Here is a 56,130-nt window from a genome sequence, read left to right as displayed (position 1 = left end):
TCGGTGTCGACATCATCCAGAATTGCGAGGTTACCGCCATCAACCGGGGGCCGGATGGCGCCGTGACGGGCGTCGAGACCACGCGCGGGCCGATCGGGGCGAAGAAGATCGGCGTCTCGGCGGCGGGGCATACCTCCATGGTCATGGCCATGGCCGGGGTGCGGATGCCGCTGGAAAGCTTTCCGCTGCAGGCGCTGGTCTCCGAGCCGGTGAAGCCGTGCTTCCCCTGCGTGCTCATGTCGAACGCGGTCCACGCCTACATCTCCCAGTCCGACAAGGGCGAACTCGTCATCGGCGCGGGCACGGACCAATACGTCTCCTACAGCCAGCAGGGCGGCCTCCACATCACCACCCATACGCTGGACGCCATCTGCGAGCTGTTTCCCGAATTCACGCGCATGAAGATGCTGCGCAACTGGGGCGGCATCGTCGATGTGACGCCGGACCGCTCGCCCATCATCGGCAAGACGCCGGTGAAGGGGCTTTATGTGAACTGCGGCTGGGGCACCGGCGGCTTCAAGGCGACGCCGGGCTCCGCCCATGTGTTCGCCCACACCATCGCCCGCGACGAGCCTCACCCCGTCAACGCCCCCTTCACCCTCGACCGCTTCCGCACCGGCCGCCTCATCGACGAGGCGGCGGCGGCGGCGGTGGCGCACTAGAGCGCATCCTGCGCCCTAGTGCCTTGCGTTTGCCGCGTTTTCTTCACGCAAAACCGGTGCCCACTTTTGCTGAAAACGCTTTGGAGGTTTTCAGATGCTGCTCGTTCCCTGTCCCTATTGCGGGCCGCGTCCCGAGGTGGAATTCCGCTGCGGCGGCGAGGCGCACATCGCCCGCCCGGCTGATCCCGACGCCCTCGATGACGCCGCCTGGGCCGAATATCTCTTCCTGCGCAAGAGCCCGAAGGGCGTCCACGCCGAGCGCTGGCTGCACGCCCACGGCTGCGGCCGCTGGTTCAACGCACTGCGCAATACGGTGAGCGATGCCTTCATCACCACCTACGAGATGGGCCAGCGGCGTCCCGACATCGGGGGGGGCCGCTGATGGCGCAGGAATTCCGCCTTCCCGGCCGCGGCCGCATCGACCGCACGAAGCCCGTCGCCTTCACCTTCAACGGCCGCGCCGTCGAGGGCTACGAGGGCGACACCCTCGCCTCGGCGCTCCTCGCCAGCGGCATCAAGCTGGTGGGCCGCTCGTTCAAATATCACCGTCCGCGCGGGGTGCTGACCCATGGGGCGGACGAGCCCAACGCCCTTCTCCGCGTGGACCGTGGCCCCGGCCGGGCTGATCCCAACAACCGGGCGACGGTGGTGGAGGCGGTGGCGGGCCTGAAGGTCTCCTCGCAGAACCATTGGCCATCGTTGGAGCACGACATCGGGCAGGTGAACGATCTCGTCGCCCCGGTGCTGACGGCCGGCTTCTACTACAAGACCTTCATGTGGCCGCGCTCCTTCTGGGACAAGCTCTATGAGCCGGCCATCCGCGCCTCCGCCGGCCTCGGCGTGGCGCCGGAGGCGCCGGATGCGGACCGCTACGTCCATCGCAACACCCATTGCGACGTGCTGGTGGTGGGTGCCGGCCCGGCGGGCATCGCGGCGGCGCTGGCGGCGTCCGAGGCGGGCAAGCGGGTGATCCTCGCCGACGAGCAGGCGGAGATGGGCGGCAGCCTTCTGGCGGATGTCACCTCCACCCTCGATGGCAAGAGCCCGTCGGCCTTCGTGGCGGATGCGTTGAAGACGCTGGCCGCGCGGGCAAATGTGACGCTGCTCCCGCGCACCACGGCGTTCGGCTATTACAACCACAACCACGTCGTCCTCACCGAGCGCGTCACCGACCACCTCGCCGCGCCGGACCCGAAGCTGCCGCGCGAACGGCTGTGGCAGGTGCGCGCCAAGGAGGTGGTGCTTGCCACCGGCGCCCACGAGCGCCCGCTCGCTTTCGCCGACAATGACCGGCCGGGCATCCTGCTGGCCGAGAGCGTACGCACCTATGTGAACCGCTACGCGGTGGCGCCGGGCCGTCGCATCGTCTTCGCCACCAACGGCGCCTCCGCCTATCGCGCGGCGGCGGATGCGAAGGCGGTGGGGCTGGCGGTGACCCTCGTGGACCTGCGCCCCGAGGCCGAGATCGGCCCCGAGCGGGCGCTGGCCTCCGGCATCGAGATTCTCGCCGGCCATACGGTGGTGGGCTCCACCGGCGGCAAGGGGGTGACGGGGCTCATCGTGGCGCCGCTGTCGGACGGGCGCGTCGGCGCGCGGCGGACGCTGCCGTGTGATTGCGTCGGCATGTCCGGCGGCTGGACCCCGGCCGTGCATCTCTTCTCCCAGTCTCGCGGCAAGCTCGTCTTCCGGAGCGAGATCGACGCCTTCGTGCCGGGCACATCCGTGCAGGCGGAGCGCTCGGCCGGCGCGTGCAAGGGCACCTATGACCTCGCCGCCATCCTCGCCGAGGGCTGGGCGGCCGGGGCGGACGCGGCCGGGATACCCGCTGCCCGCGTGTTCATGGCAGTTCCGGCCACCCCCACCGGCTTCAAGCCGGCGCGGGTGCTGCCCACCGATGCCGATCCGAAGAAGGTGCGCGCCTTCCTCGACTTCCAGAACGACGTGACCGCCAAGGACATCGGCCTTGCGGTCCGCGAGGGGTTCGAGAGCGTCGAGCATGTGAAGCGCTACACCACCAACGGCATGGCCACCGACCAGGGCAAGACCTCCAACATGGCCGCCCTCGGCCTCGTGTCGGAGATCCTGGCCAAGGACATCCCGCAGGTGGGCACCACCACCTTCCGGCCGCCCTATACGCCCGTCACCTTCGGCGCCATCGTCGGCACGGCGCGGGGCGAGACGTTCGATCCCATCCGCACGGCGCCGCTGCATGAGTGGGCGGTGAAGCACGGGGCGAAATTCGAGAACGTCGCCCTGTGGCGCCGAGCCTGGTACTTCCCGAAGGCAGGGGAGGACAAGCACGCGGCGGTGGCCCGCGAATGCCGGGCGGTGCGCGAGAGCGTCGGCCTGCTCGATGCCTCCACCCTCGGCAAGATCGAGGTGGTGGGGCCGGATGCGGCCGAGTTCATGAACCGCATCTATCCCAACGCCTGGACCAAGCTCGAACCCGGCAAATGCCGCTATGGCCTGATGCTGAAGGAAGACGGCTTCATCCTTGACGACGGCATCGTCGCCCGCATGGCAACCGACCGCTTCCATGTCACCACCTCCACCGGCGGCGCGCCGCGTGTGCTGGCGCACATGGAGGACTATCTCCAGACGGAATGGCCGGACCTCGACGTGTTCCTCACCTCCATCACCGAGGAATGGGGCGTCATCGCCGTGCAGGGGCCGCGGGCGCGCGACGTGCTTGCGCCCTTCGTGACCGGCATCGACCTGTCACCGGAGGCCTTCCCCCATATGGCGGTGCGCGAGGGGCAGATTCTCGGCGTGCCGACGCGGTTGATGCGCGTGTCCTTCACCGGCGAACTCGGCTTCGAGGTGAACGTGCCGGCGGATTTCACGCAAGCGGTGTGGGAGGCGCTGTTCGGCTACGGCCAGCACTTCGGCATCACGCCCTACGGCACCGAGGCCATGCACGTGCTGCGCGCGGAGCGCGGCTTCATCATCGTCGGGCAGGAGACGGACGGCACCGTGACGCCGGACGACCTCGGCCTCTCCGGCATGGTTTCCAAGGTGAAGAAAGATTTCGTCGGCAAGCGCTCCCTCGCGCGGCCGGACATGGCGCGGGCGGACCGCAAGCAACTGGTCGGCCTTCTCTCCGCGGACGGGCGCACGGTGCTGGAGGAGGGGGCGCAGATCGTCGCCGATACCGCCCAGCCCATGCCCATGAGAATGCTGGGGCATGTCACCTCCTTCTATCTCAGCCCCACGCTCGACCATCCTATTGCTTTGGCGCTGGTCTCCGGCGGGCGGGCGCGGATGGGCGAGACGCTGCATGTGACGACGCCGGCCGGCTTCACGGCGGTGACGGTGGTGGCTCCGGTGTTCCTCGATCCCGAGGGCAAACGGGTGGAAGGTCTTGTGGAAGGAGGCGTTCATGCCTGAGCGGGTTTCCATCCACCCACGGCGGGCGCCCATTTTCGTCCCGACCGCGTCCGGCCTGGTGCGGGTGCTGCCGGCCGCCGACCGCTTCGTGCTGCAGATGAAGGCGCCGCGCGGCGCGGAACTGCCAGCAGCGGCCGGGGGCTTCGATCTTTCCGGTCCGCTCAACAGCGTGCGCGGCACGCCGGAGCGCTTCGCCGCCCGGATCGGGCCGGGCGAATGGCTGCTCATCTGTCCCGAAGGGGAGGGGGCGGCCGCCGCGCCTGCAATCGCGGGCGATCTCGCCGGCCGCTTCTTCTCGCTGGTGGCGGTGGGGCACCGCAATGCGGCGTTCCTCGTGAGCGGCCCGCAGGCGGCGGACATCCTCAATGCCGGGATCGCGCTGGACCTGAGCGATGCCGCCTTTCCGCCCGGCGCAGCCACGCGCACGCTGCTCGGCAAGGCCGAGGTGGTGCTGGTGCGCACGGGCGCGGACTTCCGCGTGGAGTGCTGGCGCTCCTTCGCGCCCTATGTCCACGCCTTCCTTCAGGAGGCCGCGCGGGAGTTCGCCTGAGCTACTTCTTCAGCTCCCGGATCTCGGCCGGGCGCTGGTTGATGGTGGTGCCGGTGGCGTCCGGAATGAATTCCAGCGGCACCGCCAGCATCCTGCCGCAGGCGGCCACGGTCCATGTCTCGCGCCATGGCCCGTTCTCCGGCGCCGACTTTTCGCCGGGGGAGAGGCCGAAGCCCTCGAACGCGGTGTCTGCCACATTCATGTCCTTGCAGTCGGGCACCTTCGTGCCGGCGCCGATGAAGGCATAGGTGAGCCCGTCGCGCTGGAGCACCACATTGGCGCGGGTGCGGCCCGGCAGCGTCACGAGGAAGCGCACGCCCGAGGGCTCGGCCCGGAACAGGATGTTGATGATCCGCTCCGTGCCGCAGCCGGCCACGGTATAATGTCCCCACCACGCGCCGGACTTCGGCAGGCCCTTGGCGTCGAAGGCCACGTCCTGCTGCAGTGTCACAGACGTGTTGCTGTCGGTGAGGGTGGGGCAGGCGGGCAGGGAGACCGGCGGCACCTTCTGCCACGCCGCTGACAGGGCCGCCCTGTAGGCGTCCGAATAAAGATAGCTCTGGAATTTCTTCGGATCGGTCGCCCCCGGCGCCGTCGCCGCCGTGGCGGTGCCGGCCTGTAGGAGGAGAAAGCCAAGCGCGAGGCCGGCGCTGGTCCGGCCAGTGGCGTGGAAGATCGGCATTGTCCTGCCCCCAAGGTCGCGCGATCGGATCAGAACAGGCTTACCACCGACAGTTGCGCCCCGCCATGCGGCGCTCACCTACTGGTCCACCTCGCAGCGCAGTTCCTGCCGACCGTCTGGCAGGATACGGCGGTGGGTGCGGTCGGCGAGGCGGGTGATGAGGAGGAAGGTGACGCCGTTGAGCATGGCCTCCTCGTCCACGCTGGAATCGAAGGAGGGCTTCGGCCCCGGCTGGAGCGCGCCGCCGGTCCAGGCGAAGGACACATCCAGCACGAACTCGTCGAACCGCGTCGTCACCTCCACCGGCCCCTCCGCGAGGGAGGGTGCGGCGGTGGCGAATTCCTCGGCGATCTGCGCGATGCGCCCCACTTCCTCGGTGCGCGCGCCATCGGCGGCGGCGCTGTCCATGAGGAACTGGCGCAAGATCGCATGGCCCTGAGCCGGAGACCAGACGAGCCGGCGGCTCTTCACCGCGCCGATGCGGAACAGGGCGTTGAGCACGAGCGCGGTGAACAGGCCGAGCACCAGGGAGGAGGTGAGCAGCTCCTGCGCCGTTGCCGACAGCACACGCGCATAGAAATCCGGGATCTCGTCGAAGGAAATGCCGATGAGGAAGCCGAGGCCTACCACGATGGTGCGCCGCGCATCCAGCATCCTTTGGCCGAGGATGGAGATGCCCGACAGCACGATGAAGGCGGAGGCGAACAGCAATGCGGCCCCGAGCACCGGGCGCGGAATGGCCATCACCGCCACCGACGAGCCGGGGATGAAGGCGAGGGCAATCCAGCCGATGCCGACGCCCAGCCCCACCCGCCGGGCCTTCACCTCGGTTGCGACGGCGAGCCCGACGCTGGCCGAATAGGTGTTGAGGCCCAAGGTGCCGATCAACCCCGCGAACAGGGTGCCGAGGCCATCGGCCAGTACGCCGGCCTCGATGTTGGGATAGTCCGGGCGGCGCCACTCCGGATCGCTGGCGCGCTGGCTCGCCACCATGTCGCCGAAGCTGCGCAGGATGGCGGCAAGCGCCCCGGCGAGGAAGCCGGGGAGCAGCCCGATGCTGAAGCTTGGCGTCACCAGCGGCCAGCGGATCAGCTCCAGCAGGGGCTTCACGGAGACCTCCGGCCGCGGCGTGCCGAGGCCGAGGGCGAGATGCACCACGGTGCCTGCCGCAAGTCCCACGAGCACCGCCATGGCGCGCCACGGCGGGCTGCCCCAGGCAGCGAGGATGATCATCACCACAAGGCCGGCCACCGCGCCGCCGGTGCCGGTGAGGGTGACGTCGGCCATCGACTGGCTGTAGCCGACCATCAGCTTGATGGCGACGACGCCGAGGATGATGCCGAGCAGCGTCACCACCAGCCCGACGATCTCGATGGGCAGGAAGGGGCGCATGCGATGCATGACCCGGCTGAACAGCACCTGTGCGATGCCGGCCACGATGGTCATGCCCGCCACCGCCTCCAGCCCGCCGGTACGGGCGGCATAGAGGCCGGCGGGCAGATAGACGGCCGTGAAGACGGCCGGCAGGAGATAGCCGGAGCCGACGCGCCGCAGGAACAGGATGGGCCGTCCCCAGCACTGGAACAGGGTCGCGACGCCCATGGCCAGCATGGCGAGGTCGAGATAGCGCCGCTGCAACTCGGCATCAGCGCCGGCGGCCTGCGCCACCAGCAACGGGAACACCAAAGTCACCGCCATCAGGCCCATGTGCTGGGCCACCGCGCCGACCAGCACGGGGAGCGGCGGATGTGAATCGTGATCGTAACGCAGCCTGCCGCTTCCCACGCGCCCCTCCCGCCCCCGGCCGCTTGCGCGGCTCTATCTGAACTCTGTTCGCCGCCGAACCTCAGGGCGGTGAGCGGGCGCTGGCGGGGGAGGGCGCCTGGGCGTCACCGCACGCCCCCGAACGTCGCGAATCACCCGCGCCGGACGACAGGGCACGGGGCGACGGGGGACATGCGGGGATTGGCGGCAAGGCTGAGCGCAGCGGCATGGAGCGACCCGGCGGAAACAACCCGGCGAGCCTAAAGGGTTTTCCCAAAAAGGGAAATTGCCGGGGCGGCAAGAGACGACTTAACTCGCGCGCATGGCCGCGCGGGCCAGACTCTCCGCCCGGTCATCAGCTTGGCTTTGTTGGGTCCGGGCGAATCCGTCCGGCGCGCCTACAGCGCCACGTAGATGAACTTGTCGGCTTTCAGCGTGGGATAGTTGGCCCGCAGCGCGGTGGCGATCTTGCCGATCAGGTCCTTGTCGCCCGCGGCCGAGGGGCCGACGAAATCGGTGCCCGCCATCCAGGTCTCGAAGAAGCCGTGCAGGCCCTCGTCATAATCCGCGCCGGTGGGATTGGCGGTCTTGTCGGCGAGGGAGGCGATGCCGCCCTTGCTCACTTCCAGACGCCAGTCGCGATCATCCACGACGGAGCCGATCAGGGCCGCCAGCTCCGCGTTCGTCCATTCCGTGTTGAGGTCGAGGGCCATTGTCGCAAGTCCTACCCGAAGAGGTCTCGGGGAGGACGTCACGCAAGAAGCGGTCCAGCGCGGGCGGGGGATGGCCGGCGACGGGCGCCGGCCCTGCCCGGTCGCTCAGCGGCGGTTGGGGAGGTCGGCGGCCTTCACCGCCTCTTCGTGATACCAGCTGCTACCGATCACGGCCTGCGCGGCTCCCACGGCGGCGATCTCGGCGGCCCATTTCGCCTCTTTCGAGGGCATGCCGTTCTTCGCGCCATTCTTCACTGGGAAGACATAGATTTTCGCCGTCTCGCGCTCGTGGTTCGCAGTCATCACTCCGGTCTCCTGTCCGATGAGCCTCCTAGGCGCCATCACTTGAGAACTTCATAACATGATTTGCATCCAACATATACATCGATGTGAGCTTAATCTAGTTTAACGCCTAATTTTTAGGCACATATAAATTGAGGTCACTTATTTCTTTTATTTGCGCGTTTGCTGCATGGCCCGCGCGCGTCTTTCGCAGTGCAGCGGATTGCACCTCTCCAAGCGCGGGTGCCGCGGATTTGTTCCCCAAAGGCGGCAGAACTTTCGCCCCGTGAGGCCGGCAAGCGTGCCGTGCACACGGCGTGTGCGGTACGCCTAAGGCTTCGGCCTAATCATGATGCAGCAATGGGCAGTTGACGTTGCGGCCGCGGGCAAAAAGCCCTTGTCCGGCTACGGGGTCGCCGCTGGCACGCGGATTGCTAGATATGTGCCGGCCCCCGCGGCCGGTGGATCCTTCACGGCCGGACGCTTCAAAGAGTTCCTGAAACAAAGAGTTCGAGAAGCAAAGTCCCGAATTTCACGTCATCGGCTCAGAGAGACTGCAATGCCAAAGTTTAAGCTCGAGTATATCTGGCTCGACGGCTACACCCCGGTTCCCAATCTCCGGGGCAAGACCCAGATCAAGGAATATGACGTGTTCCCGAGCCTCGAGGAGCTGCCGCTCTGGGGCTTCGACGGTTCGTCCACCCAGCAGGCCGAGGGCCGCAGCTCGGACTGCGTGCTGAAGCCGGTCGCCGTCTATCCCGACCCGGCCCGCACCAACGGCGCCCTGGTGATGTGCGAAGTGATGATGCCCGATGGCGTCACCCCGCACCCGACCAACAAGCGCGCCACCATCCTCGATGACGCCGGCGCCTGGTTCGGCTTCGAGCAGGAATACTTCTTCTACAAGAACGGCCGTCCGCTCGGCTTCCCCGAGGCCGGCTATCCCGCGCCGCAGGGCCCCTACTACACGGGCGTCGGCTTCAAGAACGTGGGCGATGTCGCCCGTACCATCGTCGAGGAGCACCTCGACCTCTGCCTCGCCGCCGGGATCAACCACGAGGGCATCAACGCGGAAGTCGCGAAGGGCCAGTGGGAATTCCAGGTGTTCGGCAAGGGCTCCAAGAAGGCCGCCGACGAAGTGTGGATGGCCCGCTACCTGCTCCTGCGTCTCACCGAGAAGTATGGCGTGGACATCGAGTTCCACTGCAAGCCGCTCGGCGACACCGACTGGAACGGCTCGGGCATGCACGCCAACTTCTCCACCTCCTACATGCGTGAAGTGGGTGGCAAGGCGTATTTCGAGAAGCTGATGGCGGCTTTCGAGGCCAACCTCGAGGACCACATCGCCGTCTATGGCCCGGACAATCACATGCGCCTCACCGGCAAGCATGAGACCGCGCCGTGGAACAAGTTCTCCTACGGTGTCGCGGACCGTGGCGCGTCCATCCGCGTCCCGCACTCCTTCGTGAAGAACGACTACAAGGGCTATCTCGAGGATCGCCGCCCGAACTCCATGGGCGACCCCTACCAGATCGCCTCCCAGATCCTGAAGACCATCGCGTCGGTGCCCACCGACGTCTCGGCTGCGGCCTGACGACTTCGCCACGGCGCGGCTCCGCCCGCGCCGTGGCGTTTTTTTCGAGGTCGGGAGCGCCCGCCTCCTGTCGCCGACTGCTCCCGCCACCGATTGCCCCCGCCACTGATTGCTCCCGTCATCGCGGCATCGCGTCACCGAACGCACCGCGCAATCCGTCCGGCGTCCTCCGGCTTCCGCCGTCGAGCCCCCTGCAGTCCGCGCCCCTCTCTCCTGATGGTCCTCAGCCCGCCCGCGCCACTGCGCCGCGCGAAGGCTTCGCTGCGTCCGTCGCCTTCGCGGCGAAGCTGCTATAAGCAGGGATATCCCTTACGGCGCCGCGCCGTGGCGCCCGTCCCCTGCCTTGCGACCGGAGCCGCCGATGCCCGCCGACTGGAGCGCCAGCCAGTATCTGAAGTTCGAGGACCAGCGCACCCGTCCCGCGCGCGATCTCCTCGCGGCGGTGCCGCTTCAGGAGGCGGCGTTCGTGGTGGATCTCGGCTGCGGCCCGGGCAATTCCACCGAGCTTCTGGCGGAGCGGTTCCCCGGCGCGGAACTGCTCGGCCTCGACACCTCGCCGGCCATGCTGGAGGCGGCCCGCGCGCGCCTGCCGGGCGTGACATTCGACCTTGCGGACGCCTCCACCTTCACCCTGCCCAGGCCGGCGGACCTCATCTACGCCAACGCCGTGCTGCAATGGGTGCCGGACCACGAGACCCTGCTGCCGCGCCTCATGTCGCTGCTGGCGCCGGGCGGGGTGCTGGCGGTGCAGATGCCGGACAATCTGGAGGAGCCGTCCCACGTCGCCATGCGCGAGACCGCCATGGCCGGCCCGTGGGCGGACACGCTCCACGCCGCCACCCGCGCCCGCACCGTGCTGCCCGAGCCTGGCGCCTATTACGACATGCTGAAGCCCCATGCGGGGGCGGTGGACCTCTGGCACACCATCTACAACCACCCGCTCGACGGCATCCCGGCCATCGTCGAATGGGTGAAGGGCACGGGCCTGCGCCCCTTCATCGATCCGCTGGAGGGCGACGAGCGCACGCAGTTCCTGGAGGAATATGCCGACCGCCTCACCGAATCCTACCTGCCGCGGGTGGATGGCAAGGTGCTCCTCGCCTTCCCCCGCTTCTTCATCGTGGCGGTGAAGTAAAAGCCCGCTCGGCGCCTGAGCGGAGAGAGGCGAGACTTACGCGCGGATTTCCCATTCTGTCATCGCCCGCCTTGTGCGGGCGATCCACGGTGCCGTTGGACGGATCTAGGACTGGCGAGCGCGGACGCGCGGCGAAGTGGATCCCCCGGACAAGCCGGGGGATGACCGGCTGGTGGGGCCCGCACCCTCACCAGCTCGGCAGGACCGCGCCCTTGAAGGTTTCGAGGATGAAGGTGCGCGTCTCCGGCGAGTGATAGGTCTCGACGAAGGTCTTCACCCATGGCTTGTCCTTGTCCTGGGCGCGCACGGCGATGACGTTCACGTAGGGGCCCTTGGGCTCCTCACGCAAGATGGGGTCCTTCACCGGGTCGAGGCCGGCTTCCTTGGCATAATTGGTGTTGATGCCCGCTGCCGCGAGATCGGGGAGGGAGCGGGGCAGCTGGGCCGCGTCGATCTCCACGAACTTCAGCTTCTTCGGGTTCTCCACCACGTCCACCACCGAGGCCTTCACGCCCACGCCGTCCTTGAGCTTGATGATGCCCTTGTCGGCGAGCAGCAGCAGCACACGGCCGCCATTGGTGGGGTCGTTGGGAATGCCGATGGACGATCCGGCCGGGATGTCCTCGAACTTCTTGTACTTGGTGGAATAGACGCCGATGGGAAAGTTCACCGTGGTGCCCACGGAGACGATCTTGTAGCCGCGATCGGCGATCTGGTTATCGAGATAGGGCTGGTGCTGGAAGGAATTGGCCTCCAGGTCGCCGGACGACAGCGCGGCATTGGGCACCACATAGTCCGAGAACTCGATCACCTTGATGTCGAGCCCCTTCTTCGCCGCCTCTTCCTTCACCTTCTCCAGGATCTGGGCGTGCGGGCCTGGGGTGACGCCGACCTTGATGGTCTCGGCGGACGCGGCAAAGGCGACGAGGGAAATGCCGGCGGCGAGCGCCAGCGCAAGGGCCTTCATGGAAACCTCCATTTGGATCGGAAAGGGTCTGTGCGCGCCGGGGCTCAGCCGCGGCTGCGCTTGTCGAGGCGGCGGGCGAGGAGATCGCCGAGCGTTTGCACCGCCTGCACCAGGAGAATGAGCACGATCACCACCGCCGCCATCACTTCCGGCATGAAGCGCTGGTAGCCGAAGCGGATGCCGAGGTCGCCGAGGCCGCCGCCGCCCACGGCGCCCACCATGGCCGAGTAGCCGAGCAGCGACACCGCCGCGAGCGTGAGGGCCAGCGTGATGGCGGGCAGCGCCTCCGGCAGCAGCACCTTGGCGACGATCTGGATGGGGCTCGCACCCATGGCCCGCGCGGCTTCCACCAGCCCCTGGTCCACCTCGCGGATGGCCGCCTCGATGAGGCGCGCGATGAAGGGCGCCGCTGCCACTGTCAGCGGCACGATGGCCGCGCTGGTGCCGATGGAGGTGCCCGCCACGAAGCGGGTGAAGGGGATGATGGCGACCACGAGGATGATGAAGGGCGTGGAGCGCGCCGCATTCACCACGAGGCCGAGGCTCTGGTTGAGCCACGGCGCCGCGAACAGCTCGCCCGCGCGGCTGGTGGCGAGGAACACGCCGAGCGGCAGGCCGATGAGCGTGCCGAGCGCGCCCGAGACGGCCACCATGTAGAGCGTCTGCTGGGTGGCGTCGATGATGAGGTCGACGATGGTGGGCGGCAGCAGGCCGAAGGTGATGTCAAACATAGCCGAGGACCTCCGCCGTCAGGTTGAGCCGTTCCACGGCATTGATGACGGCGCTCACGGTGGGCGCGTCGCCCGGCACCGAGACCACGATGACGCCGAAGGGCGTGCCGGCGATCTCGTCCACCTGGGCCTGGATGATGTTCACGTCCACCGAGAGCAGGCGCGACACCCGCGACAGCACAGGGTCCTGCGCATGCTGGCCGGTGAAGACGATACGCAGCACCGCCTGGTCGCGCCCCTCGCGCGGCTCGGCGGAAAGCTGCTCGGCGACGCGGCGGGGCAGGCTCTTGGCGGTCAGCGCGGCGAGGAAGGAGCGGGTGGTGGCGTGGCGCGGGCGGGCGAACACCTCATAGGTGGCGCCGTCTTCTACGATGCGGCCGCCGTCGATCACCGCCACCTTGTCGGCCACCGCCTTGATGACCGCCATTTCGTGGGTGATGAGCAGCACGGTGAGGTTCAGCTCCGCATTCACCCGGCGCAGCAGTGCGAGGATCTGCTCGGTGGTCTCGGGATCGAGGGCCGAGGTGGCTTCATCCGAGAGCAGCACGCGCGGGCGGGTGGCGAGCGCGCGGGCGATGCCGACGCGCTGCTTCTGGCCGCCGGAGAGTTCGGCCGGGTAGCGGTCGCGCTTGTCGGAGAGGCCGACGAGATCGAGCAGCGGCTCCACCCGCGCCTTGATTTCGGCGCGCGGCACGCCGGCGATCTCCAGTGGCAGGGCGACATTGTCGAAGGCGGTGCGGCGGGCCAGCAGATTGAAGTGCTGGAAGATCATGCCGATGGAGCGGCGCTCCTTGCGCAGCGCGGCTTCGTCGAGGGCGCCGATGTCCACGTCGTCCACCAGCACGCGCCCGCCGGTGGGCTTCTCCAGCCCGTTGACGAGGCGGATGAGGGTGGACTTGCCCGCCCCCGACCGGCCGATGACGCCGAGGATGGCGCCTTCCGGTACGTCCAGCGTGATGTCGGAGAGGGCATGGACCGCCGCATGGCCGCGCCGGGCCGCGAAGGTCTTCGCCACCCGTTCGAAGCGGATGATGGAGCGCGCTGGAGTGGGAACGGGAGACGGATCGGGCAGGGTGGGCACGGCGGCCGCCAAAGTGAGGGGGGCGTTCATGAAAGGCTCCGGCATGACCGGCTGTTCGTCAATCCGGCCGTTTGTGACGCGCGGCGGCGCGGCGGTACGGTGCGGAGGGCAGGAGAACAGGCGGCTCGGGAAGGGATGGGTGTCGGCGCAACCGGGACAGGGCCACGCTCTGCGCGGCATTCGGCGGTTTCACGCCGCTCCAGCGGCTGTCAGCGACACATCATCATGGCAGGGCCCATCGGTTCCGGGGCGAACATGGCGGCAATATCGTTCGTTTTATCGAACGCGTCAAGTCTGAATAAAGTTGATTATATTTATTGAATTATAGCCCGTCCAGCAGCCGCCGGCCCAGCCGTTGCAGCGCCCGGCCGAACACGGCGGGATCATTGAGCGCGCGGGCCAGCACCAGCGCACCCTGGATGGCGATAACCGCCTCCTCCGCCCGGTCGTCGGCTTCAGCGGCGGGAAGGCCGGTGCGGGCGAGGGCGGCGGCGAGGGCATCGCGCCAGCGGGCGAAATAGGAGGCAACCTGTTCGCCGAACCGGTCCCGCACCTCGCCCAAAGCGAACACACCCACGAGGCAGACCCGCCGGCCCGAGCGGAAATAGGCATCGGTGCGGGCCAGCATGTCCCGCACCGCGGCGGCGGGGTCGCCGTCCGCCCGCAGGGGCGCGTAGACATTGGCCTCGAACCAGCCGTCGATCTCGGCCAGAACGGCTGCCGCCATCTCCTCCTTCCCGCCGGGGAAGAAGTGATAGAGGCTGCCCTTGCCGAGCCCGGTGCGGGCCGTGATGTGGGCGAGGCTTGCCCCCTCATATCCGTGCTCGCGGAACACCTCGCCCAGAAGGGGCAGGATGTCCGCGCGCTCGGCCACCGTTCGTGCCATCACATCCCCAGTTCGGCGAGGCCCGGATGGTCCGCCGGACGCGGGCCGAGGGGCCAGTGGAAGCGGCGGTCGCTCTCGGCAATCGCCACGTCGTTGATGGAGGCCTCGCGCCGGCGCATCAGGCCCTCGGCGTCGAACTCCCACTGCTCGTTGCCATAGGAGCGGTACCACGCGCCATCGGCATCGTGCCACTCATACTGGAAGCGCACCGCGATGCGGTTGTCGTTCAGCCCCCACAGCTCCTTGATGAGGCGATAGTCCAGCTCCCGCCGCCACTTGGCGGTGAGGAAGCTGACGATCTCGGGGCGGCCGGTGAGGAAGTCCGAGCGGTTCCGCCAGCGGCTGTCGGGCGTGTAGGCTAGGGAGACGCGCTCCGGGTCGCGGGTGTTCCAGGCATCCTCCGCCATGCGCACCTTTTGCGCGGCGGTCTCGACGGTGAAGGGCGGCAGCGGCGGGCGGGCCATGGGTCTCTCCTGTACTGATCAGTCAATGATGTACTGAATGGTACAAATGGCAGCGTGAGTCAAGCGGCCCTCCCGTCCGGGTGGAGGGGAGGGCCGCTGGATTTGCTGGGATGGAAGCGGGCTATTCGCCGGCCGGATGGTGCAGGCCCGGCGGGATTCCGTGGCCCTCCGGCTCATCCTTGCCGCCGATGAAGCGGCCGAAGATGCGACCGAGGAAGTGGCTCAAATCATCCATCACCGTGAACACCGCCGGCACGAACACCAGCGACAGCACGGTGGAGGTGATGAGGCCGCCGATGACCGCGATGGCCATGGGCGCGCGGAAGGCGCCGCCTTCGCCCAGCGCCATGGCCGAAGGCACCATGCCGGCCACCATGGCGATGGTGGTCATGACGATGGGCTGCGCGCGCTTGCGGCCGGCCTCGATGAGGGCGGTGAAGCGGTCGACGCCCTGGTGCATGGACTCGATGGCGAAATCCACCAGCAGGATGGCGTTCTTCGTCACGATGCCCATCAGCATCAGGAAGCCGATGACCACGGGCATGGACACCGAATTGCCGGTGATGAGCAGCGCGATGAAGGCGCCGCCCACGCTCAGCGGCAGCGAGACGAGGATGGTGATGGGCTGCAGGATGTCGTGGAACAGCAGCACCAGCACCGCCAGCACCAGCATCAGGCCCGCCGCCATGGCCATGGCGAAGCCGGAGAACACCTCGGCCATGATCTCGGCGTCGCCGGCCTCCTTCAGCGTCACGCCGGCCGGCAGGTTCTGCGCCGCGGGCAGGGCCTTCACCTTGGCGAGGGCGTCGCCCAGCGGCGTGTCGCCCACGAGGTCCGCCTCCACCGCCACGCGGCGGGCGCGGTCGTAGCGGTCGAGGGCGGTGGGGCCCTTGCCGAACTGGATGTCCGCCACGGCGGAGAGCGGCACCGCGCCGCCCGACGCCGTGGGCACCTTCAGCGCGTCGAAGGTGGAAAGCCGCGTGCGGGCGTTCTCGGCGAGCTGCACGCGGATGTCGATCTGCCGGTCCTTGGCGGAGAACTTGGCGAGGTTGGCGGAGATGTCGCCGATGGTGGCGATGCGCACCGTCTCGGCGATGGTGTCCACCGAGACGCCCAGCTCCGCCGCCTCGTCGAGCTTGGGCACGATGCGGATTTCCGGCCGGTCGAGGGCGGCGGAGGAGACCACGTTGGCGAGTTCGGGCACGTCGGCGCGCACCGCCTTCTCCACCGCCACCGCGGCCTCGGCCACCGCCGCGCCGTCGCTGCCGGAGAGGATCACCTGGAAGCCGCGCTGGGTGTTCTGGCCGTTCTGGCTCCACGAGACGCGCAGGTCCGGCATGGCCGCCAGCGTCTTCGAGAACTGGGTCTCGAAGGTCTTCTGGTCGATCTTGCGCTCGCTGCGGGGCTTCAAATTGATGACGATCTGCGCCTTGCGCACCTCGCCGGAGGTGAGCGCGAGGCCGCCCGAACCGCCGGTGCCGGCGGTGGCATAGACGCTCTTCACCTCGGGCAGGCTGAGGGCCGCGCGGGCGATCTCGTCGGACACCTTCTGCGTCTCCCCGATGGTGCTGCCGGGCGGCAGTTCCACCGAGAGGAGGGCGCGGGAGATGTCGTTGGTGGGCAGGAAGCCGGAGGGCAGCAGCGTGGACAGCCAGATGGAGCCGGCGAAGATGGCGATGCCCATGCCGATGGTGGCGAAGCGGTGCTTCACCGACCATGAGAGCAGGCGCACATAGCCCCGCATCACGGCGCCGTCGCGGCCCTCGCGGTGGCCGGTGTCCTTCATGAAATAGGCTGCGACCAATGGCGTGATGAGCCGCGCCACGGCCAGCGAGAACAGCACCGCGATGGCGACCGTCAGGCCGAATTGCTTGAAGTATTGCCCCGCGATGCCGCCCATGAAGGACACGGGCGCGAAGACCGCGGCGATGGTGAGGGTGGTCGCCACCACCGCGAGGCCGATTTCGTCCGCCGCCTCGATGGCCGCGCGATAGGGGGATTTACCCATGCGCATGTGGCGGACGATGTTCTCGATCTCCACGATGGCGTCGTCCACCAGGATGCCGGTGACGAGGGTGATGGCCAGCAGGCTCACCGCGTTCAGCGAGAAGCCCAGCATGTCCATGACCCAGAAGGTGGGCAGGATGGAGAGCGGGATGGCGAGCGCGGTGATGAGGGTGGCGCGGATGTCGCGCAGGAACAGGAACACCACGATGACCGCGAGGATGGCACCCTCGATCAGCGTGTGCATGGCACTCTGGTAGTCCGACTTGGTGAAGCGGACCGTGGTGTCGATCTCGGTGATGGAAACGTCGGGATGGGCGGCGCGCAGCTTGGCGAGTTCCTCGGTCACGCGGTCATAGACCGTCACGTCCGAGAAGCCCTTGGCGCGGTAGACGCCGAAGGCCACCACGCTCTTGCCGTCGAGCCGCGCGAACACGCGCTGCTCGGCCGCGCCGTCCACCACGGTGCCAAGCTCGCCGAGCCGCACCGAGCGCCCGTTGGAGAGCACGATGCGGGTATCCGCCAGCGCCTCCACAGAGGAGGCACCGGCGAGGGTGCGGATGGGCTGCTCCTGCGTGCCCACCTCGCCCCGGCCGCCGGAGACGTCGAGATTGGTGGCGCGCAACTGCCGGCTCACCTCGGCGGCGGTGATGCCCAGCGACATCAGCCGGTCGGGATCGAGCGCGATACGGATCTCGCGGTCCACGCCGCCCTGCCGCTTCACCTGCGCCACGCCGCGCACGCCCTGAAGGGCGCGGGCGAGGGTGTCGTCGATGAACCAACTCACCTGCTCCGTCGTCATGTTCGGCGCGGAGACCGCGTAGGTGACGATGGGCAGGCCTTCGATGTCGATGCGCTGGATCTGCGGCTCGTCGATGGAGCGGGGCAGGTCCATGCGGATCTTGGTGATGGCGTCGCGCGTGTCGTTCACGGCGCGGTCCACGAGCGTTTCCAGGTGGAATTCCACCAGCGTCACGCTCGCCCCCTCGCTGATGGAGGAGGTGATGTGCTTGACGCCGGAGATGCCGGCGATGGCGTTCTCCACCTTCTTCGTCACCTGCGTCTCCAGCTCGCTCGGGGCGGCGCCGGACTGGGTGACGGTGACCATGACGATGGGCAGGTCGATGTTCGGCATCTGCGTCACCGGGAGTTCCCGGAAATGCACGATGCCGAGCGCCGTCAGGATGAAGAAGAAGACGAGGGCCGGGACGGGCTTGCGGATCGCCCAGGCGGAGACGTTGAGAGCCATCAGCGCGCCTCGCCGAGGGAGAGTTGCGACCGCACCGGTGTCACCCGGTCGCCGTCGCGCAGGAAGCTGCCGGCCCGCGCCACCACGTCGGCGTCAGCGGAAAGCCCCTCGGTGACGAGGATGCGGCCCTCCTTCTTCAGGCCGGGCGTGATGCGCTGGATGCCGACGATGCCGTCGGTGACGGTGAGCACATAGGCGCCCTCCGCATCGAACATGACGGCGGACTGGGGCAGGCTGAGGCCCTTCACCTCGCCGAGGGCGATCACCGCGCGGCCGTAGGCGCCGGACTTCAGGCGCGGGTCGTCGGGCAGAGCGATCTTCACCTTGCCGAGGCGCGAGGCGCGGTCCACCTCGGCGGAGACGAGGCGGACCTTGCCGCCGAGGGGTTCCTCGAAGCCGGCGGGCACGACCTGGGCGGAAAGCCCGTCCTTCATGCGCGGCATGGAGCCTTCCGGCACGTCGGCGTCGAGGTCCATGGCGCCGTCCTCGGCGATGCGGAACAGGGGCGCGGCGCGGGTGGAGAGGGCGATGGCGCCGAGCTTCGCCTCGCGCGACAGCACGAGGCCGGCGGCGGGGGCGCGCACGTCGGTGCGCTTGAGCTTCACCTCGATCTCGTCGCGCTGGGCCTTCACGAACACCGCCTCCGCCTGGGCGGCGATGAGCGTCTCGCGGGCGGCGGCGACCTGGGCGGTGGCGACCTTCGCCGCGCGCTCGCGTTGCTCCAACTGCTCCTGGGAGGAGGTGCCGGTCTTGCTGAGCTGGCGGGTGCGCTCTACCGCGGCGGTGGCCTCGGTCTCCTGCGCGATGGCCTGGTCGAGGGCCGCCTGCTGCTGGGCGATGGCGGCGCGGGCCTTGGCGGCGGAGGCGGTGTTCTGGGCGAGCTGGGTCTCCAGCACATCGCGCGAGAGGCGGGCCAGCACCTGGCCCTTCTCCACCCGGTCGCCGGCCTCCACCAGGATCTCGACGAGGCGATAGCCCTCGATTTCCGGCCCCACCTCGATCTCCTCGCGCGGCTTGATGGAGCCGGTGACGAGCAGCGTGTCGGCCATGGTGTCCGGCCGCGGCTTCACCACCGTCACCGACAGGGCCGACGCGCGGGCGGCCTCGGCTGCCGCCGCGGGCTCGGCCGCGATCGCGGGCGGCGCGAGGAGGGCGCCGGCGGCAAGGACGAGCGAGGCCGAGATGGCGAGGCGGGAGGCCGCAGAGGGGGCGGGACGGAGCGCCGGGCGGACGGACGCGGACATGGTGGAAAGAACCTCGTTCCGAAGGAGCGCGGGACCGTGCGGTTCAACCGCGGCATTCCCGTGACGTAAGGCGATGGAGATGCAGTTCTTGATTGTGCGTGTCATTCCGGCACCGCTTTCGGTTGGGCCGGGGCCAGCATGCGGCGGACCATGGCCTCGATGGCCGGCATCCGCGCCTCCAGCTTCCATTCGGGATGAAGCTGGTGATGCAGGATTACGCCGTCGCCGATGAGCTGGATCACGATGCAGATGGTCTCGAGGTCGAGGGCCGGATCGATCTCGCCCTGCTTGACCGCCGTGGTGAGCGCCTCGGCCAGCAGAACGCTCGTCTCCGCCTCGCAGGCGGCCATGGTGTTGCGCAGGTCTTCGTTGCGGATCGCCTCGGCCATGATCTCCGGCCCGAGCCGCGCCGTCGCCATGTTGCGCCCGCTCAGCAACTCGCCGAGGCAGGCCGCCAGCGCACCGAGCACGGACGGCGCCTGCGTAATCATGTCGAACATGGCGAGCCGTTCGGACCGCTCGCCTTCCACGATGGCGGCGATGATGGATTCCTTGGAAGGGAAATAGCGGTAGAGCGCCCCCGGGCTCATGCCCGCCTCGGCGCAGATCTTCTGCATGGACGCGCCGTGGAAGCCGTCGCGGCCGAAGCAGACCATGGCGGCATCGAGGATGCGCTTGCGCTGCTCCTGCTTGTGGTCCGGACGCGGGGCGGCGGCCTCGCGGAGCGCAGTCTCTGGCAAAGGGCGTGACATCTGGGCGGATCGGCACCTTGGAGCGAACGAGAGCGAATGTTCGTTCGCAATAATGCAGCCGCGTCCCCGATGCAAGAGTGAACGTTCGTTCGCGCCTTGGCCGCCCCGCGAGTTTCAGCACCGGACAGCCGCGCTTGCGGTCGGGCGCCGGGCCGCCAATCCTCGGGTCCTCGCGGAGCCTCGATTCCCATGCCGCTTCCGACTTTGTGTCCCACCTCGCTTGCCATGCCCCTTGCCACCGGACGCCGCCAAGCGTGGCGATGCGCCGCGCTCCTGCTGGGCTGCCTCCTCCTGCCCCTTGCTGGCGCCCGCGCCGAGGAGGCCGCGCCCGCGACGCTCCAGCCCGGCATGAGCGTGGTGATGATCGAGACCAAGCTCCTCTTCGGCCTCGCCAGTGCCGACGGCAGCGGGGTGAGCGAGCAGGAATGGGAAGGCTTCCTCGCCAAGGAGGTGACACCGCGCTTCCCGGACGGCCTCACCGTCATCGCCGCCTACGGGCAGGTGAAGGGCGAGGCCCATGGCACGGCGCAGGTGGTGCGCGAGGGCATGCGCCTCGTGCTCATCTATCACCCCGACACGCCGGAGGCGGCGGCCAAGCTGGCCGAAATCCGCAAGCTCTATTCCGAGCGCTTCCACCAGTGGGGCGTTCTGCAGGTGACGAACGCGGTGCGCGTCACGCTGTGATGCTGTTGCATCGCTCAGGCGCCGCGCGGGCTTGATCTTGCCTGCCGTACTTGAGCCGGAGGGCCGCACACCCTACCTCTCGCCTGCGCCTGAAGGTCCGCGCTCACCGGGAACGATCATGCTCGCCGCCGCCATCCTCGCCTTGCGACAGACCTTCTCGCCGCTGCGCGGCGTGCTCCTGAAATCCATGGGGTTGGCGCTGGCGCTGCTCGTGGCCCTCGCAGTGGGGCTGGAGGCGGCGCTGACGCACTTCGTCGAGATCACGTCCTATCCCTGGATCGAGACCACGCTGGCGGTGATCGCGGGGCTGGGGCTGGTGTTCGGCGTGGTCTATCTGATGCCGGCGGTCTCCTCGCTGGTGGCTGGCCTCTTCCTCGACGACGTGGCCGATCGGGTGGAGACCGCGACCTACCCGAACGATCCGCCCGGCCAGCCGCAGCCGTTCCTGCGCGCGCTGCTCTATTCCCTGCGCTTCTTCGGGCTGGTGCTGCTGGTGAACCTCGCGGCCCTGCTGTTGCTGCTGGTGCCGGGGGTGAACGTCATCATCTTCTATGTGGCCAACGCCTATCTCATCAGCCGGGAATATTTCGAGCTGGCCGCCATGCGCTATCGCTCGCCGGAAGAGGCGCGGGCGCTGAGGCGGGCGAACGGGGTGACGGTGTTCGTGGCGGGCCTGCTGATTGCGCCCATCCTGTTCGTGCCGGTGCTCAACCTCATCCTGCCGGTGTTCGGCACCGCCTTCATGGTCCACCTCCACCGCCGCCTCGCCCCCCTGCCGGCCGCGCGCGGCGCGGACGGTGCGCTGGTGATCGAGGGGCGGAGCATTTGAGCGTCATGCCCCGGCTTGTCCGGGGCATCCACCTCGACGCTGGCGGGGTGCGCCAGAAGGAAGACGGCTCTCGCGTCCCGGTGGATCCCCCGGACACGCCGGGGGATGACGGTAGAAGTGAAGGCAGCGCGCCTTATTGCAGCCCCGCCACCTTCAGCCCCTCCGCCTGCCGCGCAGCGACGCCCTCGGCGGAGAAGTCGGCGATGGCATCCTCGAACAGGCGGTGGAAGTTCAGTTCCGCCTTCAGGTGCAGGAAGACGCCGCCGAGGCCGATGGCGGCGCGGTCCATGAACACGAACTCGCGCGGCACCGTCACCGGCCCGAGCTGCTTGAGCGCGGTGTGGACGGTGAACGCCTCCTTGCGGCCATAGGCGGCGGGCGACACCCCGTCGGCGATGGTGCGCACCCGGTCGTCCATCAGCGGGCCGTAGATGAAGCGCGCCCAGATGTTCAGCACGTCGATCAGCTCGCGCTTCAGGCCCTTGAAGCCCCACGTCTCGTAGGCATGCACCACCCGCGCGTCATCGCCCGCCATCAGGCCGCGATAGAGGTCCACCACGCCGGCCACGAAGCGCGGCGGGAAGATGCGGATGCAGCCATAGTCCAAGAGGTTGATGCCCGCCGGACGCCCCTCCACCGAGAAGACCGTGTAGTTGCCGAGGTGGGGATCGCCATGGATCACGCCGAAGCGCGAGAAGGGCTGCCACCAGGCGGCGAACATGGCCTCGGCGAGCGCATTGCGCTCGGCCAGCGGATGGTCGGTGAAGCCGAGGATCTTCTCGCCGTCCAGCCAGTCCATGGTGAGCAGCCGGCCTGTGGAGAGATCGGCACGGACGCCGGGCACGCGGACCTTGGGCTCGTCCTTCAGGATGTGGGCATAGAGCGCGGCGTGCTTCGCCTCGCGGCGATAGTCCAGCTCTTCGCGCACCCGTTCGCCGATCTCGCGGGCGATCTCGCGGGTGTCGATGGCGCCGTCCATGCGGCGGTGGATGGAGAAGAGCACGTCGAGCTGGGCGAGGTCCGCCTCCACGGCGGCCTGCATGTCCGGATACTGGAGCTTGCAGGCGACGCGGGCGCCTTCCAGCGTCACCGCCTTGTGGACCTGCCCGAGGGAGGCGGCGGCGGAGGGGGCGTGCTCGAAGCTCGCGAACCGCTGCTCCCAGTCGCGGCCCAGCTCGGCCATCATGCGGCGGCGGACGAAGGCCCAGCCCATGGGCGGGGCGTCGCTCTGCAGCTTCTGCAGCTCGGCGGCATATTCGGGGGGCAGGACGTCCGGGATGGTGGCCATCAGCTGCGCCACCTTCATCAGCGGGCCCTTCAGCCCGCCGAGGGCGGAGGCCAGCGCAGCTGCATTGTTGCCGTCGCGGTCGAGCCCCATGAGGCGGGCGCCGGCGATGCGTGCGGCCACGCCGCCCACATTGGCGCCCACCCGGGCATAGCGCGCGGCGCGCGCGGAGAAGCGGTTTCTTTCCTCGTCCACCATGCCCGTCCAGGCGCTCCAGCTTGTCCCGTCCTACGGGCGCGCGGCCCGGTCGGATCGGTAGGTCAGGGCGAGGAGGATGACCAGCAAAAGCGGCGTGAGGAGGTCCGTATAGAGAATGGGGCCGGCATTGCCTGCGGCCAAATTGCCGGTCTTGCCGATCTGGATGATGTGGTTGATGCCCGCCCCGCCGAGAAAGCCGGCCATCATCACCGCCACGGCGGCGCGGAAGCCCCAGTCGCGCCAGAAGGCGGCGATGAGGCCCGCGAGCCCCATGCCGAGATTGGCGAGGCCCACCTCGGTCTGGAACGGGCTCGTCGCCCAGCCGATGGACGCGGCGGACTGCGCCGGGAACACCAGATGCCCGAGCGCACCCCACAGCCCCATGAGCCCCACGGGGAATAGGTTGATGTACCGCAGCAGCGCCCGCGCGAGATCGACCAGCCGGCGCGGCGCCGGCCTCCGCGCGAAGGAGAGCGCCGACAGCAGGATGACCGCCGCATAGGCGATGAGCGGAACCCAGAAGACCATGGCGCTCTCCCCTCGTTGCGCTTACTTGCGCGCAAACGTGCCGAGCCCGTTGTCGTTGAAGATCTCCACCGTCATCCGCCCATCGGCGAAGGTCACCTGCGAGACCGTGCCCGGCGCGTAGGCTTCCTCGCCCTCGGGTGCGAAGGTGAAGGTGTCGCCGCTCCAGGGCGCGAGGCCGTAGCGGCGGGGCAGGGGGCCGACGATGAGCACCAGCCGGCCGGTTTCCTCCACCACCGTCGCGTCGCCGAAATAGGCATTGCCATAGGTGCCGGTATAGCTGGCGAGGGGCTGCGGCGGCACCGCCCGCTCCGGCCGCACCTTGCCGGCCAGCGCGCCGGCCGGCTTGTACATGGGCGAAATGAGCGGCTGATAGGCGGCATACCAGTCCCGCGTCAGCCCGCCGAACTGCACGATATCCATGAAGCTCATGGCCAGCGCCTCGGGCGCGCCGGTGGGCTGGGCATTGGTGAGCACCACGATGCCGAGCTTCTCCGAGGGCAGCAGCACGAAATTCGTCGCCGCGCCGAGGATGAAAGCGCCGGAATGGTCCAGCGTCACCCGCCCGGCCGGGGAGACGCCGGCGCTGAAGCCATAGCCATAGGTGCCGGGGCGGGCATCCACTGCATAGGCGGGAGACGAGATGGTCTCGCCCCGCATGGCCGGTAGCAGGGCGGCAGCGGGGACGATCTCGCGGCCCTCAAACGTGCCGTTGCCGAGCACGAAGGTGAGCCATTTGCCCATGTCCCGCGGCGAGGACGACACGCCGCCCGCCGGGGACTGGGCGTCCGGCTCGCGCTGGTATTTCGGAACGAAGCTGCCGTCGATCTTCACATGCGGAATGGCGCGGTTGGGGCGGGCCATGAAATCGGCGAAGCGCGAGGAGGTCGCGGCCATGCCGAGGGGCTTGTAGAGCGCCTCGGCCGAGAGGTCCGCCCAGTCCTTGCCCGCCGCCGTGGCCACGCCCTCGGCGGCGGCGGTGAGGCCGAAATTGGTATAGGCATAGCTGGCGCGGAACGGCGCCAGCGGCAGCAGCTTCAGCCGCTCCAGCACCTGCCGGCGGTCGAAGCCCATGCTCTCCAGTTCGTCGCCCGCATGGTCCGGCAGGCCGGAGCGGTGGCTGTAGAGATCGCCGAGCGTGACGTGATCGGTGACCCACGGGTCGTTGAGGGCGAACCACGGCAGCAGGGTGCGCACCGGCGTGTCCCACTTCACCCGGCCTTTGCCCACCTCATGCGCCACCACCCCCGCACCCACCGCCTTGGACAAAGAGGCGAGCTGGAACACGGTGTCCGCATCGATGGCGGCCGCCTCGCCCGCCTTGCGCACGCCATAGCCCTTGAGCGCCAGCACCTTGCCGTCCTGAACCACCACCACGGCGATGCCGGGCACGCCGGAACGCGCCATCATCTCCTGCGCCAGCCCATCGATCTCCTTCACCGCCCGCCCGATCTGGCCCGGCGGGATGGAGACGCCGGACGTCTGCGGCGGCGGCCTGGAGCCGTCGATGGGATCGTGGGCGAGTGCGGGGAGGGGGGCGGTCGCGAGGAGGGTGGCGAGGGCGAGTATCTTAGCGGCTGGGACGCCAGCGACAGGCTGAGAGGGTATGTGTTGAAGTGGGCATTCCAACATTTTCTTCATTTGTCGCTCTGTGCTGCTAATGGGTCGTTTCCGTTATTTTATAGTCCTGCATTGACGTTAGAATGGTGCGAATATACCATACAAAATATCATAATTCTAATTTATTATGATGGATATTTTTTTACCGGATATTGAGAAAATTGCATTTCCCATTTATTTAAATCATACTTAGGTTGATTTATGTAAAGATCTTGGATGAGGCGTTTCGCCTCCGATGTCTTTTGATCGATAATTTCAATCGAGAGTGGATATAATGCCGAGCTTTTCCCATCTTGTTTGTCTATTTTAAGAAATAATGGTTCGGGCGGCTGTCCGGCCTCAAGGGCAAAGCCGCCGGACAGCGTGTTGTGAAGAAACCGGCTGCGGTCGCTGTTTAGGTCATTGAGGGATGGGATCAGAGATCCCAGCTTCTCCCGCTCCTGATCGGTGATCGGGATTTCGGGTAAGAGCACAAGCGCTTGAAGTATCTGAATGTTTCGGCGCATCTGGTTGCCCGCCAGCAACACCCGGCCCATTTCTGTTGTCAGCGGTAAAAGCCGCGTGATCGTGAAAACAAGCCTCTCTTCTAAATAATTACACGCCTGAGAAAAGCGACCGATTGCGATTGCAATATTTGGGTTCGCGTCGGCTGGGGTAATGACGGACATCTGGAGCTCGCGCGACAGCTGACATTTTTACCAGCCGAAGTCTGCGCATAAAAACCTACGAATGGCTATAGGTTGGCTCTTCAGGCTATCGTGTTGGTCAGCAGCCTGCGCAGCCCCCCCGCCCTCACATCACCGCGGCCAGCCGCGGCGTCTCGTTCGAATTCGCCGCGCGGCCGTCCAGGGGGAGGCGGACGAAGACGGTGGTGCCGGAGCCTTCGATCGAGCGGATGCGCATGGCGCCGCCGTGCAGCTCCACCAGCGACTTGGCGATGGCGAGTCCCAGCCCGGAGCCCTTGTGGGTCTTGGTGAACTGGCTCTCCACCTGCTCGAACGGCCGGCCGATGCGGGCGAGCGCGCCCTTGGCGATGCCGATGCCGGTGTCCTCGATGGCGATCACCGCCGCCGCCCCGTTCACCCGCGCCTTCACCGCGATGCGGCCGCCTTCGGGCGTGAACTTCACGGCGTTGGAGAGGAGGTTCAGCAGGATCTGCTTCAGCGCGCGGCGGTCGCCCTTGATGACGAGGTTGTCGGCGGCCTCCATGGTCATGGCCACGCCCTTCTCGTCGCCGTTCACCGCGGTGACGCGCATGGCGTCGGCGATGAGTTCGCCGAGGGCCACGTTCTCCACCTCGAGCTGCATGCGGCCCGCCTCGATCTTCGACATGTCGAGGATGTCGTTGATGACGTCGAGGAGGTAGGTGCCCGAGCCCTTGATGTCCGAGCAGTATTCCGCGTACTTCGCCGAGCCGAGCGGGCCGAACATGCCGCTTTCCATGATCTCAGAGAAGCCGATGATGGCGTTGAGCGGCGTGCGCAGCTCGTGGGACATGTTGGCGAGGAATTCGCTCTTGGCGCGGTTGGCGTCCTCGGCCTTGTTGCGCTCTTCCGAATATTTCTCCGCAAGTTCGGCGAGCTGCTGGGCCTGGTGCTCCAGCGTCTGCTGGGATTTCCGCAGGTCGGCGACCAGCGCCATCAGGCGCTTCTCGTTGTCCATGAGGCGCTCTTCGTGGCGCTTCATGGTGGTGATGTCGGTACCCACCGAGACGTAGCCGCCATCCTTTGTGCGGCGCTCGGCGATCTTCAGCCAGCGGCCGTTGGAGAGCTGCGCCTCGAACGCGCGGGAGCCTTCCTCCGGCTTGTCCTCGGGCTTCAGGGGCGTGCGCGTCACCGGGTGGCGGCCGACGGAGGCGATGGTGTCGAAGGGCGTGCCGGCGACGATGGTCTCGTCGGGCAGCTCATGCAGCGACTGGAACTTGGAATTGCAGAGCACGAGGCGGTTCTGGCTGTCCCACAGCACGAAGGCCTCGGAAATGCTCTCGATGGCGTCGCGCAGGCGCATGTCGGCGGTGACGGTGCGTTCCGCCATGCGCTGCGCCTCGGTGACATCCATGGCGATGCCGATGAGGTGAGGGCCATCCTCGCCAGCCTGCTGCACCACTTCGGCGCGCATGCGCAGCCACACGAAGTCGCCCTTGGCCGTGCGCATGCGGAACACCCGGTCCACCGGGGTGCCGGGCCGCTCGGCGAGTTCCTGCGCCAGTTCGTAGAGGTCGCCGTCGTCGGGATGCACGAGGCGGGAGATCTCGCCGAAGGAGACCAGTTCGTCCCGGTGCTCCAGCCCGAGGATTTCGAACATGGTGTCGGACCAGTACATGCGCCCGCGGGCCATGTCCCAGTCCCACATGCCGCAGCGGCCGCGGTTGAGGGCGGTGTCGATGCGCCGGCGCACCGTCTCGTAGATCACGTCCGCTTCGCGCGCCCGGCTCGCCTGCCAGTGGAAGGAGAAGCCGAGGATGAGCAGCACCGCGCCGGTGGTGGTGAACAGCGTCACCGTGAGCGTGGTGGTGTCCGACCAGGAGGCCAGCGCCTGCTCGGTGGGCTGGAGATAGACGATCTGGCCCAGCGGCGCCTGCAGGTTGCGCACCGTGGCGAGGGCCGTGCCCTTGCCGTAGGGCACTTCGAGCACGCCCGCCCGCTCGGCGAAGATGACGAGGGGCTGGGAAGGATCGAGGATGTCGGAGAGATTGGCCGGCGCTTCCCCTTGCGGAGCGGAGGCGACGACGTGGCCCTGCCCGTCGGTGACGAACACCCGCCGCCCGCCCTCGGTCGCGCGGGGGGGCAGGCTCTCGGCCAGCGCCCCGGGCACCTTGGCGAGCGCATTGCCCGCGCGCAGCGTCAGCGCATCGGCGGTGGCGAGGGCGAGGAGGGCGATGTCGTCCTTGGCGTTGTTCAGCTCGGCGACGCGATGGGCGTGCACCTGCACGACCGCGCCGACGCCGATCACGCCGAGGAAGGTGACGATGAGGGCCGGGACGATCCGGCGCAGGACCGGCTCCGCATCCAGCAGGCGCTGGTAGGCAGGGCGCGCGATCGACCTTGCCAGGCCCCGCATGGCTTGGTCGCGCGCGCCGACGCTCGCAGCGTTGGCGCGTGCCATCGCCGGTCTCCTCCGGGTCTCCGGGGGCACCGGACGGCCTAAGTCCCACGCCCCCACGTCCTCGATCTGGAGGGACGTGCCGCATCTCTCCGAATCATGGCCATTGGAATCGAATCGGGGGGCTGTTGTCTAGAGTCCGCGTGAGTCAAGAGGCATAAAACTGCGGCCACGCCTCGGTTTGTGATGGGTGGAAAGCCTTGCGGCGGTAGGGCGGAAGGGGGCTGGGGGTTTCTGCCCACACCACTCTCGCGCCCTAGGCGCTTGTGAGGCAGTGCCATGGGCCATCGCCGTCGTCCTCAGGCTTGGTCGGAGGGCGCGTTCTCCCTCGCTGTCGTCCTCCGACTTGATCGGAGGACGCGTTCTCCCTTGCCGTCGTCCTCCGACTTGATCGGAGGACCCATGGCGCCGCTCGCCCGCTGGCCGCCGTTGGGCACGGGCGGATGGATGGGCCCTCCGATCAAGTCGGAGGGCGACGGGTGGGAAGGCGCCGCTCATGCCCGGACGCCCCCGCTCGGGGACAGCCCTCATTGCCGGCTCGCCTTGCGGATGCTAGAGCCGCAGGGCTCGGCCAGCGGCGCACATCCCGTGGCCCGCCATCACCCCGAGAGCCGCGAACGAGGACCCGCCGGTGCAATCGCAGAAGTTCCCCGAGCCCCGCACCGGCGAGACCGAGACGGCGGCGCCGCTCTCCTCCGCCGAGGTGCTGAAAAGGCTCGGCCGGCGCTCCATCGTGCTCGTGGGCATGCCGGGGGCCGGCAAGTCCTCCGTGGGGCGGCGGCTGGCGAAGCGGCTGGGGCTCACCTTCGTCGATGCCGACGAGGAGATCGAGCGCGCCGCTTGCATGAGCATTCCGGAAATCTTCGCCCGCCACGGCGAGGCCGAGTTCCGCGAGGGCGAGAAGCGCGTGGTCGCCCGCCTGCTGCACTCCGGCCCGTGCGTGCTCGCCACCGGCGGCGGCGCCTTCATGAATGCGGAGACCCGCGCGGCGGTGGGCCGTCAGGGCGTCTCCGTCTGGCTGCGGGCCGATCTCAACACCCTTTTGCGGCGCGTGAAGAAGCGCACCGACCGCCCCCTCCTCGCCCAGGGCGACCCGGCGCAGAAGCTCGCCGCGCTGCACGCCCAGCGGGCCGACACCTATGCCCTCGCCGACGTGACCGTGGACAGCCGCGACGTGGTCCACGAACTGGTGGTGGAAGAGGTGATCGGCGCCGTCCACGCCCATCTCCTCGCCCATCCCGAAGGCAACGCCATGGCGCCCCTCTCTTCCGCCACCGCCATCTCCGCCGAGGCCGAAGGCCTGCCCATGGGCGAGATTACCCGCAGCACCGTGCGGGTGGACGTGGCCGGCAAGCCCTATGACATCTATATCGGCCCCGGACTCTTGGCCGAGGCCGGCACCCATGTGACGGCCCTGCGCAAGGGCGCGCGCGTCGCCATCGTCACTGACGAGAACGTGGTGGCCGCCGGCCATCTCGCCACCGTCGCCGCCTCGCTGGATGCCGCCGGCATCCCCCACACCGCCATCGTCGTGCCGCCCGGGGAGAAGACCAAGGGCTGGCCGGGGCTTGAGCAGGTGGTGGAGGGGCTGATCGCCGCCCGCATCGAGCGGCGGGACCTCGTGCTGGCGCTGGGCGGCGGCGTGGTGGGCGACCTCGCGGGCTTTGCCGCCGCCGTGCTGCGCCGGGGCGTGGACGTGGTGCAGGCGCCGACGACGCTTCTCAGCCAGGTCGATTCCTCCGTGGGCGGCAAGACCGGCATCAACTCGCCCCAGGGCAAGAACCTCATCGGCGCCTTCCACCAGCCGGTTCTGGTGCTGGCCGACACCGCGGCGCTCAACACCCTGCCCACACGCGAGGTGAAGGCCGGCTATGCGGAAGTGGTGAAATACGGCCTGCTCGGCGACTACGCGCTGTTCGAGACCCTGGAGCGGGACTGGCCGGGCGTGATCGGCGGCGGGCAGGAGCGCATCACCGCGGTTGCCGCGAGCTGCATGGCCAAGGCCGCCATCGTCGCCCGCGACGAGAAGGAGACCGGCGACCGGGCGCTGCTCAATCTCGGCCACACCTTCGGCCACGCTTTGGAAGCCGGCGCCGGCTATTCCCAGCGCCTGCTCCACGGCGAGGGCGTTTCCATCGGCATGGCGCTCGCCTTTGCGTTTTCCGCGAAGCTCGGCCTGTGCTCGGGGCAGGACGTGACGCGGGTGGTGCGGCATCTGGAGGCCGTGGGCCTGCCGACCCGGATTTCCGACGTGCCCGGCGAACTGCCCGATACCGATGGGCTGATGGACCTCATCGCCCAGGACAAGAAGGTGAGCCGCGGCGCGCTAACCTTCATCCTCGTGCGCGGCATCGGCGAAGCCTTCATCGCCAAGGACGTGAACCCGCAAGAGGTCCGCGCCTTCCTCGCCGAGATGCGGTGAGGGCGCGAGCGCCTCGTCCGAATAGCCGTTCCTCCGCTCACGGCCGTCATGCCCGGGCTTGTCCCGGGCAATCCGCCGTTGCACCAACGTCGCCCTCCGGCTCGACCGGAGGGCCCATCCATCCGCTGGCTCCAGCCTCCGCCCATCCAGGCGGGTGGCCACATGGGTCCTCCGATCAAGTCGGAGGACGACGACGGTTTAAGGGAGGGAAGGCCTTGCCACCTTCTCCTTCACTTCGCCGCCGGACGCGCCTGCAGCACCGGGGCCGCGGCGGCGAACAGGGCATCTTTCGTCGCCGGCACGGGCGGGTAGATGCGGCTGCAATTGATGGTCTGCTTCACCGTCTTGGCGTCCGCGCCGGAGGCGACCAACGTCGCACGGTCCCAGCCGGAGGTGTAGACCGCCCCCTCCGGGCCCAGGTCCATCACCGTCACATAGTCCGGCGCGGAGAAGGCGACGCGGTCCGCCAACCGGCCGGCGAGGTCGCACACCGCATTGTGGCCGGCGAGGCGGCCCATGGGGCGGGCGTGCTGGCAGGACACGACGGTGACGTGGCCGAGATCATCCGCCGCCGCCACCGCGCAATCGCCCGCCGCATAGACATCGGCGACGCCCTCCACCTTGAGGAAAGCATCCACGGCCACCCGGCCCAGCCGGTCCAGCGGCACGCCGAGCTGGCTGGTGAGGGGGCTCGCATGGGCGCCGGTGGTGAACAGCACGGTGCGGGCGGGGATGGACGTGCCATCCGCGAGCCGCACGCCATCCGCCTCCACGGCCGCGATGCCGGAATGGTCGCGCACCTCCACGCCGGCCGCCGCGAGGGCGGCGCGCACGGTGGCCGCGCCCGCGCCCATGGCGGCGCCGATCTCGTGGCGGTCCACCAGAACCACGCGCACCGCCGCGCCGTCTCCCAGAAGCGCGCGCAGCCGGCCCGGCAATTCGCAGGCGATCTCGACCCCCGCCAGACCGCCGCCGATGACGACGGCCGTCCCAACCGCCGCGTCGCGCGGGCCGGAGGCGAGCGCAGCAAGATGCCCGGCGAGGCGCTCGGCCCCGGCGTAGCTGTCCACGTCGAAGGTGGGCTGCGCGCGGGGAATGTCCGGCATCGTCAGAGCGCTGCCGGCGGCGAGGATCAGGCGGTCATAGGAAAGGCGCCCGGCCCCGGTGGCGAGGCTGCGGGCTGCGGGATCGATGGCGTTCACCGCCGCCTCGGTGCGCGTCACGCCGATGGGGGCGAGGAGATCGTCCAGAGGCAGGCGGATGGCGGCGAGGTCCTCCTCGTAGCAGCGCACGCGGATGGTGTGGAACGGGTCCGGCGCCACGAGGGCGATTTCGAGCGCGGCGGGTGTGAGGCCGAACAGCTCCCGCGCCCGCGCCGCCGCCGCGGCGGCCCACAGGCCGGCGAAGCCGCCTCCCACCACGATGATGCGCCGTTTCCCTGCGTCTTGTGTCATTGCCGGAGCCTCCCGGCCCCAGCATAGGGCAGGCGGCGCGGGCCGGCGACGGGGATCAGGCGGGCGTGCGGGCGGGCTTCACGGGGCCGACATCCACCTGGATCTCGTCGCCCTCGATCTTGATCTCATACGGGTGCAGCGCATTGCGCACGAGGTGGGTGGAGCATTTGCCGGTGGCGCAGTCGAAGCCCCACATGTGGTGCGTACACATGAGGGTCTTGCCGTCGAAGGTGGCCTCGGTCAGCGGCATGTCCGCATGGGGGCAGCGGCCGCGATAGGCCTTGATCTCCCCGCCCGTGGGCCACACCAGCAGCACGCTCTTCTTGCCCACCTGGAAGAGGCCCATGGCGCCCTCGGCAAGGGCGTCCTTGTTGCAGATGACGGTGAAGGCCATGGCGCGCGCGTCCTGTCCGGTGAAGCTCCGGCAGGGGCATCGCAAGATCAGGGCCAGCCCGGAACCGCTCCAATTGTCGGAAAGCCGACGCTATTTCGCCTCCTCCGCGCGGGAGAGGGCATCATAGAGCCAGCGCCGGAGATCGCCCGCGAACATGGCGCCCGCCGCCCGCGCCACCTCACTGCGATTGGCGATGAAGCTCAGGGTGGGAATGGAGCTGATGCGGAAATAGTCGGCGAGTTCGCGCTCCTTGTCCGTATCCACCTTGGCGAAGCGCACGTGGGGCTCGAACTCCGCCGCAAGGGCCTCGAACACCGGCGCCATGGTCTTGCAGGGGCCGCACCAGTCCGCCCAGAAGTCGATGACGAGGGGCAGGTCGCTCTGCGACGTGTGGGCGGTGAAGCTCTCGGCGGTGAGCGTCATGGGCTTGCCGGTGAAGAGCGGACCGCCGCAGGCCGGGCAGGCGAGGGCGCGGGCGTCCGTGCCGGCCGGAACGGGCGTCACCGCATGGCAGGCGGGGCAGGCGATGGTCCGCAGGCGGGCTGCTGTGTCGGCTTCGGTCATCACGGCTCCTCGGGGCGCGGGCGTGGGACCGGGCAGAGCAAGAACGGGGCCGGGGAAGGGGATGCGTCGCGCAAGGATGGCGCTATGGTGGCGCCGGCCGCACCGGGCGGCCGTTCCGGGAGCAGAAGAATGAGCGCAGCGCCCCTCACCGTCATCGCCATCATCACCGCGAAGGAAGGGCAGGAGGCGGCCCTGCGCGCGCTTCAGGAAAAGCTGGTGACAGAGACCCGTGCGGAAGACGGCTGCCTGCGCTACGAACTGAACCAGTCGCTGGACGACGGGCGCATCCTGATCTTCGTCGAGAGCTGGGAGACGGAAGAGAAGTGGCGCGCGCATATCGATGGCGCCGCCCTGGCCAACTTCGCCGCGGCGGGCGGCGGCGCGCTGATTGCCGACAAGGTGATCCACCGCATGGCGCAAGTGGCCTGAGACGGTGGCCTGACGCACAAGCGCCCGCCGTGGGGCGGGCGCCGCTTCTCCCCGGGCTGGATCGGTCAGTGATCCAGATCGCCCTGCGCGAAGAAGTGCTTGCGGATCTCCTGCGTGTAGCGGACGAACCGGCCTTCCCCCATCACCGAGAGATCGCGCGGGCGGGGCAGGTCGATGTCGTAGATCGCCTCGATGCTGCCCGGCCGGCTGGACATGACCACCACCCGGTCGGCGAGGAACACCGCCTCCGGGATGGAGTGGGTGATGAGCAGCACGGTCTTGCGCGTCTCGTACCAGATGCGCTGCAGCTCGGCGTTCATCTTCTCCCGGGTCATGGCGTCGAGCGCGCCGAAGGGCTCGTCCATGAGCAGCACTTCGGGATCATGCACCAGCGCTCGGCAGATGGCGGCGCGCTGCTGCATGCCGCCGGACAGCTCCCATGGGAAGCGCTCCTCGAAGCCGTCGAGGCCGGCGGTGTGGAGGAGGCGCGCGGCCGCCTCGCGGTAGGCGCTGACGGGCCGCCCGCGCATCTCCACCTGAAGCAGCACGTTGTCGCGCACCGTGCGCCACGGCAGCAGCACGGGGCTCTGGAACACCATGCCCACGCCATCCGGCGGCTGCGTCACTTTCACGCCGCCGATGGTGATGGTGCCGCTGGTGGCCGGCAGCAGCCCGGCGACCAGCTTCAAGAGCGTGCTCTTCCCGCAGCCCGAGGGGCCGACGATTGCCACGAACTCGCCCTTCGAGATGTTGAGATCGATGGGCTTGAGCGAGGGCACCGAACCGCCCCGCGTCTTGTAGGTCTTGGTGAGGCCGGCGATGGCGATATGGCTGCCGGCGGCCTCGGCGTGGGGCGCGGGAGGGCGGGTGTCGATCCTGTGCAGAACAGCGGTCACGGAAGGAACTCCAGCGTGAAGTAATCCTGCGCCTTGCTGCGCGCGGAGGGGTCGAGGCCGCCGTACTGGGTGAGGATGTCGAGGCTCTCGTCCATCAGCGCCGGGTTCATGCGGAAGGGGCGCGTGCTCTTGTCGTCGGAGGCGCGGTAGAGCGCCTGCGAATACTGCAGGCTGCGCAGCTGCGCGTCCGGCAGGCCGATCTTGGGATAGGCCTCCATGAGGATGTCGATGGCCGCCTTGGGGTTCTTCTCCGCCTCTTCCACCGCGCGGGTGGTGGCGCGCATGAAGCGCTTCACCATGTCGGCGCGCTTGGCGAGGGTGTCATTGTTGGCGACGATGCCCAGCGAGACGAGGTTCACCCCCGCATCGGTGTAGCGCAGCATGGTCACCGGCTTGTTCATGATGTCCGGCAGGCGCGCGCCCTGCTCGGTGGTGAAGCCGATGAGGCCGTCGGCCTGGTTGTTCACGACGGCGTTGAGCTTGGCCTGCGCATCCGCCGCCACCATCTTCACCGCGCCCTCGGGGATGCCGAGCTTCTTCAGATACAGCGGCCAGATGGGGGTCACGGCATCGCCGGGCGTGAACATGATGGTCTTGCCGGGCAGATCCTTGGCGCCGTTGATCTTGCCCTCGGGGGCGACCACCGCACCGGGGGTGCGCTGGAGGAGCACGCCGATGGTCTTCACCGGCGCGCCTTTCGCCACCGCCTTGATCATCACGCCGATGTCAGCGAGGCCGAAGGTGGCCGTGCCGGCGCCCACCGCCTGGATGGTCACCGCCGAGCCGCGGCCTTCCTGGATGTCGAGGTCGATGCCCTCTTCCGCGTAATAGCCCTTCTTGAGGCCGAGGATGAAGGGCGCGTGCTCGCCATAGACGTACCAGTTGAGCATCAGCACCGCCTTGTCCGGCGTCTTGCCCGCTTGTGCAGCGGCGGGCAGGGCGGATGCGGCGGCAAGGCCGAGCGCGAGGGCGCCGGATAACAGGTGCGTTGCGAATAGTCTCCGCGAGATCATGGTTTCCTCCACCGGTTTTTCTGGTTTTGCTTTGGTTCTTTTTGCTTTGCTCTGATCGGGACGTCGTGGTTCGGCACTTCCTTCTCTGCCGCGTCATCCTCCGCCTTGTGCGGGGGATCCACGGAGGGGCCGGGCTGGCATTCCGGCTTGAGGCACCCGCCGTGGGGCGGGGTGGATGCCCCGGACGCGCCGGGGCATGACGGCGCGGCCCTCACGCCCCGCCGTTGGGGTCCGGGCGGCGCGAGGCGTGCCAGGGGATGAGGAAGTGCTCGATGGCGTCGAGCGCCATGAACAGGATCACCCCCATCATGGAGAGCACGAACAGCGCGGCGAACATGAGCGGCAGGTCGAAATTGCCGTTCGCCACCTGCAGAACGTAGCCGATGCCCGAGTTGGAGCCGACGAACTCGCCCACCACCGCGCCCACCACGGCGAGCGTGATGGCCACCTTCAGCCCCGCGAAGATGCCAGGCAGCGCATGGGGCAGGCGGATGCGGATGAAGGTCCGCAGCCCCCCGGCGCGCATGGAGCGGGCGAGGTCGATCATCTCCTTGTCCACGCTCTTGAAGGCGAGCACGGTGGAGACCACCACCGGGAAGACGCCGAGCAGGAAGGCGGAGATGATCTTCGGCAGCACGCCGAAGCCGAACCACACCACGAACAAAGGCGCCACCGCGATCTTCGGCACCGACTGGGAGAAGACGAGGAGGGGATAGAGATAGCTCTCCACCGTCTTCGAGGAGGCGATCAGCATGGCGAGCGGAATGCCCACCAGCGCGCTCAGGGCAAAGCCGCCCAGCGTGGCGTAGAGGGTCGGCATCGTCTCGCGCAGCAGCATGGGCCACTGGGCGATGACCTGCTCGATCACCAGGGTCGGCGCCGGGATGAGATAGGGCGGGATGCGCAGCAGGCGCACCGCTAGGTCCCACCCCACCAGGATGACCGCGACGAGGATGAGCGGGCGGATCGCCTCCATGCTCATGAGCTTGGAGAGCACGTTGGCCCGCTGGGTCTGGACGAGAAGGGTGTCGGTCATGGCAGGCCTCCTCAGACCACGGATTGACGCTGCTCGCCCAAGCGGGCGATGCCGAGGCGCACCTCCTGCCCGCGGGCGAGATAGACCTGCGGCCTCAGCCCCAGCCCGACGCCCGCCGGGGTGCCGGTGATGATGAGGTCGCCCGGCTCCAGCGTCATGAAGCGGCTGACGTAGGAGACGATCTCCGCCACCTTGAAGATCATGTCCCCGGTGGAGCTGTTCTGGCGCATCTCGCCATCCACCGAGCACCACAGATCGAGCGCCTGCGGGTCGCCCACCTCGTCCGCCGTCACCAGCCAGGGGCCGAGGGGGCAGAAGGTGTCGTGGCTCTTGCCCTTGGTCCACTGCCCGCCGTGCTCCAGCTGGTGGGCGCGCTCGGACACGTCATGGGCGATGCAGTAGCCGAACACATGGTCCAGCGCGTCCGCCTCGGTGACCTTCCGCGCAGTCTTGCCGATGACCACGCCCAGCTCCACCTCCCAGTCGGTCTTCTCGGACCCCTCCGGCAGGCGGATGGCGTCATAGGGGCCGCAGAGCGAGGTGGTGGCCTTCATGAAGAGGATGGGCTCCTCGGGAATGGGCAGGCCGCATTCGCGGGCGTGGTCGTGGTAATTCAGGCCAACGCCGACGATTTTGCCGATGCCGGCGAGCGGCGCTGCGAGGCGCACCTCGCCGGGCACGCGGGGCAGGGCGAGCGGGTCCAGCCCCTGCAAACCGGCGAGGCGGGCGGGATCGGCGATGAAGGCGGCGTCGATGTCCGGCACGATGCCGGTGAGGTCGCGCACCGAGCCGTCGGCGGCGAGAAGGCCGGGCCGCTCGGCGCCGGCCGCGCCATGGCGCAGGAGCTTCATGGGGTGAGCCTTTCGGGAATGCGGGTGTCCGCCGGGGTTTCGATGCGCCCGGGAGGCCGGCGCAGTTGGGCGGACTGGATGCGGTTTTCTAGCCAGTAGAGGCCGGGATTGATCTCGGAGGCGCCATCCCCCAGCAAGACGTCGAGCCGGCGCCCGGCCGCCTCCGCCTGATCGCGGTCAAGCGCCTCGATAGTGAAGAGATATTGCTGGCGCCCCGGCCCGCCGGAATAGATGCGGCGCTCGGCCGTCATGATGCCGGAGATGGCTTCGTCCACCTCATAGAGGCCGCCCGAGAGCGTACCGGAGGTGTCCTCGGCCACCGCTGCCCGGACCATCTCCGCCAGCGTCGCGGCGTCGGCCTTATGGTCGAAGCGGCGTTGCAGGATGTAGGGGGCATAGCCCCCCGCATACCCGACCCGGCAATGGTTGCGGTAGAGCGAGCGCACCGGATTGCGGAAGTGGGTGAGGGCTTCGCTGGTCCAGGGCGTGGGCCGGTTCAGCGCGGCGAGATAGGCCGGGCTGCCCAGCACCTCGGGGCCGTCCGTGACATAGCACATGAAGAAGCGCGGGCTGCCGTGGACGGCGCGATAGCGCCGCCCCTCGATGAAGCCGGGAATCCCCACCCGCTCCGGCATGTGCTCGCAATTGTGCCATTCCTGATAGCGGAGTTCGTACTCCGCATCGATGTCGGCCCAGAAGCCCATAAAGCCGAGGGCAGGGGAGGGGTGGGGCTCTTCGCTGACCATGGCGGCGGCGCTCAGAAGAGGCCGTCGCGGACTTCATACCGCGTGGGCTTGCCATAGATGGCGCCGCCCTTTTCCACCCAATGGGCCACCCAGTCGATCATCCGCGCGAGCGGCACGTTGGGATAGCCGAACAGGCGCTGGGCCTGGAACGTGCTGTTGGCCCAGCCGGTGGGCTCCTCCTCGCCCTCGAAGATGGGCGCCTTGCCGAACTTCTCGCCGAAGGCATGGGCGATGGCCCGCACGCTCGCCTGCTCCGGCCCGCCGATGTTGATGGGCGTGGTGGGCACCGTGCAGTGCTTCAGGCAGCGCAGGATCTGCGCGTTGGAATCCCCCTGCCAGATCACGCTGGCATGGCCGGTGCGGATGGGGATCGGCTCGCCGCGATGCACCCAGCTGGCGATGTCGTGCAGCACGCCGTAGCGCAGGTCGATGGCATAGTTCAGCCGGGCAAGGCGGCCGGGCGTGCCATGGATGTGGGAGCCATATTCAAACGCCCGCTCGCGGCCGACGCAGGAGTTGGCATAGTCGCCCACCGGGCGCGGCTGCACCCGCTCGTCCCAGCCGTTATGGGCGAAGACGCCGAAGGGATAGACGCAGAGGGTGGAGAAGGCGACGATCCGGCTGTCGCGGAAGTGGGAGGCGACGGTCGCGGGCACCATGGTGTTCATGGCCCAGGCAAAGGAGGGGTCGTCATTGGTGCCGAACTTCTTGCCGGCCATGTAGACCACGTTCTTCACCTTGGGCAGCTGCGCGACCGCCTCGGCATCCAGAAGGTCGCAGCGGATGGTCTCGATGCCGAAGCCCTCCAACTCCTCCTTGGAGCCTGCCTCCGAGAAGCGCGCGACCCCGATCACCCTTTTCTCCGGCGCGGCGCGCTTGGCCATGCGGGCGAGGGAGGGGCCGACCTTGCCGGCGACACCGAGGACGATGATGTCCCCGTCCAGAGTGGCGAAGTCGTCCACCAGCCCCTGGGTGGGACGGGAGACCAGCTCCTCGAGCTGCTCCTCGGTCTCGATCAGGTCCGGCACGGTGTCGAAGGTCAGGCGTTCACTCACGAATCCGCTCCCATTTTTCCTGACAGGCCTCGAATGGCACCCGAACGGGGCATGAACCCGCACCGAACAGGGGCCTGAACCGCCCCGAACCTTGCTCGGTTCAGGTGCCGGCCTGCTTGTTTATTGGGTAACGCCGTTACCCATATCTATAGGGCTAGATTCGTCCAAAGTCGGAGTCAAGCGTGTATTTTTAGTTCAGCTTCGCAGTTTGAGCCGCGATACGGCCTTGCCACGCTCGAAATCATGGATAACATCGTTATCAGTGATTGCCGGGTGCGTTGAAGGGTAGATGAGATGGCGAAAGTTGCGGCCGGGGCCCCTCCCCAGAAAATCGACGAGACCATCGTCTCGGTGGAGCGCGCCTTCGACATCATCGGGATGCTGGCCGATTCCGTGGACGGATTCCCGCTGGCCGAGATCGCCCGCCGCCTCGACCTGAACAAGGCCATCGTCTCCAAGCTGTTGAATACGCTGGAGTCGCAGATGCTGGTGTGGCGTGATGAGCGGGCACAGCGCTATTACCTCACCTACCGCATCAGCAACCTCGGCCTGCGCCACCTGCAGACCAGCCGGCTGCTGGACCAGTGCTCCGCGGCGCTCCGCCAGCTGGCGGAAGAGACCGGCGAACTGGTGCGCCTCGCCATTGTCGAGCCGGGCGGGCAGCGAATCGTGTGGGTGCAATCCTTTGCGGGCAGCAAGAGATCGTTGCGCATCGATCCCAACTACACGCTGGAGATCGGCCTCCACACCCATGCCACCGGCAAGGCCTGGCTCTCGACGCTGCCCTTCGCCGATGCCCTCAAACTGTTGATGCATCAGGGAATCGAGGCTTCGACCGCGTATTCCAAGACCTCCATTTCCGACATCCGCGCGGAGCTGGAGGAGGTGGCGCGGCGCGGCTTCGCGCTGAGCTATGAGGAGAACGAGCTGGGCGTGGGGGCCGTCGCCGCCCCCATCCTCGCCTCGACGCTGGGCGGCGCGCCCGAATGCGTGGGCGTGGTGAGCCTTGCGGCCCCCACCAACCGCATGAGCCGAGCGGATCTTGAAAGCTGCGGGTCCTTCGTGATGGCGACCACCCGCCGCCTGGGCGAGACCTGGCCGCTGGAGGCCCGCGCCCGCAGCGGCGCCTTCCCGCGCATGGTGGAATAACCCGCGGAAACACAAGGATAAGATCATGGGAGAGGACGCGGCGCCGCGCGTGCGGCTGGCCGAGGCGAACCTGCGCGAGCGCGCCGCCAAGCTGCGCATGCCCTTCCGCTTCGGCGTGGCCACGCTCCGCGAGGTTCGGCAGGCGGAACTGACCGTGCGGATCGAGAGGGCGGACGGGCGCGGCGCGGCGGGCATCGCGGCCGAATGCCTTCTGCCCAAATGGTTCGACAAGAACCCCGCGCTCTCCGACGATGATAATGTGGAGCAGCTCCGAGCCTCGCTGGCGATCGTGCTGGAGTTATACGCCGCCTTGCCGGCGGACACGCCGTTCGGCCTTTCCGCGCGTGTTTACAAGGAGCAGCAGGCGCGCTGTGGGGCGCTGGGGCTCAATCCGCTGGTCGCCTCCTACGGCCCGGCGCTGGTGGACCGGGCCATTCTGGATGCCACCGGGCGGATGCTGGGCCTGTCCTTCGCGGCGATGATCCGGGGCAACGTCGCAGGTATCACCGTTAGCTCCGGCTTGACCGACGACCTTGAGGGCTTCGACATCGCCCAATTCCTGGGCAGTTTGCGGCCGCAGGGTACCATCGGTGTGCGCCATACGGTGGGCATGGTGGACGCCCTAACGGCCGCCGATCCCCTCGACGGGCCGGAGGACGGGCTGCCGCAAACCCTTGAGGATGTTGTAAAAACCTACGGCTGCCGCTTCTACAAGCTGAAGGCCGGCGGCGACATCGCCGCCGATCTCGACCGCCTCACCCGCATCGCCGCCGTGCTGGACGCCGGTCCTGCCCCATATCATGTCACTTTGGATGGCAACGAGCAGTATTCGGACGTGGACGGCATCGTCGAACTGTGGCGGCGCATGTCGGAAACGCCTGCACTTTCAACGCTTTGCGCCTCCACCCTCTATATCGAGCAACCCATCCGCCGCGCCGTCGCTTTGGAGCGGGAGGTGGGGGCACTGGCTGCCCTGAAGCCCGTGATGATCGACGAATCAGACGCCACCCTGGATGCCTTCCCCAAGGCTATCTCATTGGGATATCAGGGTGTTTCCAGCAAGACCTGCAAGGGCTTCTACAAATCCATCCTCAACGCCGCCCGCATCGAGAAGCGCAACGCGGAGTTGGGCGAAAGCCGATTTTTCCTCTCTGCAGAAGACCTTTGCACCTGGTCCGGCATCAGCACCCAGCAGGATCTGGCCCTCGTCTCCCTGCTGGGTCTCACCCATGTGGAACGCAACGGCCATCACTATCTGGACGGCATGTCGTTTGCGCCGGAGGCGGAGCAGGACGCGTTCCTCACAGCCCATGGCGACCTCTACCATCGCCCCCCCGGCGGGCCTGTCCGCCTCGCCGTCAGGCATGGGGCGGTCAGCCTGAAATCTCTGCAGTGCCAAGGCTTTGCCGTGGGCGTTCCGCCGGTCATGGGTGGATGACGAGGCCCCACCACATCCACGCCGTGAGCATGGAAAGCGGCACGCCGATGCCGATGACGAGGGCCACGAGGTCCGGCTCCAGATCATGATCCAGCGCGATGATGCTGGCGCCGAGCATGGGCGGCATGGCCATCTCCAGCATCGCCACCTGCGCCACCGGATCGCCGGTTCGTCCCAGTGCTGCATACATCAGGAAAATCGCCAGCGGCGCCAGCAGCAGCCGATAGCCGAGCCCCACCGCCAGCGCGCCGACACGGCCGGAAATGCGATCAAAACGAAGGGCATAGCCTACAGCCGCCAAGGCAATGGGGGTGAGCGTCTGGGCCAGCGCCTCGACCAGTTGGTCGAGCCAGTCGGGGCGCGGCAAGTCATTGGTGGCGAAGGCGATCAGGATGGCCCAGAAGGGCGGGAAGGTGCCGATGCGCTTGGCCACCGCCCGCCAGTCGAAATGCCCCGCGCTCGCCACGGCGGCGATGGCGAGGCCCAGTGTGGACAAGGCGAGGTAGGAGCCGAACAGGTCGATGACGATGCCCAGCCCCAGCCACTGGCTGCCGGCGAAGGCCGCGATCATGGGCAGGCCGACAAACGAGGTGTTGCCCCAGCCGCCCACCAGAAGCAGCGCGCCGGCCCGCCGATGCGACCAGCCGAACGCCCGGCAAAGCGGCACCACCACGAGGATCGCGAGGAGCGCGCCCATCCATGGTGTCGCCGCAGCCAGCCACCAGCCGTCATCCATCTTCAGGTCATGGACGCTCCGCAGGGCGGCCGCTGGCAGGGCGACATTGATGACCCAGCCGCCGAAGGCCTTCGTGGCGGTGTCCGGCAGACGGCCGGACCAGCGCAGCACGATGCCGATCAGAAGGCAGGTGAAGATGAGTGAGATTTCGTGCATGGCCCCGTTCCCGCAGTCCCGGCCATACGGACCGCGGCTGAAACTTGGGCGCAAGCGGAATTTCGGGCCTCAGGGCACCAGCGCCATCACCCGCGGCCCGTCGCAGACCGGGATGCGGGCGGTGATGGCGAAATCATCGAGGGTCACCACCGTGACGCGGTTGGCGAACCACTCGGCCACATAGGCGCGCCCGGTCGCCCCATCCACGAGAACCTCCTCGGGCGAGCCGCCAAGGCGCAGGCGCTTGGTGATGGAGGCCGTCCCAGGATCGATCAGGTCCAGCGTGCCCGCCTGCTGGTCGGTGGCGACCAGAAGTCCGCGGCCGGGCAGGAAGGCGACGCCATAGGGCATCTTCATGCCACCGATCCGCGTCGCGCGGTGATCCGCCTTGGCGATCAGCGTAACATCCCCGCTGCGGACATCCGCCACCGCCACGAGAGCCGGATCGGAAGCATCGAGCGCATAGGGCGCGCGGCCCACCGGAATGGCGCCGGTGCGGGTGAAGGCGGGCAGGGCGATGAGGCTCACGGCATCGCTCTCCCGGTCGGCGCTGTAGAGCGTGCGGCCGTCCGGATCGATGGCGAGATGGGCCGGGGCACGGCCCACGCCAAGCGTGCCGGTGATGGCGAGGGTGCGCGGATCGACGCGGAGAATCCTGTCGCCGGACCAATCGCCGACATAGAGCGCCGCCCCGTCCGGCGCCGTTGCGATGCCGAACGGCTGGCCGCCGATGCGAGCGGTGGCCGTGACCGTCCGTGCCTTCACATCGAGCCGGGTGAGGAGGCCGATGTCCGGATGGGTGATGAAGGCAAAGGCGCCATCCGGAGAAAGCGCGATCGCGGCCGGCACCTTGTCCACCTTCACACGAGCCGACACCGTGGCGGTCGCGGTGTCGATCACGTTCACCTCCGCTGCACCCTGGCAGACGGCAAGGAGGGTGCCGGAGGTGGCGGGCAAGCTCCAGCCGAGGGCGAGGAGGGCGAGTGAGAGGACGGCGAGCGCCGCCGACAACCTCACTTGCCTTCGGCCCTGGTCTTGAGCCCGTTGACGCCGGCCTCGAAGAAGGCCGTAATGGCGGCCACGGCGGCCTCGTCATTCAGTTCGTCGGGCGGGAAATTGGACGTGTCGCCGCGATAGAAGCGGCCGGCCATCACCACCTCGCTCTTGCCTGCGCCTGCGTCGTTCACGCTGAGGGTGATGGTGTAGAAGCTCACCGGCAGCGCCTCCACATTCTCCGTGTTGAGCCGCCAGGAGAGGGTGCGCTGGGCCGCATCGACATCATCGAGGCCGTCGGCGATCTCGCCCTTCTCCAGCACCAGCACGCGCTCCGCGCCGGCCGCGTTGCCGCCCTTGGCCTTCACCGCCTTCACCATGGGATGCCAGGCGCCGATGCCGGCGAAATCGCCCGCGATCTTCCACACGGCGTCGGGCGTCGCCGCCACGGTGGCCTTGGCCTCCGCCTTCTGCGGCGTCGGCCCGTGGGCCTGCGCGGGCGCGGCAAGCACAAGGAGGAGGCCAAGGGCCGGCAGCGCAGCGCGGCGGGAGAGGCGGGCAAAGATCATGACGCGGAAATCCTTCGGTTACGCAGAAAATCGGGGCGCCGGTCCCAGGCCTGGGCGAGGTAGAGCGCGGCAAGCAGCAGCAAGGCGAGGGCGGCCGGCAGCGGCGCGGTGTCCATCGTGCCTGCGACCGGACGTGGCCGGGCCTGTGCCCTAACTTCCGCGGCGAGGGCGGCCGCGTCCGCGAGCGGCGCGTAGGCGAGGCCCGTTGCGTGGGCCAGGTCCTTCAGGTGATCGGTGCGGACCGCGCTGAGGTGTTCCTGCCCCGTCGCCTCCTCCGCGCCCCACGGGGCGTTGCGCGGGTGCCAGCCTTCGCGTTGCTCGGAGCCGGAGGGCGGCAGGCCGTGGCGGTTTTCCTGCGGCACGTCGGTCATGGCGTAGAAGCCGATTTCCCGCCCGTCCCTGTCGAACTTGGGGATCGGCGCCGGCTCGGTGCCGCCGACGCCGACGATCAGCCCGCGCACCTTGCCCGGCTCGCCGGCAAAGGCAGGCGCGCCCGAGGCCGGCAGCGGCGGCGCCTCCTGCCCGTCGGTGAAGAAGAGAAGATCGGCGTCGAGCGGTCCGGCGAGGTCGATGGCGGAAGAGAGGCCGGCATAGATGTAGCTGTCGCCCTCCCATGCCATCCGCCAGTCGAGCGCGCCGATGGCGCCGTCGAGGGGGGCGAAGTCGGTGCAGACCTCCACCGGCTCGAACAGCAGATAGGTGCGCCGCTCGCTGAAGATGCCGAGCCCCATGCGCGAGCCGCACGGCAGCCGGGCCGCGAGAGCGCTCAGGGTCCGCTTCACCGTGTCGAGCCGCGAGGCCGGGCGGCCCTCGAAGCTGTAGTCGCGCACGTTCATGGAACCGGTGATGTCCACGACCGCCAGCAGCCGGTAGGCGTCGGACGACCGTTGAAGCCGCGGCGCGATGATGGCCGCGAGCGCCAGGAGGAACGCCGCGGCGAGGGCGAGGGTGCGCGCGTCCGGGCGGCGCATCAGGGCAGGCCCTTGGGCAGGCCGGGAAGGTCGGTCCACAGGCGCTTCGGCGTCTCCTGCGCCTCGTCCTGCTGCTCCTGCTCGATCTGGGGAAAATCGCGCACCAGGCGCATGGCGATGTCGAGATTGTATTTGGCGTCCCAGAATTCCGGCGCGCGTGCCAGCGCCGCGCGATAGCCGGCCTTGGCGAGACGCACCTGCGGCACGGCGGGGTCGATCTCGGTCTTCTCCAGAAACGAGATGGCGATGGCGAGACGGGCGTTGGCGAGGTCGTAGAGGCCGGCCACCGCAAGCGGGCTGCGGTCCGCCGCGAGCCGGTCCACCAGTGGCTGCGCCTCGTCCAGCCGGTCGCGGATCATCAGGAAATGCGCCCGGGCGAGGAGCACGCGGTCCGGCGCGGTGAGTTCGACCGGCACGTCGCGCCCGGTGGCGAGGGCGGCGATGGTGCGGTTGGCGGCGGCGTTCAGGGCCATGCGGATGCCGGTGACGGCGATCACGACCAGCGCGCCGGCCAGCACCGTGACGGCGGCCAGCGCGGCGAGGCGGCGGGGCCTGATGGGAGACAAGCGCTGCCTCATGCCGCGCTCCGCGTGTCGATGCCTGCAGGGGCAGATGTGGCGCTCCGCCGGCTCCCGAGGCCGCGCTCGGCGAGCCGGGCAGCGAGAAGCAGCGCGCACGCGGCGGCGGCGATGGCGTAGCACAGGCGGGCCAGCTCGCGGCGCGGGATGCGTTCCAGATAAGGAATGGGCTGGCTCTCCTGCCGGTCGATCTCGGCGATGGCGTCGGCGACGGCCTCGGGGCTGCCGGCCTCGAAGGCGCGGTAGGGCACGCCGAGGCTGGCGAGGAAAAGGTTGAGGTGGCGCTCGGGCATGGCCTGCGGCGTGTCCTCGCCGGGCACGCGGGGCTTGTCGAAGATGCCGGGGGAGCCGACGGTGCGCAGGAACAGCCAATAGAGCCGCACCGACGCGCGCTTCAGGGAATCCCGCAGCGCCGCCTGCACCCGGGGGTCGATGACGGCGGCGCCATCCGACACCAGCAGCACGGCGCGCGAGCCGCCGGACGCGGCGGATGCATCGAAGCTGTCGAGGGCGAGGGCAAGGCCCCGTCCCACGTCGGTCAGGGCGAGGCCCGGCCGGTCGATGGCCGCCACCGCCGCGGCCACCGCATCGTGATGGTCGGTCAGCGGCAGCACTGGGATGGGCGAGGTGGAGAAGGCGGCAATGCCGATGCGGTCCCGCGGGCGGCGGCCGAGGAATTCGGTGAGCAGGCGCTTCGCCGCGGCGGATTTCGATTCCTCCCCGGTGCCCGGTGCGCGGTCGGCGAAGGTGTTGTCCATGCTGGCCGAGCGGTCAATGAGCAGCATCAGATTGGCGCCCGAGCCGATGCGCTCGACTTCCTGCGCCTTCAGGTGCAGCCCAGCGAGGCCGAGCACGAGGGCGGCAATGGCGAACGCGCCGATGAGGCGGATACCGAGGGACACGGCGATCGATAGCCCGTCGCGCGGCACCAGAGCCACCGCCGGCAGCACGACGCCGCGCAGGGGCAATGCGGCGAGCGGCAGCAGGGCGAGGGCGAGCAGGAACAGGAGCGCGGCATGGTCCACCTCGAGGCCGAACATCACGCGGCCTCCCTGCGCGTTCCGCCCTGGCGCGTTCCATCCTGTCGCATGCCGCCCCACCCCTCCACGGCGGCGAGCCGCCGGGCAAGGTCGAGCAAGGCATGGGGCGGCAGCAGGGCCATCGCCTTTTCCGGGGCATCGCCGAAGAAGGCGATCCGGGACGCGGTGAAGAGGTTCTGAATCGCCTCGGCCTCGCTCGCCAGCGCAGGCCTCGCGGCGAGGAAGGCGGGCACGTCCTCGGCGAAAAGCCGATGCCCGGCGGCATCGTCGAACGCGCGGTGGAGGAGTTGCAGGGCATCCTCATAGCCGAGCGGCGCGTCGAGATCGGGCAGCCGGCGCATGTGGCGCAAGGCGAGCGCGAAGGGGCGGCGCCGGCCGGCGAACGGTCCCCAGCCCGAGGCCGCCGCGAAGGCGAGGAGGCTGGCGGCCGCCACGGCCGCCGCCACGGCGGCGAGCCGTGCATCTCCCGCGAGGGGATAGGGGCGCGGGCGGATATCCGGCTGCAGCGCCATGGGATTGCCCCGCTGGCTGGCGACCAGTTCGCGCAACGGCGAGGAGACGAAGGTCCAGGCGGGGATGGTCAGGCTCTGCCGCGCATCGCCGTTGCGCGCGGCCAGCGGCACGGCGGGAATATCGAGCGCGCGGGGCTCCAGCGGGGAATAGAAGGTCTGGTAGGTGAGGGTGAGGCGATAGCGCGGGGCGCCGTCCGGTGCGGTTCCGGGCTTCACGTCGAGGCGTTTCAGGTCGAGCCAGTAGGTGACGGGACGTGGCCGGGGCAGGGAACTTTCGTCGAGCCGCCACCCCGCATCGAGGGTCACGACCGCCTCCAGGGTGAGGGTGTCGCCGATGAGATAGCCGAAAGCGCGCGGCGCATAGAGGTCCACCCCCGCCGCGCGGGCGGGCAGCGCCACGAGCAGCCCGCCGGCGAGCGCGAGGGCCGCAGGCCGCCACGGCCTAGCGGCGGGCAAGGAAGGCGACCAGCGCATCGGCATCGAACCGGTCCACGAGGTGGAAGGGCGTGTGTCCGCGAACGGCGAAGCGCGCCTCAAGAGCTGCGATCCTGGTCTGTGCCGCTGCCTGCCAGCGTGCCCTCAGGCCCGGCCGCATGAACACGAGCCGTCGTGCGCCCATCTCGGAATCGGCGACCTCCATCAGGCCCCAGGCCGGTACGTCACCCTCGGCGCGGCTGTCGCGCACAACGACGGGCACCACGTCGTGCCGCCACAGGCCGTCGAGCAGCCCGTCGAGGTCGGCCTCGGGCATGAGGAAATCGGAGACGAGGAAGACAAGGCAGCGCCGCCGTGGCAAGCGCTCGGCCGCCGCCGCAAGACCCCGCGTGCTCTTTCCCAAGGGTGTCGCGGCGGAGACGGTCGCTGACACCTGCGCGCCGATCCCGCGGCGCCGCGTAGCGGGAATGAACGCGTCCTCGCGCAGATCCCCCCCGGCGCCCAGCAGGGTGAATTCATCCCCCGTTGCAGCGGCAGAGGCGGCGAGCGTGGCCGCGAGGTGCGCTACCTCCGCGCCCGTGCCGTCGAAGCCCATGGAGCCGGACAGGTCTGTCAGTACGGCGACGGTGGTGGTGCGGCGCGGGGCGAAGGTGCGCACATGCACGCCCTCGAACGGGTCGCGGAGCGAGGCGCGCAGGTCGATGCGGCGCGGATCGGGCCGGGCGACCAGAGGAACGAGGGCACGGAAGGTGCCGTCACCGCCGTCGCCCTGTCCCGGATGGGCACCAGGACGCACCCCGCGCGGGCGCCAGCGCAGCCGATAAGGCAGCACCTTGCCGCCATGATCGTCGTCGTTTTCTCCGGTCGTGCGGCTCATGGCGCGGGCACCGTGGCGAAGGCGGCACGGCAGAGGTCGGCGGCGATCTCCTCGCGGCGCATCTCATAGACCGGATCGAAGAAGATGCGATGCGCCATCACCTCCGGGAAGACCGCGCGCAGGTCTTCCGGCACGATCATGGTTCGGCCTTCCAGCCAGGCCCGAACCCGCGCGGCGCGGATGAGATAGGACATGCCGCGCGGGCTGGCCCCGCCCTGCACCAGGCGATCGATGCGCACGCCGGGAAGCGTGATGCCGGCTCTCTCGGGCGTGCGGATCGCCTCCCACAGCGCGACCGTATAGGCGACGATGGCGTCGCTGGCGGGAATGGCGTTCTGGATCTCGCGGGCGACCTGATGAAGGCTGCGATGGTCGACGACCGCCTCGGGCACCTCCGCGATCAAAAGGTCGGTGTCGTGGAAGCGCGGGTCGAACACCAGGGCGCGGCGGGCCGCGAAATCCTCCGGCGTCTTCACCTGCACTTCCATGAAGAAGCGATCGCGGGCGGCGGCCGGAAGCTCGAATGTCTCCTCCCGTTCCACGCGGTTGCGGTCGGCGAACACCTGGAGGAAGGGAAAGACGTACTCGCGCCCGAAGGCTGAAACGGTGCGCTCGGCCATCAGCCGCAGCAGCATGGCGTGGACCTGAGGCCGCGCGCGGTTGATCTCGTTGAAGAAGAAGACCGCGAGGTCCGGACCCCGGCGCAGCAGCGGGCCGGGATCGATCCGCGGGCGGCCGTCGTCGCCGATGCGTGCGTCGTAGACGAGATCCGCCGGCATGAGGTCGATGGTGCCTTCCACCCGCTCGTAGGCGCCGCCGATGGCGCGGGCGAGCGCGCGCAGCAGTGTGGTCTTGCCGACGCCCACGTCGCCCTCCAGCAGCACGTGGCCGCGGGCGAACACCGCAATGGTCAGGAGCCGGATGACCCGCTCCTGACCGAGCACGATGCGCCCGACCGCCCGCTCGAAATCGAGGGCCCGGGCGCGCCACTGGGCGAGCGCGCCCTCCGTGTCGGCGATGGCGTGCATGGGATGTCCCTTCGGCCCGCGGTGACGGGGCCTGTGCGGCAAGAAAGGCGCAGCCGACGGGGGCGGGAAGGGTGATCCCGCTCAGACCCGAGCGGCTGCGCCAGTTGCCCACCATCCATCGGAGGATTGCCCGGCTTCGCGGAAAGGCTCAGCCTTGCTGGTGGGGGTCGGGAAAGGCCGCGTCAGTTGGACGGGATCTTGCTCACGTCGTAGACGAACTGGCCGGTCTTCTGGAAATACTCGACGCGCTTCTTGTTGCGCGCTTCCATCTGGGTAATGGATTCGCCCTGCTTCGCCAGCTCTGCCGGGTTGTGCTTGGGATCGTACTTGCTGCCCGCGACCTTGTCGGGATAGCCGGGCTTGGGTTCCCAGCAATTGCCGGGCGCCTTGCAATTGGTGCCGTCATAGGCGGCGGCACCGCCGGCGGCGAGGGCCGTGACCGCGAACGCGGCGGCGGCGAGCACGGACATGCGAACCTTATGCGTCATCTGGTGTCCTCCCTTCTTACTTGCCTTCTCACTTGCTTCCGGCCGTGGTCGCGGCCGTCGCCTTGCACACCGGGGCCTTGTCGAGCTCCGGCGTCTTGTCTTCCTTGTCGTCGAAGCGCTTGAAGGCCGCGCGCTGCGCCGGAGTCAGCCACACCGCGTCGTTGGGATCGTCCTTGTAGATGTGGCGCACCCAGGCCATCACCAGCAGCATTTCGTCCAGGTTAAGCGCCCCGTACATGGGCCCCATCTGCCCCTGCGCGCCGCCGAAGATGGTTTCGAACAGGCCCTGGTCGGTCATGTTCTTCGGGTAGGTCCAATAGCTGTCGTTGAGGCCGGGGCCGATCTTGCCCTCACCGTAGTGGCCGTGGCAGCCCGAGCACATGGACAGGAACAGATCCTTGCCCTTGGGCAGGCAGGTGGGGTTTTCCACGTAGATGTTCACCCCGGTGGCCAGGAACTTCTTCACCGCCTCCGTATCGCGGCCCTCGGCTGGTGCATCCGAGAGATCAAGCGGCTGGCCCGTCACCGTATTGGTGAAGTTGAGCGTGGCCTGCGCGGCAAGTGCGAAGCCGGACACGAAAGCGACGGCGAGGAGGGCCTTGACGCCCCGCGACAGAAAACGGCTGTGCATTGGACCTTCCAAAACTTCCGATGAAATGGCGACCTTCCGGCCGGCTCAGGAATTGGGCTTGAGCAGGGGAATGCCCTCGTCCGCCAGGATCTCGTCGATCTGCGGCCGCGCCTTCACCAGCGCCGCGTCGATCTCGGCGAGAAGGGCGGTGTCGCCAAGCCGCACGGCCACGGACTGATCGTAGTGAAGGGGCATCTCGGTGCCGTCGAACTTGGTGACGGAATTGCCGGCAAGGCTCATGCGCAGCGGCACCTGAGAGGACTTCACATAGCGCGCCACCTCCGGCGCGAAGGCGAAGGCGATGTCGGCCTCGCCATTGGCCACCTCGGAGACGACGCGTTCGCCCGCAACCTGCACATACTGGTTCCGCGGCGAGCGGAAGTTGACCAGGCTGTAGAGGTAGGCGGCATTGTCCTCATACTTGCCGAGGCGCTTCAGCACCGTCTCGCCGGGCGAGTAAAAGCGGATGACGAAGCGGTTGAGCGCCTTCACCTGCGGGTCGTTCCAGTCGGCGGCGGTGATGTTGCGCTCGGCCTTGGTCACCAGCACGTAGGACGTGCGGTAGTAGGGCTTGGAGCTGAGCACCCGCGCGTCGCCGGTGTCGACGCCCATCACCACGTCGCAGAGCTTGGCGTCGAGCTGGTCGCGCACCTGATAGATGGCGGGCTTGGAGGTCCACACGAACACCGCCTTGCGGCCCATGGCCTGCGCCAGAACCCCGGCGATGCGGTTCTCGAAGCCCTTTGCGTCCTTCTGGGAGAAGGGCGCCTCCACCTCGGAGGCGCAGACGCGCAGGATCGAGGGATCGGGCGGCGTCGCCGCCTGCGCCGGTGCGGCCGAGCCCTGGTTGGCGGTCTGCGGCGACATCTTGCCGGATTCCGCCGTCTGCGCGAGGGCTGGCGCGGCGAAGAGGGCCAGCGTGCCGGCGACAAGGGCTCCGGCGACGAGATGGCTGGTGGCGGACGTCGCGGCGTGGCGCGCAAGTGTGCTCGCGGAACAGGTCATCGGTTCAGCCTCCGTCTGGTTCGCGTCCTCTCGCGGCCGTGAGGCGGGCGATGAAGGCGGCGATGGTGGGCTCGTGGCAAAAGAAGAAACCGGCCGCCGCCGGGGGGACGGCGGCCGGCAAGGGGCGGTTGTCGGAGGTCAGCCGCCGGAAGCGTATTCACCCACCTTCGGGTCGTCGTAGGGGCCCTTGCCATCGAGCGAGAACACCATCACGCCGCCACCCATCTGGGTGTAATTCTGCAACTGCTTGAACGCGCCCACGGAGCCGAGGCCGGCGGTGGGATCGTTGAGGTCGAACACCAGGCCCACGCCCGGCCAGCCGCCGACGCCGTAATAGATGGCGACGTACTGCACGCCCTTGTGGGTGTAGGTCATGGGATGGCCGATGACGCCGGACGGCAGCTTGAACTTCCACAGCAGCTCGCCGGTGTCGCTGTCGCGGGCCTTGATGAAGCCGTCCAGCGTTCCGTAGAACATCACGCCGCCGGCGGTGGCGAGCGTGCCGCCCCAGGCCGCGAAGCGCTCCATCACTTCCCACTTGTACTTGTTGTTGATGGCGTCGTAGGCCTTCACTTGGCCAAGACCTTCATAGGTCTGCTTGTTGCCCTTCGGGCCGGGATACATCCACAAGGTGGCGCCGACGAAGAACTGGCCCGCGCGGTAGGGGAGCATGAAGGGCTCCCAATCCATGCAGATGTGGTTGATGCCCATGAAGAAGGACTGACGTTCAGGGTCGTAGCTGTCGTGGCCCTGGTTGTGGTAGCCCATCGCCGAGGGGCAGATGTCGCGGCCCTTGTGGTCCATGCGCGTCGCGTATTCGGGATCGCGCTGGGGCAGGCCGGTCTTCAGGTCCACCTGCTTCACCCAGTTCACGGTGTCGTCGATCTTGTCGGCGGACACGAGCGAACCGTCGGTGCGGTCGAGGGTGTAGACGATGCCGTTGCGGTCCGGATGCGTCAGAAGCTTCCGCATCTTGCCGGTCTTGTCCTTCTGCTCGGAGAGCATCATGACGTTGACGCCGGCGTAGTCCCACTCGTCGTGCGGGGTCTTCTGGTAGCCGAAGTGCGCCTCGCCCGTGTCGATGTCGCGGCCCCAAATGGTCATGGTCCACTTGTTGTCGCCGGGACGCATGGTCTCGTTCCACGGCGCGGGGTTGCCGGAGCCGTAGTAGATCATGTTGGTGGAGGGATCGAAGGCGTACCAGCCCCAGTTGGTGCCGCCGCCGATCTTCCAGGCGTCGCCTTCCCAGGTGCCGGTGCCGAGGCCCTTCTGGCCGTACTGGGGATTGGCCTTGTTGAAGTCGTCGGCGAGCTTCACCTGCTCGTCCGGGCCGGTGGCATAGGCCCGCCACTTCTGAGCGCCGGTCTTCACGTCATAGGCGGTGACGTAGCCGCGCACGCCCAGCTCGGCGCCCGAGGAGCCCACCAGCACCGTGTCCTTCACCACATAGGGCGCGATGGTGAGGGTGGAGCCGACCTTGATGTCGGAATTCTCCAGCTTCCAGAACTCCGCGCCGGTTTCGGCGTTGAGCGCCACGATGTGGCCGTCGAGCTGGGTCTTGAGGATGAGCGCCGGGGTCTTGCCGTCGCCGGGCCAATAGGCGAGGCCGCGGTTCACCACGTCGCAGCAGGCGACCGCGCGGGCGGTGGGGTTCTGCTTCGGCTTGTGCTGCCACAGGATGTGGCCGGGATCGTCCAGGCCCACTGCGAACGTCGTGTTCGGATAGGGCGAGTGGATGTACATCACGTTGTTGACGACGAGCGGGGTGCCCTCGTGGCCGGACAGCACGCCGGTGGAGAAGGACCAGGCCGGGCGAAGCTGCTTCACGTTCGCCTTGTTGATCTGCTTCTGCGGGCTGTAGTTGTTGGCGTCGTAATTCTTGCCGGTCATCGGCCAGTTCTCGTCGCTCTTGGCGATTTCGACGAGCTTGTCGTTGGCGAGTGCCTGCGTAGCGACGGCCGCTGATCCCGCCGCCAGGGCGAGGGTCACGGCACAGAGGGAGACGGAGGAAAACAATCTCGTCATTTGGCGTTTCCTTGGGTGGTTCCTCACTCGGTTGGACTTGTCCCTCCCGCACCCGTGCGTTCCCCCGCAGCCTGACGGCGGCGGGAGTGGCGCGGGAGCTGAAGCTTCCCCTCCGCTTCCTCACATGGCGCAGGCCTCGCCCCGCGGACGGGACGCAGGAGACCGCACCTTGCGCGCAGCAGAGCTGGTGATGGCCGGGGTGGCGGTCGTCCTCCGATTGCGACCAGAAACCCGTTTTTTTCTTATTGGTTTCTTATGGTTCTTTATCTTGTGTGGCTTCAGTTGAAGCGGTATCCGCACTTTTGTCTGCCGATCATTCGGCAATTCATCATGGGAACACTTGGCAAAGGCGGTTGCCGGACTTCCATAAGTGTCTGATAAGTATGTTGTTTGTCGACCGGTGCCGCAGCGTTCCGAGCCCCGTGCGGGTTCGATTATTTGTTCTGTTGCCGCAGATGTCGTGCTTTATAGGGGGTGTGTTTTCGCCAAGATGGAAGCCGGGTGCGTCTTGTTCTGAGAAAATATTCAGAGATCGTCGCGTCCCAAAGGGATGGTCGGGTGGTGAAGATGTCGGCAGAGCCGGCAGAATACGTGGGAGAGACTGCTTTTCCGATGCGCCATGGCTCTGATCCCCGTCCTCTCTCCGTCGCCCGGCTTTTCGCGATGTGCCTTCTGGCGACGACGGGCGCGCTCGCGGTGGCGTCGTGCGGCGAGGAGGAGGAGCGCCGGCCGGTTGCCTCCAGCGCAGCTTCGGCGCCGGAGGCCACGCCTCCGCCGGGGGGCCGGAGTGCCGCCAAAGGGGGCGCCGTGCGCGGCGGAGCGACGCGCGAATGGCTGGATGTGGGCGACGACACCCCGCCCGAGGTCTTTCTCGCCACGCGGTCCGGACCGTCCGGAGTTCCCCCGTCCGCCGAGGCTGTGGCGGAGATCGCGGCGCTTTTGAGCGAGGCCGACGCGCTGTTCGACGAGAACCGCCGCATGCTTGCCAACCGCACGCTGCAACTGGAGCGCATGCTCGGCGAAATCTCCGTGGTTGAAAGCCCGCAGGTGCTGCTCGGGGGCTTCATCACGGTCGGTCGCGCGGCGCGGCGGATCGGCTATAGTGATCTGTGCCAGCACTATTTCAATCTGCGGGCCGCGGGGGCGAGCCGCGAGGACGCGCTCGCCGCGCTTGCCGCGCCCGCCGCCGAACGGAGGAACCCATGAGCGTCCCCCCCGCCGCGCTTGCGCGGGGCCTCGCGGGCGCGGGAAATGCGGATGCCGCGCCGGCCGTGCCGCGCCGGGTTTCGCTGCGGACCCGTGTGCTCGGCGCCGTGCTCGCCATCAATCTGGTCGCCGCCGTGGTGGCGGGCGCGGTGGTGGTGGTGAATGCGCGGGTGGCGGCGGGGCGCGAGATGGTCGCCTCCATCGAGATGGCCGAGAACATGGTCCGCGAGGTGGCCGAACGCGTGGCCACGGAGCCGGGCACCACGCTCGCCGCAGCCTTTCCGCCCCATCTGCGCCACCTGCGCCACGTGCGCATCTCCCTCGAGGGGCCCGATGGCAGGCCGGCCGTGCTTCCCGCTGACGGCGCGCCCGGGGGCGGGGAGGTCGCGCCCTCCTGGTTCGCCCGGCTCATCGGCGTGTCGCAGGTTACGCGGCGGATCGACGTGGTGGCCGACGGCACCCTCATCGGCCGGGTCCGCATCGAGGGCGTCCCCGACGATGAGGTGGCCGAGGTCTGGGACGACGTGTTCGATTTCGCCAGCGTCGCCTTGGCCGTCAATTTCGCCATCCTCTCCGCCCTGTTCGTCGCCCTCGGGCAGGTACGGCGCGATCTCTCCCGCTTTCGCGACGGGCTCGACGAGCTGGAGCACAACGAGTTCGCCTGCCGGGTGGAGCCGCCCCGCACCCGCGAACTCGCCGAGGTGGCGGAGCGCTTCAACGCCTTCGCCGAAACCCTCGGCGCGGCGCGCGAGGAAAATGCCCACCTTTACGCCCGCCTCGTGAGCCTGCAGGAGGACGAGCGGCGGCAGATCGCCGGCGACCTGCACGATGAACTCGGCCCGCTCATGTTCGGCCTGAAGGCCAGCGCCGATTCGCTCGCCCGCCTCGCCGCCACGGCCCCGGCCGAAAATGCCGAGCGCATGGTGGCGCGGGCGAAGAGCCTCATCGAGATCGTCGAGCGCATGCAGGTGGCCAACCGCCGCCTCCTTACCCGCATCCGCCCCGCCGCCCTCGATCATGTGCCGCTGAAGGACGTGCTCTCC

General features: G+C 68.4%; 53 protein-coding genes (2 of these 53 cut by a window edge). 14 read left to right on the top strand and 39 right to left on the bottom strand.

What is annotated here, in order from left to right; all coding sequences use genetic code 11:
* The 4 genes from ACT54R_RS03080 to ACT54R_RS03065 all read left to right on the top strand — a co-directional run.
* Positions 1–662: the 3' portion of a sarcosine oxidase subunit beta family protein gene (locus tag ACT54R_RS03080; protein ID WP_476323480.1), read on the top strand. The gene continues 592 nt to the left of window position 1, outside the view; only the last 662 of its 1,254 coding nucleotides appear in the window; its start codon lies off the left edge, out of view; it ends in the stop codon at positions 660–662.
* 94 nt (positions 663–756) lie between these two features.
* A complete protein-coding gene (locus ACT54R_RS03075; protein ID WP_476323477.1) occupies positions 757–1,044 on the top strand; it encodes a sarcosine oxidase subunit delta in 288 nt (95 codons plus the stop codon).
* A complete protein-coding gene (locus tag ACT54R_RS03070; RefSeq protein WP_476323474.1) occupies positions 1,044–4,049 on the top strand; it encodes a sarcosine oxidase subunit alpha family protein in 3,006 nt (1,001 codons plus the stop codon). The genes ACT54R_RS03075 and ACT54R_RS03070 overlap by 1 nt, the downstream gene beginning before the upstream one ends.
* The gene (locus tag ACT54R_RS03065) at positions 4,042–4,599 is read left to right on the top strand and encodes a sarcosine oxidase subunit gamma (RefSeq protein WP_476323471.1); all 558 of its coding nucleotides are present in this window, start codon (positions 4,042–4,044) and stop codon (positions 4,597–4,599) included. The genes ACT54R_RS03070 and ACT54R_RS03065 overlap by 8 nt, the downstream gene beginning before the upstream one ends.
* A gap of 1 nt (position 4,600) precedes the next feature.
* Here the strand turns inward: ACT54R_RS03065 and ACT54R_RS03060 are convergent, their stop codons facing one another.
* The 4 genes from ACT54R_RS03060 to ACT54R_RS03045 all read right to left on the bottom strand — a co-directional run bounded on the left by ACT54R_RS03060 (position 4,601) and on the right by ACT54R_RS03045 (position 8,061).
* A complete protein-coding gene (locus ACT54R_RS03060) occupies positions 4,601–5,281 on the bottom strand; it encodes a hypothetical protein (RefSeq protein ID WP_476323468.1) in 681 nt (226 codons plus the stop codon).
* Positions 5,282–5,359: 78 nt separating this feature from the next.
* Positions 5,360–7,066, bottom strand: a complete 1,707-nt coding sequence (locus tag ACT54R_RS03055; RefSeq protein WP_476323465.1) for a uracil-xanthine permease family protein — start codon at positions 7,064–7,066, stop codon at positions 5,360–5,362.
* A 377-nt stretch (positions 7,067–7,443) separates the two neighbouring features.
* On the bottom strand, positions 7,444–7,758 hold the full coding sequence (locus ACT54R_RS03050; RefSeq protein WP_168460989.1) for a hypothetical protein: 315 nt from the start codon (positions 7,756–7,758) through the stop codon (positions 7,444–7,446).
* Positions 7,759–7,863: 105 nt separating this feature from the next.
* On the bottom strand, positions 7,864–8,061 hold the full coding sequence (locus ACT54R_RS03045) for a DUF2735 domain-containing protein (protein ID WP_476323462.1): 198 nt from the start codon (positions 8,059–8,061) through the stop codon (positions 7,864–7,866).
* Between the two features lie 538 nt (positions 8,062–8,599).
* Between ACT54R_RS03045 and ACT54R_RS03040 the strand changes: the two genes are divergently transcribed.
* The gene (locus ACT54R_RS03040; protein ID WP_168460985.1) at positions 8,600–9,634 is read left to right on the top strand and encodes a glutamine synthetase beta-grasp domain-containing protein; all 1,035 of its coding nucleotides are present in this window, start codon (positions 8,600–8,602) and stop codon (positions 9,632–9,634) included.
* A 361-nt stretch (positions 9,635–9,995) separates the two neighbouring features.
* Positions 9,996–10,769 (top strand): trans-aconitate 2-methyltransferase, encoded by a 774-nt coding sequence (gene tam, locus ACT54R_RS03035; protein WP_476323458.1) that lies wholly within the window; start codon positions 9,996–9,998, stop codon positions 10,767–10,769.
* Positions 10,770–10,956: 187 nt separating this feature from the next.
* Here tam and ACT54R_RS03030 read toward each other — a convergent pair whose 3' ends face one another.
* The 8 genes from ACT54R_RS03030 to ACT54R_RS02995 form a co-directional block, all read right to left on the bottom strand.
* Positions 10,957–11,748 carry a MetQ/NlpA family ABC transporter substrate-binding protein gene (locus tag ACT54R_RS03030; protein WP_476323455.1) on the bottom strand — a complete coding sequence of 264 codons (792 nt, stop codon included), beginning with the start codon at positions 11,746–11,748 and terminating at the stop codon, positions 10,957–10,959.
* A gap of 32 nt (positions 11,749–11,780) precedes the next feature.
* The gene (locus tag ACT54R_RS03025; RefSeq protein ID WP_476323452.1) at positions 11,781–12,467 is read right to left on the bottom strand and encodes a methionine ABC transporter permease; all 687 of its coding nucleotides are present in this window, start codon (positions 12,465–12,467) and stop codon (positions 11,781–11,783) included.
* Positions 12,460–13,578 carry a methionine ABC transporter ATP-binding protein gene (locus tag ACT54R_RS03020; RefSeq protein ID WP_476323449.1) on the bottom strand — a complete coding sequence of 373 codons (1,119 nt, stop codon included), beginning with the start codon at positions 13,576–13,578 and terminating at the stop codon, positions 12,460–12,462. Before ACT54R_RS03020 ends, ACT54R_RS03025 begins: the two co-directional genes overlap by 8 nt.
* Positions 13,579–13,870: 292 nt before the next feature.
* Positions 13,871–14,434 (bottom strand): TetR/AcrR family transcriptional regulator, encoded by a 564-nt coding sequence (locus ACT54R_RS03015; protein ID WP_476323446.1) that lies wholly within the window; start codon positions 14,432–14,434, stop codon positions 13,871–13,873.
* On the bottom strand, positions 14,434–14,898 hold the full coding sequence (locus tag ACT54R_RS03010) for a nuclear transport factor 2 family protein (RefSeq protein ID WP_476323443.1): 465 nt from the start codon (positions 14,896–14,898) through the stop codon (positions 14,434–14,436). Before ACT54R_RS03010 ends, ACT54R_RS03015 begins: the two co-directional genes overlap by 1 nt.
* A gap of 121 nt (positions 14,899–15,019) precedes the next feature.
* The gene (locus ACT54R_RS03005; protein WP_476323440.1) at positions 15,020–18,151 is read right to left on the bottom strand and encodes an efflux RND transporter permease subunit; all 3,132 of its coding nucleotides are present in this window, start codon (positions 18,149–18,151) and stop codon (positions 15,020–15,022) included.
* Positions 18,151–19,395: an efflux RND transporter periplasmic adaptor subunit gene (locus ACT54R_RS03000; protein WP_476323437.1), complete on the bottom strand. Its 1,245-nt coding sequence runs from the start codon at positions 19,393–19,395 to the stop codon at positions 18,151–18,153. The genes ACT54R_RS03005 and ACT54R_RS03000 overlap by 1 nt, the downstream gene beginning before the upstream one ends.
* A 101-nt stretch (positions 19,396–19,496) precedes the next feature.
* Positions 19,497–20,147, bottom strand: coding sequence for a TetR/AcrR family transcriptional regulator (locus tag ACT54R_RS02995; protein WP_476323434.1), 651 nt, complete (start codon positions 20,145–20,147; stop codon positions 19,497–19,499).
* A 189-nt stretch (positions 20,148–20,336) separates the two neighbouring features.
* Here ACT54R_RS02995 and ACT54R_RS02990 point away from each other — a divergent pair, with 189 nt between their 5' ends.
* Positions 20,337–20,831, top strand: a complete 495-nt coding sequence (locus ACT54R_RS02990; RefSeq protein ID WP_476323431.1) for a DUF3574 domain-containing protein — start codon at positions 20,337–20,339, stop codon at positions 20,829–20,831.
* 118 nt (positions 20,832–20,949) lie between these two features.
* Positions 20,950–21,660 (top strand): sulfate transporter family protein, encoded by a 711-nt coding sequence (locus ACT54R_RS02985; RefSeq protein ID WP_476323428.1) that lies wholly within the window; start codon positions 20,950–20,952, stop codon positions 21,658–21,660.
* A gap of 133 nt (positions 21,661–21,793) precedes the next feature.
* Here ACT54R_RS02985 and ACT54R_RS02980 read toward each other — a convergent pair whose 3' ends face one another.
* The 5 genes from ACT54R_RS02980 to ACT54R_RS02960 all read right to left on the bottom strand — a co-directional run bounded on the left by ACT54R_RS02980 (position 21,794) and on the right by ACT54R_RS02960 (position 28,393).
* Positions 21,794–23,143: an ABC1 kinase family protein gene (locus ACT54R_RS02980; RefSeq protein ID WP_476323425.1), complete on the bottom strand. Its 1,350-nt coding sequence runs from the start codon at positions 23,141–23,143 to the stop codon at positions 21,794–21,796.
* Positions 23,144–23,173: 30 nt separating this feature from the next.
* Complete coding sequence (locus ACT54R_RS02975; RefSeq protein WP_476323422.1) at positions 23,174–23,671, bottom strand: DUF6790 family protein; 498 nt, start codon at positions 23,669–23,671, stop codon at positions 23,174–23,176.
* A gap of 21 nt (positions 23,672–23,692) precedes the next feature.
* Positions 23,693–25,309 carry a serine hydrolase gene (locus ACT54R_RS02970; protein ID WP_476323419.1) on the bottom strand — a complete coding sequence of 539 codons (1,617 nt, stop codon included), beginning with the start codon at positions 25,307–25,309 and terminating at the stop codon, positions 23,693–23,695.
* A gap of 104 nt (positions 25,310–25,413) precedes the next feature.
* Positions 25,414–25,956: a hypothetical protein gene (locus tag ACT54R_RS02965; RefSeq protein WP_476323416.1), complete on the bottom strand. Its 543-nt coding sequence runs from the start codon at positions 25,954–25,956 to the stop codon at positions 25,414–25,416.
* Between the two features lie 124 nt (positions 25,957–26,080).
* The gene (locus ACT54R_RS02960; RefSeq protein WP_210254635.1) at positions 26,081–28,393 is read right to left on the bottom strand and encodes an ATP-binding protein; all 2,313 of its coding nucleotides are present in this window, start codon (positions 28,391–28,393) and stop codon (positions 26,081–26,083) included.
* A gap of 628 nt (positions 28,394–29,021) precedes the next feature.
* Between ACT54R_RS02960 and aroB the strand changes: the two genes are divergently transcribed.
* Positions 29,022–30,812 (top strand): 3-dehydroquinate synthase, encoded by a 1,791-nt coding sequence (gene aroB / locus ACT54R_RS02955; RefSeq protein ID WP_168460947.1) that lies wholly within the window; start codon positions 29,022–29,024, stop codon positions 30,810–30,812.
* Between the two features lie 230 nt (positions 30,813–31,042).
* Here the strand turns inward: aroB and ACT54R_RS02950 are convergent, their stop codons facing one another.
* The 3 genes from ACT54R_RS02950 to trxA form a co-directional block, all read right to left on the bottom strand.
* The gene (locus ACT54R_RS02950; RefSeq protein WP_476323412.1) at positions 31,043–32,266 is read right to left on the bottom strand and encodes an NAD(P)/FAD-dependent oxidoreductase; all 1,224 of its coding nucleotides are present in this window, start codon (positions 32,264–32,266) and stop codon (positions 31,043–31,045) included.
* A 55-nt stretch (positions 32,267–32,321) separates the two neighbouring features.
* Complete coding sequence (locus ACT54R_RS02945; RefSeq protein ID WP_476323409.1) at positions 32,322–32,660, bottom strand: Rieske 2Fe-2S domain-containing protein; 339 nt, start codon at positions 32,658–32,660, stop codon at positions 32,322–32,324.
* A 90-nt stretch (positions 32,661–32,750) separates the two neighbouring features.
* Positions 32,751–33,224, bottom strand: a complete 474-nt coding sequence (trxA, locus tag ACT54R_RS02940; protein WP_476323406.1) for a thioredoxin — start codon at positions 33,222–33,224, stop codon at positions 32,751–32,753.
* Between the two features lie 129 nt (positions 33,225–33,353).
* On the opposite strand from trxA, the gene ACT54R_RS02935 reads away from it, so the two are divergent.
* A complete protein-coding gene (locus ACT54R_RS02935; protein WP_476323403.1) occupies positions 33,354–33,653 on the top strand; it encodes a putative quinol monooxygenase in 300 nt (99 codons plus the stop codon).
* A gap of 65 nt (positions 33,654–33,718) precedes the next feature.
* Here the strand turns inward: ACT54R_RS02935 and ACT54R_RS02930 are convergent, their stop codons facing one another.
* The 6 genes from ACT54R_RS02930 to ACT54R_RS02905 form a co-directional block, all read right to left on the bottom strand.
* Entirely contained in the window at positions 33,719–34,549 is an 831-nt protein-coding gene (locus ACT54R_RS02930; protein WP_476323400.1) for an ABC transporter ATP-binding protein, read from the bottom strand.
* On the bottom strand, positions 34,546–35,562 hold the full coding sequence (locus ACT54R_RS02925; RefSeq protein ID WP_476323397.1) for an ABC transporter substrate-binding protein: 1,017 nt from the start codon (positions 35,560–35,562) through the stop codon (positions 34,546–34,548). Before ACT54R_RS02925 ends, ACT54R_RS02930 begins: the two co-directional genes overlap by 4 nt.
* A gap of 211 nt (positions 35,563–35,773) precedes the next feature.
* Positions 35,774–36,598: an ABC transporter permease gene (locus tag ACT54R_RS02920; RefSeq protein WP_476323394.1), complete on the bottom strand. Its 825-nt coding sequence runs from the start codon at positions 36,596–36,598 to the stop codon at positions 35,774–35,776.
* Between the two features lie 11 nt (positions 36,599–36,609).
* Entirely contained in the window at positions 36,610–37,449 is an 840-nt protein-coding gene (locus ACT54R_RS02915) for a fumarylacetoacetate hydrolase family protein (protein WP_476323391.1), read from the bottom strand.
* Entirely contained in the window at positions 37,446–38,195 is a 750-nt protein-coding gene (locus ACT54R_RS02910) for a hypothetical protein (protein ID WP_476323388.1), read from the bottom strand. Before ACT54R_RS02910 ends, ACT54R_RS02915 begins: the two co-directional genes overlap by 4 nt.
* 11 nt (positions 38,196–38,206) lie before the next feature.
* Positions 38,207–39,250, bottom strand: coding sequence for an NAD-dependent epimerase/dehydratase family protein (locus ACT54R_RS02905; RefSeq protein WP_476323385.1), 1,044 nt, complete (start codon positions 39,248–39,250; stop codon positions 38,207–38,209).
* 294 nt (positions 39,251–39,544) lie between these two features.
* Here ACT54R_RS02905 and ACT54R_RS02900 point away from each other — a divergent pair, with 294 nt between their 5' ends.
* Positions 39,545–40,399 carry an IclR family transcriptional regulator gene (locus tag ACT54R_RS02900; protein ID WP_476323382.1) on the top strand — a complete coding sequence of 285 codons (855 nt, stop codon included), beginning with the start codon at positions 39,545–39,547 and terminating at the stop codon, positions 40,397–40,399.
* Positions 40,400–40,424: 25 nt separating this feature from the next.
* Positions 40,425–41,837, top strand: a complete 1,413-nt coding sequence (locus tag ACT54R_RS02895) for an enolase-like domain-containing protein (protein ID WP_476323379.1) — start codon at positions 40,425–40,427, stop codon at positions 41,835–41,837.
* Here ACT54R_RS02895 and ACT54R_RS02890 read toward each other — a convergent pair.
* From ACT54R_RS02890 to ACT54R_RS02830, 13 genes are all read right to left on the bottom strand, one after another.
* Positions 41,824–42,729 (bottom strand): AEC family transporter, encoded by a 906-nt coding sequence (locus ACT54R_RS02890; protein WP_476323376.1) that lies wholly within the window; start codon positions 42,727–42,729, stop codon positions 41,824–41,826. The two genes, ACT54R_RS02895 and ACT54R_RS02890, sit on opposite strands and share 14 nt — an antisense overlap.
* Before the next feature lie 69 nt (positions 42,730–42,798).
* On the bottom strand, positions 42,799–43,746 hold the full coding sequence (locus ACT54R_RS02885) for a YncE family protein (protein ID WP_476323373.1): 948 nt from the start codon (positions 43,744–43,746) through the stop codon (positions 42,799–42,801).
* Positions 43,743–44,291, bottom strand: coding sequence for an SRPBCC family protein (locus ACT54R_RS02880; RefSeq protein WP_476323370.1), 549 nt, complete (start codon positions 44,289–44,291; stop codon positions 43,743–43,745). Before ACT54R_RS02880 ends, ACT54R_RS02885 begins: the two co-directional genes overlap by 4 nt.
* Entirely contained in the window at positions 44,288–45,262 is a 975-nt protein-coding gene (locus ACT54R_RS02875) for a vWA domain-containing protein (RefSeq protein WP_476323367.1), read from the bottom strand. The genes ACT54R_RS02880 and ACT54R_RS02875 overlap by 4 nt, the downstream gene beginning before the upstream one ends.
* Positions 45,262–45,840 carry a hypothetical protein gene (locus ACT54R_RS02870; protein WP_476323364.1) on the bottom strand — a complete coding sequence of 193 codons (579 nt, stop codon included), beginning with the start codon at positions 45,838–45,840 and terminating at the stop codon, positions 45,262–45,264. The genes ACT54R_RS02875 and ACT54R_RS02870 overlap by 1 nt, the downstream gene beginning before the upstream one ends.
* Positions 45,837–46,880 (bottom strand): vWA domain-containing protein, encoded by a 1,044-nt coding sequence (locus ACT54R_RS02865; RefSeq protein WP_476323361.1) that lies wholly within the window; start codon positions 46,878–46,880, stop codon positions 45,837–45,839. Before ACT54R_RS02865 ends, ACT54R_RS02870 begins: the two co-directional genes overlap by 4 nt.
* Positions 46,880–47,848 (bottom strand): nonribosomal peptide synthetase MxaA, encoded by a 969-nt coding sequence (locus tag ACT54R_RS02860; protein WP_476323358.1) that lies wholly within the window; start codon positions 47,846–47,848, stop codon positions 46,880–46,882. Before ACT54R_RS02860 ends, ACT54R_RS02865 begins: the two co-directional genes overlap by 1 nt.
* The gene (locus tag ACT54R_RS02855; protein WP_476323355.1) at positions 47,835–48,704 is read right to left on the bottom strand and encodes a DUF58 domain-containing protein; all 870 of its coding nucleotides are present in this window, start codon (positions 48,702–48,704) and stop codon (positions 47,835–47,837) included. Before ACT54R_RS02855 ends, ACT54R_RS02860 begins: the two co-directional genes overlap by 14 nt.
* Positions 48,701–49,732, bottom strand: coding sequence for an AAA family ATPase (locus ACT54R_RS02850; RefSeq protein ID WP_476323352.1), 1,032 nt, complete (start codon positions 49,730–49,732; stop codon positions 48,701–48,703). The genes ACT54R_RS02855 and ACT54R_RS02850 overlap by 4 nt, the downstream gene beginning before the upstream one ends.
* Before the next feature lie 182 nt (positions 49,733–49,914).
* Positions 49,915–50,202 (bottom strand): methanol dehydrogenase [cytochrome c] subunit, encoded by a 288-nt coding sequence (locus ACT54R_RS02845; protein ID WP_168461221.1) that lies wholly within the window; start codon positions 50,200–50,202, stop codon positions 49,915–49,917.
* Positions 50,203–50,248: 46 nt separating this feature from the next.
* Positions 50,249–50,851 carry a cytochrome c(L), periplasmic gene (gene moxG / locus ACT54R_RS02840; RefSeq protein ID WP_476323349.1) on the bottom strand — a complete coding sequence of 201 codons (603 nt, stop codon included), beginning with the start codon at positions 50,849–50,851 and terminating at the stop codon, positions 50,249–50,251.
* A gap of 45 nt (positions 50,852–50,896) precedes the next feature.
* The gene (gene moxJ / locus ACT54R_RS02835; RefSeq protein ID WP_476323346.1) at positions 50,897–51,856 is read right to left on the bottom strand and encodes a methanol oxidation system protein MoxJ; all 960 of its coding nucleotides are present in this window, start codon (positions 51,854–51,856) and stop codon (positions 50,897–50,899) included.
* Between the two features lie 138 nt (positions 51,857–51,994).
* On the bottom strand, positions 51,995–53,881 hold the full coding sequence (locus ACT54R_RS02830) for a methanol/ethanol family PQQ-dependent dehydrogenase (RefSeq protein WP_168460887.1): 1,887 nt from the start codon (positions 53,879–53,881) through the stop codon (positions 51,995–51,997).
* 558 nt (positions 53,882–54,439) lie between these two features.
* On the opposite strand from ACT54R_RS02830, the gene ACT54R_RS02825 reads away from it, so the two are divergent.
* Positions 54,440–55,087 carry a hypothetical protein gene (locus ACT54R_RS02825; RefSeq protein WP_476323343.1) on the top strand — a complete coding sequence of 216 codons (648 nt, stop codon included), beginning with the start codon at positions 54,440–54,442 and terminating at the stop codon, positions 55,085–55,087.
* Positions 55,084–56,130, top strand: partial view of an ATP-binding protein gene (locus tag ACT54R_RS02820; protein ID WP_476323340.1) — the 5' portion only. It continues 450 nt past the right edge of the window; only the first 1,047 of its 1,497 coding nucleotides appear in the window; it begins with the start codon at positions 55,084–55,086; its stop codon lies beyond the right edge, outside the window. The genes ACT54R_RS02825 and ACT54R_RS02820 overlap by 4 nt, the downstream gene beginning before the upstream one ends.

Source organism: Xanthobacter sp. DMC47, from assembly GCF_056313845.1.
The sequence above is the reverse complement of the archived record's forward strand: the minus strand, read 5'-3'. Positions and strand labels throughout refer to the sequence as shown.

Coding starts and splice junctions, on each gene's coding strand:
- ACT54R_RS02830 (WP_168460887.1), bottom strand. CDS start 53,881: ATGACGAGATTGTTTTCCTCCGTCTCCCTCTGTGCCGTGACCCTCGCC.
- ACT54R_RS02950 (WP_476323412.1), bottom strand. CDS start 32,266: ATGACACAAGACGCAGGGAAACGGCGCATCATCGTGGTGGGAGGCGGC.
- trxA (WP_476323406.1), bottom strand. CDS start 33,224: ATGACCGAAGCCGACACAGCAGCCCGCCTGCGGACCATCGCCTGCCCC.
- ACT54R_RS02865 (WP_476323361.1), bottom strand. CDS start 46,880: ATGTTCGGCCTCGAGGTGGACCATGCCGCGCTCCTGTTCCTGCTCGCC.
- moxG (WP_476323349.1), bottom strand. CDS start 50,851: ATGCACAGCCGTTTTCTGTCGCGGGGCGTCAAGGCCCTCCTCGCCGTC.
- ACT54R_RS02995 (WP_476323434.1), bottom strand. CDS start 20,147: ATGTCACGCCCTTTGCCAGAGACTGCGCTCCGCGAGGCCGCCGCCCCG.
- tam (WP_476323458.1), top strand. CDS start 9,996: ATGCCCGCCGACTGGAGCGCCAGCCAGTATCTGAAGTTCGAGGACCAG.
- ACT54R_RS02960 (WP_210254635.1), bottom strand. CDS start 28,393: ATGGCACGCGCCAACGCTGCGAGCGTCGGCGCGCGCGACCAAGCCATG.
- ACT54R_RS03040 (WP_168460985.1), top strand. CDS start 8,600: ATGCCAAAGTTTAAGCTCGAGTATATCTGGCTCGACGGCTACACCCCG.
- ACT54R_RS02965 (WP_476323416.1), bottom strand. CDS start 25,956: ATGTCCGTCATTACCCCAGCCGACGCGAACCCAAATATTGCAATCGCA.
- ACT54R_RS02915 (WP_476323391.1), bottom strand. CDS start 37,449: ATGAAGCTCCTGCGCCATGGCGCGGCCGGCGCCGAGCGGCCCGGCCTT.
- ACT54R_RS02920 (WP_476323394.1), bottom strand. CDS start 36,598: ATGACCGACACCCTTCTCGTCCAGACCCAGCGGGCCAACGTGCTCTCC.
- ACT54R_RS03005 (WP_476323440.1), bottom strand. CDS start 18,151: ATGGCTCTCAACGTCTCCGCCTGGGCGATCCGCAAGCCCGTCCCGGCC.
- ACT54R_RS03050 (WP_168460989.1), bottom strand. CDS start 7,758: ATGGCCCTCGACCTCAACACGGAATGGACGAACGCGGAGCTGGCGGCC.
- ACT54R_RS03060 (WP_476323468.1), bottom strand. CDS start 5,281: ATGCCGATCTTCCACGCCACTGGCCGGACCAGCGCCGGCCTCGCGCTT.
- ACT54R_RS02895 (WP_476323379.1), top strand. CDS start 40,425: ATGGGAGAGGACGCGGCGCCGCGCGTGCGGCTGGCCGAGGCGAACCTG.
- moxJ (WP_476323346.1), bottom strand. CDS start 51,856: ATGACCTGTTCCGCGAGCACACTTGCGCGCCACGCCGCGACGTCCGCC.
- ACT54R_RS02870 (WP_476323364.1), bottom strand. CDS start 45,840: ATGAGGCAGCGCTTGTCTCCCATCAGGCCCCGCCGCCTCGCCGCGCTG.
- ACT54R_RS02980 (WP_476323425.1), bottom strand. CDS start 23,143: ATGGTGGACGAGGAAAGAAACCGCTTCTCCGCGCGCGCCGCGCGCTAT.
- ACT54R_RS03020 (WP_476323449.1), bottom strand. CDS start 13,578: ATGAACGCCCCCCTCACTTTGGCGGCCGCCGTGCCCACCCTGCCCGAT.
- ACT54R_RS02890 (WP_476323376.1), bottom strand. CDS start 42,729: ATGCACGAAATCTCACTCATCTTCACCTGCCTTCTGATCGGCATCGTG.
- ACT54R_RS03030 (WP_476323455.1), bottom strand. CDS start 11,748: ATGGAGGTTTCCATGAAGGCCCTTGCGCTGGCGCTCGCCGCCGGCATT.
- ACT54R_RS03025 (WP_476323452.1), bottom strand. CDS start 12,467: ATGTTTGACATCACCTTCGGCCTGCTGCCGCCCACCATCGTCGACCTC.
- ACT54R_RS03045 (WP_476323462.1), bottom strand. CDS start 8,061: ATGACTGCGAACCACGAGCGCGAGACGGCGAAAATCTATGTCTTCCCA.
- ACT54R_RS02985 (WP_476323428.1), top strand. CDS start 20,950: ATGCTCGCCGCCGCCATCCTCGCCTTGCGACAGACCTTCTCGCCGCTG.
- ACT54R_RS02935 (WP_476323403.1), top strand. CDS start 33,354: ATGAGCGCAGCGCCCCTCACCGTCATCGCCATCATCACCGCGAAGGAA.
- ACT54R_RS02875 (WP_476323367.1), bottom strand. CDS start 45,262: ATGCGCCGCCCGGACGCGCGCACCCTCGCCCTCGCCGCGGCGTTCCTC.
- ACT54R_RS02900 (WP_476323382.1), top strand. CDS start 39,545: ATGGCGAAAGTTGCGGCCGGGGCCCCTCCCCAGAAAATCGACGAGACC.
- ACT54R_RS02845 (WP_168461221.1), bottom strand. CDS start 50,202: ATGTCCGTGCTCGCCGCCGCCGCGTTCGCGGTCACGGCCCTCGCCGCC.
- ACT54R_RS03015 (WP_476323446.1), bottom strand. CDS start 14,434: ATGGCACGAACGGTGGCCGAGCGCGCGGACATCCTGCCCCTTCTGGGC.
- ACT54R_RS03010 (WP_476323443.1), bottom strand. CDS start 14,898: ATGGCCCGCCCGCCGCTGCCGCCCTTCACCGTCGAGACCGCCGCGCAA.
- ACT54R_RS02850 (WP_476323352.1), bottom strand. CDS start 49,732: ATGCACGCCATCGCCGACACGGAGGGCGCGCTCGCCCAGTGGCGCGCC.
- ACT54R_RS03000 (WP_476323437.1), bottom strand. CDS start 19,395: ATGTCCGCGTCCGTCCGCCCGGCGCTCCGTCCCGCCCCCTCTGCGGCC.
- ACT54R_RS02855 (WP_476323355.1), bottom strand. CDS start 48,704: ATGAGCCGCACGACCGGAGAAAACGACGACGATCATGGCGGCAAGGTG.
- ACT54R_RS03070 (WP_476323474.1), top strand. CDS start 1,044: ATGGCGCAGGAATTCCGCCTTCCCGGCCGCGGCCGCATCGACCGCACG.
- ACT54R_RS03075 (WP_476323477.1), top strand. CDS start 757: ATGCTGCTCGTTCCCTGTCCCTATTGCGGGCCGCGTCCCGAGGTGGAA.
- ACT54R_RS02975 (WP_476323422.1), bottom strand. CDS start 23,671: ATGGTCTTCTGGGTTCCGCTCATCGCCTATGCGGCGGTCATCCTGCTG.
- ACT54R_RS02880 (WP_476323370.1), bottom strand. CDS start 44,291: ATGATCTTTGCCCGCCTCTCCCGCCGCGCTGCGCTGCCGGCCCTTGGC.
- ACT54R_RS02910 (WP_476323388.1), bottom strand. CDS start 38,195: ATGGTCAGCGAAGAGCCCCACCCCTCCCCTGCCCTCGGCTTTATGGGC.
- ACT54R_RS02970 (WP_476323419.1), bottom strand. CDS start 25,309: ATGAAGAAAATGTTGGAATGCCCACTTCAACACATACCCTCTCAGCCT.
- ACT54R_RS02945 (WP_476323409.1), bottom strand. CDS start 32,660: ATGGCCTTCACCGTCATCTGCAACAAGGACGCCCTTGCCGAGGGCGCC.
- ACT54R_RS02925 (WP_476323397.1), bottom strand. CDS start 35,562: ATGATCTCGCGGAGACTATTCGCAACGCACCTGTTATCCGGCGCCCTC.
- ACT54R_RS02990 (WP_476323431.1), top strand. CDS start 20,337: ATGCCGCTTCCGACTTTGTGTCCCACCTCGCTTGCCATGCCCCTTGCC.
- ACT54R_RS03065 (WP_476323471.1), top strand. CDS start 4,042: ATGCCTGAGCGGGTTTCCATCCACCCACGGCGGGCGCCCATTTTCGTC.